Genomic DNA, 57,671 nt, shown 5'->3' with positions numbered 1-57,671 from the left:
TGTTATTTTCGTTGTTTCCTTAGGAGTGGGAACAGCGTTTTTTTATGTGCACTTATTAATTCACCTGATGAGATCCAAGGGTGTTTATAAAGTAAGAATTTTTCATGAAAGAAAGCGGGGACTTAGATTTGAAAAAAGATGCACGTTTTTCTTGTTATCCATTTATGCGTGAAAAGGCATTAACAGTAGATTTTGAAATTCGAACGGATAGCCTTACAACACATATTGGCGTCGCTTTGACAGCGGTGAAAAAAGAAACGTTAGAGGTAGTAGCGGATGATTTATTAGCCATTTTGCCAATGGCTTACCATGTAAATGGCTCAGTCCGAGGTAAATTAGCGGTAACCGAAGATGATTTAACTTGGCTAAGTAATCGCTATGATTTCTATGTTAGTCATGTTAAGGAAGAAATACAGAACTTTGTATTACCTCAAGGAACAGAGGCTGCCACTGCATTACATTTATGCCGTAGTGAGGCGAAAAAATCATATCGCATTTTGCACAAAGTATCTGAAGAACGAGAAGTACCAGCTATTCTTTTTGATTATTTAGGATTGCTAGCCAATGTTTTTTTTGTAATGGCTGTCTATATGAATCGGCATGCTGGTATTGCCGAAATACCGTTTATTAGTAAGTCATACCCGATGAAAAAGAAAAAGGAGAATCAATGAAATGAAAAAAATGTTTAAACTTCAATGGCTTTCTGTGTTGATGCTGGCACTTGTATTAGTTGGCTGTGGTGCGAAAGAGGATACTAATAAAGATGCTGTTTCTAAGGAAAATCAACAAGTAGAGAAAACTAGCTATAAAGTTAAGGATGACCGTGGCGTAGAAGTAGAGTTTGATGCCGTACCTAAAACTATTGTTTCATTACAGCCGAGTAATACAGAAATTTTATTTGCTTTAGGTGTGGGTGATAAAATCGTTGGTGCAACTGAGTATGATTCGTATCCAGAAGAAGCTCAAAAAATTGAGCGTGTTTCTGATACTGTAAAATTCAATAGTGAGCGTATTTTAGCGTTAAAGCCAGATGTCGTTATTGCTTATACGACTGGAGGCGATGATGAAAATTTAAATGCCTTAAAAGGTCTCGAAGCTGCCGGTATTAAAGTGTTTGCCATTCAATCAGCTAAATCATTTGATGATGTTTACGGGGATATCCAACAAATCGCAACGGTAATGGGAATCAAAGATAAAGGCGACAAGTTAGATAAAGATATTAAAGCTAAAATTGCGGAAGTCCAAGCGAAAGTCAAAGATGTGAAAGAACCGAAAAATATCTACTTAGAAATTAGTCCAAAGCCAGACTTATATACACCAGGTTCTGGTACGTTCCAACAAGAGATTTTAAATGCTGCAAATGTAAAGAACGTTTTTGCTGATCTCCAAAACTGGGCAAAGGTATCTGAGGAAGATGTCATTGCGAAAAACCCAGAAGTCATCTTAACAACAGTAAACTATGTGAAAGACCCAGCGGCAGAAATCCTTTCTCGTGATGGATGGAATTCAATCACTGCCATTCAAAATAAAGCAGTTTACTATATAGATACTGATATTTCGAACCGCCCAGGTCCACGTATTGGCGAAGCTGTTGAGTTAATAGCAAAAGCCGCATACCCTGAGTTATTTAAATAGTCTATATGGAAAAATAGAATTTTGGAGCTGTCCTTTAAAGGGCAGCTTTTTTAACTAGGTAATTACTCTGGTAGTGTGAACACTTCACTGTGAAGATTCCTTGACCCCGCTCCGCTTGGAAGGAAAAGTGATCGGGAAGAGTGGATAACTGCTCTACTTCGGTGAGAGTGAGAGGTGATCAGATAATATGGCCACCCGCTCCGCTCCGACAAAGAAGCGCTCAAATAAATACCTTTAAAGCTCTAAGTAGTGATGACATTTCCTAGTGTGAATATTGGTATTATATCGAATTGTTCTATAAAATAGAGATAAGAATGCTTGCTAACAGAGGGAGGTGCAGTGAGTGAAACAGTTTGATATGAAGATTATTCCGTTTGAGGCAGTCTATAATTTCCGTGATATGGGTGGTTATAAGTCGAGAGATGGGCGTGCTGTTAAGAATGGTTTGATTTATCGTTCAGCAGCGCTTGGTAAAATGACGAAAGCAGATAAGGAGCTTTTTGAAACACTAGGTGTGAAAACAATTTTTGATTATCGAGACAACCATGAGGCTCAAACTAATCCTAATCCGGTATTCCCGTATGCCAAGAATATTCAAATACCAGCAAAGGGAAATCATGCTTTTGAGATGCCTACAAATACTGGTGGGAAAGATTTTTATAAGGTTGTAAGCCCAGAGATATTCCGAGAATTTTACGCACAAATGCCTTTTAATAATGCCTCGTTCAAGGAGTTAATGGCAACGATTCAACACCCTGAAAATTTAGGGCTTGTTCATCATTGCGCTGTCGGGAAAGATCGAACAGGTATTGGCAGCGCACTTATTTTACTTGCTTTAGATGTACCTGAGGAGACGATAATGGAGGACTATTTAGATACGAATGTACATCTACGTCCTTTAGTAGAGAGAATGGCTCAGACAATTCAGCATGATTATAGCGATCAAGAATTACGGCAATTTTATGCCTTAATGTCTGCCAGTGAGGAGTATTTACAAGCTGCATTTGATGCAATGGAAAACCGATATGGCTCTAAGACCGCTTTTTTAGAGAGTGAGTTTGGCTTAACAACAGAAAAACGTAAGCAATTGCAGGATCATTGCTTAATATAACAAGAAACCCTTTCACATAAAATTGTGGAAGGGATTTTTACGTATTATACTAGCTTTGCATGTTTCATTAGAAAAAAACCTTTATAGCCTAAAAATCTATGATAAGATACTATATATTTTTATCCCGCGTTAACGGGCAGTAATTTATCTTTATTGAAAACGAAGCGTCAGGTACTGCCCGTAAAAATCTTTATAAAGCGTATAGGAGAAGTGAAAAGTATTGGCAGATGCATTGAGAGAAAGTGATATAAAAGAGACAAATAAGTTAAGTTTATTCCATTTAACGTGGCCGATATTCTTAGAAGTATTTTTATTTATGTTAATGGGATTAGCCGATACTTTTATGCTTAGTGCTTTATCAGATAATGCTGTATCCGGGGTTGGTGCAGCCAATCAATATATTTATATTGCAATTTTAATACTTGAAGTAGTTGGTAATGGTGCTTCCATTGTTGTATCTCAATATTTAGGCTCAAGGCGCGTTTTTGAAGCGGCGAAGATTTCCGCTTTAGCAGTAACGATGAATATGGTCGTTGGACTTTTGATGAGTGTTTTATTTTTCTTCTTTTCGAGTCATTTAATGACCATGATGAACTTGCAGGGGGAAGTGCTTAAATACGCCCAAAGCTATTTGGTGATTATAGGAAGCTTCATTTTTTTACAGGCAGTTATAAATGCGTTAGCAGCGATTATCCGTGTGCATGGATGGACAAAGCAAACGATGTATGTATCACTAGGTATGAATGTGCTACACGTTGTATTAAACTACGGTTTAATTTTTGGTAACCTTGGATTACCGGAGCTAGGTGTAAAAGGAGCGGCTATTTCTTCAGTTATAAGTCGTGGATTAGCAGTTCTTGTGTTTTTCTGGTTGTTGTATCAAGTCATGGAAGTAAGAGTGAAGCTAGAATACTATTTTGAGTATTCAAAGGAATATGTTCGAAAAATATTAAATATAGGCTTACCTTCAGCATTTGAGCAGGTGCTTTATCAGTTCTGTCAGATTGTCTTCCTTTATTATGCAACATATTTAGGTTCAGAGACACTTGCAGCAAGACAATATGCCATGAATATTTCGATGTTTACGTATTTGTTTGCGATTGCAATCGGTACAGGTACAGCTATAATTATTGGGCGAAATGTGGGTGCTGGTAAAAAAGATCAAGCTTATCATCAGCTTTGGTCAAGTGTACGAGCCGCTTTCGTTTTTACGATAACTATGGTTGCTGTTGTGACGATATTCCGTAAGCAACTTATGCACGTTTTTACTGATAACCCAGAGGTCATAGCAATAGGAGCATCTGTCCTAGCATTAAGTATTCTACTTGAGACAGGGCGTACGATGAATATTGTGGTTATTAACTCATTGCGTGCCTCAGGGGATGCAAGATTCCCGGTGAAAATCGGTTTCTTATCAATGGTATGTATGAGCCTTCCACTCGGTTACTTATTTGTATTCGTTTTAGACTGGGGTTTAGTAGGTATTTGGCTAGCGATTTCGGCAGATGAATGGATGCGAGCCATTATCGTATACTTTAGATGGAGAAGTCGTAAGTGGGAGCGTTTTGCACTTGTTTCACCTACAGAACAGAAGGAGGTAAATTAATGGGAGCACTTTCTAAAAGAGCTGCAGGGGCAGCCTTAATGGATAAAAATATTACGCTTTTTGCTTGTCCAATTTGTCAGGAGTCAATGAGTGTTTTTGAGCAGGGTAGTTTAGTATGTTCCTCAAATCATTCTTTTGATATTGCCAAGCAGGGCTATGTCAATATGCTGACACATGGTGCTGTTTCTAAGTACAGTAAAGATCTCTTTGAATCTCGAAAAGCAGTTATTGATAGTGGTATCTATGATTTAGTAGAAGATAAAATCGGAGAGTTAGTTGCTAATGCAGAAACAGTGCTTGATACAGGGTGTGGTGAGGGTTCACATTTATCCCGTATTATGGCGAAGAAACAAGGGTTAGGCATGGGTATTGATATAGCGAAAGAAGGCATACTTGCTGCTTCCCGACATTATCCAGAGCAAATTTGGTGTGTTGGTGATTTAGCGAAAAGTCCATTTGCAAAATCAAGCTTTGATGCCATATTAAATATTTTATCGCCCGCCAATTACGAAGAATTTAAACGTCTATTAACTCAGAATGGTTGTGTTGTGAAGGTTGTACCTCAAAGCGGGTACCTACATGAGCTTCGAGCACAATTATATGCGGATTCTACAAAAGAGTCGTATTCAAATGAACAAATAGTTGCTCGTTTTAAAGAAAGCTTTGCTGATGTTAGTGTAGAACGTATTACTTATACAGTACCGCTAGCTACAGAGCTTGTACCAGCACTGCTTGAAATGACACCGATGGGCTGGCATAAAAAAGAAGAAGTCAATATCCATTTAAATGAAATTACGATTGATGTTGATGTATTAGTGGGAAGAATCTAGTTATTTCATATGCAATTGCTATATACTGGTCTTTTCGATTACAATAGGTATAACTATTGAAAAGGTAGGATGAAACAGTGTATAAATTTATAGCAAATCTTGTAAAAGTGATATTAACATTAACGGGCTCAAAGGCGCGTGTATATGAGGAGCAAAACTTACCGAAGGAAGGTGGGTTTATTATTGCATGTACACATACGGGCTATGTTGATATTTTAAACCTTGGGGTTTCAATGACTCCTCGAGAAATTCACTTTATGGCTAAAAAGCAATTATTTGATATAAAAGGCCTTGGCTGGCTTATAGAGCGTTTAAATGCATTTCCGGTAGACCGTGACAATCCAGGACCAAGTGTTATTAAAATCCCTTCACAGTTATTGAAAGAGGGTAAAATCGTCGGGATTTTCCCATCAGGTACACGAAATGCTGATGGTACGGATTTAAAGCAAGGTGCGATTACTATAGCACAGCTCTCTAAAGCTCAAATTGTACCAGCCGCTTACGTTGGTGCGCGTAATGCCGGCGATGTTTTTAAGCGTGGAAAGGGTTATCTAATTTACGGAGAGCCATTTTATGTAACAGGTAAAGGTAAAGAAGGACGCGAGGAATTTACTCATCGTCTTGAGCATGAATTAGTAGCGTTAACTGAAGAATTAGAGAAACGAATTGCAGCAGAAAAGAAATAAAGTGAAACAAATTCAGATGAAGCCTCCTTGTGAAGAAATCAAACCTTCACAACCTTTTGAAGTGGAGTAGCTTCCTGCCAGTCATATGCTGGATAACTAAGAAGGCACTCAGAATCATTGATTTTGAGTGCTTTATCTTCATTCAGAATATGTTTTCTGTAGCAAAAGCAAAGCGACAGCTACATTTACGCCTGGCAAAATTAATTGTGGGAGGATATAGAAATGATTCAAGTACTTTTTGTATGTTTGGGGAATATATGTCGGTCACCAATGGCTGAAGCGGTCATGCGTGATTTAGTAGAGAAAGAGCATTTAAGTCATAAAGTTGAAGTAGATTCGGCTGCAACAAGCTCTTGGCATATTGATGAACCCCCTCATAGAGGAACACAAGAAAAGCTAAAGGAGTATGGCATCTCAACGAAAGGGATGAAGGGCCGACAATTACAAAAAGCTGACTTTGAAAATTTTGACTACATTATTGGCATGGATGATAGCAATATACGTAATATCCGAACGATGCTTGGCAATATTGATTCCCCAAAGATTTTCCGCTTTTTAGATTTAACCGACCATCGAAAAGACGTGCCTGATCCATACTATACAGGAGATTTTCAAGAAACCTATGATTTAGCTTTAGAAGGCTGTCATGCACTATTAGAAAAAATCAAAGTAGAAAACCAATTGTAAAGTGGCTCTAAGTGAAACAATTTTTTGATTATCACCATAACGTGTGGTTGATTTCGGTTCCGACTGGGAGCATTGTTGCTGTCGCTTCGCTTCGCACAGTCGCTGCCGTTTCGTTATCAATCCGCTTTCGCGCAGACGTTTTAACAAATGTCATCCATAACTTTTGGTAATGAAATGTTTTTTACAATTAATGCTTAATAAATTCACCTTAAACATTGGGATATCTAGCCTTGAAAGCATCATTTGTGTTATTATTTGCAGAGTAAAGATACGATAAGTATTTAACTTCTTTCAGCAGAAGTCTCCTTCCTATATAGGTGGTGAGATGAATGCTGGTTTAGGTAACTTTTCAGCCGGTGTCCAAACACCTGTACCTGTCGCTACGCTTTCGGTACAAAAGACATTTGCTGAAAAGAGTTAAAGCCTCCGGCGGATGTCACGGAATCGGAAAGGAGTTATTTAAGGATGTTAGCCTAAAATCATCGCATCCATGCGATAACGGCTAACTGACCTGCATCGTGCAGGCCTAAGCACAAAGCCGAATCCGGACGCAATTATGCCGAGGCATAATTGATTTACCTACCATTTACAGATGTGCAGCTGCGTATCTATGATTTTGATAAACTAAAATGTTGAAAGAGAGTGGAAACAATGGGTCGTAAGTGGAACAATATTAAAGAAAAGAAAGCGTCAAAAGACCAAAGCACAAGCCGTATTAATGCAAAATTCGGACGTGAAATTTATGTGGCAGCTAAATCAGGCGAACCAGATCCTGAGTCAAACCGTGCCCTTAAAGTTGTTCTCGAACGAGCAAAAACATACAGTGTTCCTAAACATATTATTGAAAAAGCAATTGATAAAGCGAAGGGTGGCGGCGATGAAAACTTCGATGAATTACGTTATGAAGGTTTCGGACCAGCCGGCACTATGATAATCGTTGATGCCTTAACTAATAATGTTAATCGTACAGCTTCGGATGTACGTGCAGCATTTGGTAAAAATAATGGGAATATGGGTGTCAGTGGATCTGTTGCTTACATGTTTGATTCAACAGCAGTTATCGGTTTAGAAGGTAAATCAGCAGATGAAGTTCTTGAAATTTTAATGGAAGCAGATATTGATGCTCGTGATATTCTGGAAGAAGAAGAGGCTGTCATTATTTATGCAGAGCCGGACCAATTCTTTGCTACACAAGAAGCACTAAAAGCAGCTGGTGTTGAAGAATTTACAGTAGCGGAACTTTCAATGCTTCCACAAACAGAAGTAGCATTAACTGGTGACGACATTGCGAAATTTGAAAAATTAATTGATGCATTAGAAGATTTAGAGGATGTCCAAAACGTTTACCATAATGCAGATTTAGGCGAATAATATAAACATATAAAACCAGTAGCAAATTTAAGCTACTGGTTTTATATGTAGACAAATGATATTCCTGGTGGCATAAGATTTCATGATAATAGGCTTGCTGTCGCTACGTTAGCACTGCGCTTTCGCACAAAAAACATCTGTTGCTGTCGCTACGTTAGCACTGCGCTTTCGCACAAAAAACATCTGTTGCTGTCGCTACGTTAGCACTGCGCTTTCGCACAAAAAACATCTGCAGGCCTAAGCACAAAGCCGATTCGGACGCAATTATACCGAGGCATAATTGATATAGGGAGGAAAACAGTGCAAGCTCTTTTAGCGATTGCTATATTTTTAGTAACTTTATTTTTTGTAATAGTGCAGCCACGTAAAATATCGATCGGCTGGTCTGCTTGTATTGGTGCTGCAATTGCGTTGACATTCGGGGTTGTTACTTGGCAAGATGTTGTTGAGGTAACAGAGATCGTTTGGAATGCAACGTTATCGTTTATAGGAATTATTTTCATTTCACTTATTTTAGATGAAATAGGATTCTTTGAATGGTCTGCCCTACATATGGCACGCATCGCAAAGGGAAGTGGTATCCGCTTATTCATTTATCTTTCCTGTTTAGGCGCTATTGTTTCAGCATTATTTGCTAATGATGGTGCAGCTTTAATACTAACCCCAATCGTTCTAGCGATAGTCCGTAAGTTGAATTTAAGCGATAAAATGGTCTTTCCATTTATTATTGCAAGTGGCTTTATAGCAGACACAACATCATTACCGTTAGTCATTAGTAATTTAACAAATATTGTGTCAGCAGACTATTTCGGTATTGGATTTATGGAATATTTCTTACATATGCTGATACCGAACTTAGTCTCTTTATTGGCAAGTATTACTGTACTTTATATTGTCTTTCGCCGTTCAATCCCAAAAGAATATTCACTTGAGGCAGTTGATAATCCGAAGCTAGCAATTCGAGATACGAGATTATTTTTATTATCATGGTATGTTATAGCGATATTATTAGTTGGTTTCTTTACGAGTGAGTTTTTCAAAATTCCTGTGTCATTTATTTTATGTGGTGTAGCGGCTATTTTTTTCCTGCTTGCACGACGTAGCCATATTGTAGATACAAAGAGAGTTGTGAAAGGGGCACCGTGGAATATTGTGTTCTTTTCTATCGGTATGTATGTGGTTGTATATGGCTTGAAAAATGTAGGAATGACAGGATTGCTAGCAGGTCTATTAGAGCACGCGATACAGCAAGGGTTGATGGTAGCAACGATAACAATGGGGTTTGTTGCAGCGATTTTGTCAGCTATTATGAATAACCTACCAACTGTAATGATTGATGCATTAGCTATTGCTGAAACTAGTGCAACTGGCATTATTAAAGATGGGCTTATTTATGCAAATGTCATCGGCACTAATTTAGGTCCTAAAATGACACCGATTGGCTCACTCGCAACATTGTTATGGCTCCATATACTGGCGCAAAAAGGAATAAAAATTGGCTGGGTACAGTATTTAAAAATAGGTATTATTTTAACAATACCAACTCTTTTCGCTACTTTAATAGCTTTAGTGGCTTGGATTATGATCATTTCTTAGGTAAATACGATAAAATCAAAAAACTATTTTTCTATAAGGCATATCGCTGTAGGAAGATAGTTTTTTCTTTGATTTCAGTTCATCGGTCGCCCTCAGGAAAGTGCCCTAGCTTATCCAATTATGGTGATCGAGCATATCTGGGTAAAAAAGCGAATAATTCATACTTAAATTACGTTTTACCCATTGTGAAAAATTACAAATCGTAACATAATATAGATTAATAGTCATGGTGAACGAAGAGAAAAGGGGGCTAAAGAATGAAGTTTTCACGTTCAATACAAGGGAAACTAATTATCATTTCATTAGTATTGTTAATTGTTCCTAGTTTAACAATAGGTTTGGTTAGTTATAATAAAGCAAATAAAGGTATGGAGAATATTGGCGAACAAGTTATTAAAAATAGTGTTGAATCTACTTTGCAATTAATCGAGCTCGCAAATGAGAGTGTTAAAAGGGGTGACGTTCCTTTGGAAGTTGCACAGGAACGGGTGCGGGAGGCACTTCTAGGGCCAAAGGATAGTGAAGGAAAGAGGCCAATAAATTATCCTGGAGACTTAGGGAAGTATGGTTATATATATGTTTTAGATGATAAAGGGACATTAACAACTCATCCGACTCGAGAAGGGGATAGCCTTTGGAACGATAAAGATAGTAGCGGCAATTACTTTATTCGGGAAGTAATCGAAAAAGCACTTGCTGGTGGAGGATTTACACAATATGAGTTTGCGCTACCGGGTCAAGATGTATTAGCTCCAAAAATAATTTATTCTGCAAAGGATCCTAATTGGGGATGGATCATTGCATCAGGTACATATATGCAAGACTTTAATAAAGAAGCTAATTCATTATTACTCGTTATTGGTATTACATTATTAGGTGCTATTATTGTAGGTACTGTAGTGGTCATAATGGTTTCGAGACATTTAGCTTTACCAGTGCAAAAAATATCGAAACGAGTACGTGAGGTAGCGAAAGGGAATTTAACTGTAGAAATCGAAAATCTACAACGCTCAGATGAGATTGGTCAGTTAAATGAAGGTTTTAATGACATGGTTGATCAACTGAAAACTTTAATTACAGATGTAGAGGAAGCTATTGTAGAAATTCAATCGACATCGTCAAATTTAACATCTGTGGCAGAGGAAACAAACGCTTATGGAGATGAAATAGTAAAAGCGATAAATGAGGTCGCGGACGGTGCAGCAAAGCAAGCTTCAGATGCTGAGGATACAAATAGAACTGCTATTGATTTTGCCCATCAGATTGAAGTATTGCATGACAAAAATGAAGTGATGCTTGATGCATCTCAACATATGAAGCGATCAAATCAAGAGGGGCTCTTAAATTTAAACAGCTTAAAAGAGAAATCACACGAGTCTTCAGAATTGATTAATAATGTTCATGCTGTATTTAATAGCTTAATTGTGAAAGTCAGGGAGATTGAAGGCATTGTCGGTACTATTACCGAGATTTCTGATCAGACGAACCTGCTTGCATTGAATGCATCAATAGAGGCGGCTAGAGCTGGTGAGCATGGTAAGGGATTTGCAGTTGTAGCTGAGGAGGTACGTAAGCTAGCGGATCAAACATCTGTAGCAACTGAGCTAGTGCGTACAACCTTAAAGGGAATTGAAAGTGAAACTAATTTAGTGAACGATGAGATGCAGAAAACAAACGTCATTGTTCGTCAGCAAAACGAGTCGGTTGCCATAACGGAGTCATCCTTCAAGGAAATTGAATTGGCTGTAGAGAAGATTATTTCCGTCGTTGGGGAAATGACTGCGGGAGTAGAATATTTAAATAGCTCAAAGGATATCATTATGCAATCTATCGAAAGTATTGCGATGATTAGTGAGAAAAATGCCGCTGCATCAGAGGAAGTAACGGCATCTGTTGATGAACAACAGCGTGCCATTCAGCTTGTTAGTGAGTCTTCCAATGATTTGACAGATGAAATAACAGCATTACAGGAATCTATTAAGCGTTTTATATTAAGATAATCAATCAGGATGTTTGTACAGTAATTCTAGTACAAGCATCCTTTTTCTTGCCTAAGCGTTAATAAAAGGTAAGGGAGGGATAAATAGTGAAAAAATGGGTAATAAAATTGGGGGTTTTACTACTTGCTATAAGTGTTGTTGTTTATATTTGGCTCGGCGAGGAGATGAAACAAGGTCTCCAGCCGGCTGCAAACGGAACAGCTACATACATGATTGTCCTGGGAGCGAAGGTAAAACCGGGTGGAATTCCATCGCTTTCTTTGAAAAATAGATTAGAAGAGGCTGTAAAGTATTTGAAAAAGTATCCAAATGTAAAAGTAATTGTGTCAGGTGGAAAAGGGGGGGATGAAGATCGGACAGAGGCTTCTGTCATGCTTAAATACTTAGAGGACAATGGCATTGATACTAATAGAATATTAGTGGAAGACCAATCTACTTCAACTTATGAAAACTTACTATTTTCTAAAGAACTTTTGCCTAAAGGAACTAAGGAAATCACGATTGTCTCTAATGATTTTCATTTAAAGCGTGCCAAATATTTAGCTGAGTCTTTAGGTTTTGAAGTAGATGTCGTTGCGGCAAAAACGCCAAAATCGGTGGAAATTAAGTTAACGCTACGTGAAAGGGCAGCACTATTAAAAACATATATATTTGGCTATTAATTTGTTTCTTAATAACATAGATTTGGCATATAATAGAAATATAACGGGGTATATGATAGAAAGAGGGGAATTATATGAAAACGTTTAAAGATTATGAATACAATCGTCCAAATATTGAGGTAATGAAAGAGCAACAATTATCTTTAATTGAGCAATTTAAAAATGCTCAAACGATGGACGAGCAAAGTGAAATAATTGAGGAATTAAACGGATTGAGTAATGATTATGCTACGATGGCGAACTTAGTGTATATTCGTGCTTCAATTGATACAAATGATGAATTTTATCATGCAGAACGTGATTATTTCGACGAAGTTGGCCCTGAGCTAGAAGAGGTAACAACAGAATATTATAAAGCACTCATCGCTTCACCATTCCGCGAACAGTTAGAAGATAAATGGGGACAACAGTTATTCGATCTAGCAACTTATCAAATTAAAGGCTTTTCGCCAACAGTCATTGATTTAATGCAGAAGGAGAATAAGCTTGTTTCAGAATACAATAAACTAGTTGCCTCTGCACAAATTGACTTTAATGGTGAAACATTAACACTTGCACAGCTTGGACCATATGCGGAGTCTACTGATCGTGCAATGCGTAAGGCAGCAACAGATGCACGCTTTGGATTTTTTGCTGGGCATGAAGAGGAATTTGATCGATTATATGATGAACTTGTCAAGGTGCGTCATGAAATAGCTGTTAAATTAGGATACAAAAACTATGTCGAACTAGGCTATATTCGAATGAATCGCATTGATTATAATGCAGAGATGGTAAAGAAATTCCGTGACCAAGTTCGTGATTTGATCGTGCCGCTTGCAACAAAATTATACGAGCGTCAGGCAAAACGCATTGGTATTTCTGACTTGAAGTTCTATGATGAAGCATTAAACTTTTTATCAGGAAATGCTACGCCAAAAGGCGATCCGGAGTGGATTGTTGCGAACGGTAAAAAAATGTATGAAGAGCTATCACCTGAAACTGGTGAATTCTTCAACTTCATGATTGACCATGATTTAATGGACTTAGTGGCGAAGAAAGGAAAAGAGAGTGGCGGTTATTGTACATTTATCGAAAACTATCACTCGCCATTTATCTTCTCGAACTTTAATGGTACTTCTGGCGATATCGATGTGTTAACACATGAAGCTGGACATGCTTTCCAAGTCTATTCAAGCCGTAACATTGGCATCCCGGAATATTTATGGCCGACATATGAATCTTGTGAAATTCATTCGATGAGTATGGAATTTTTCACATGGCCATGGATGGAGCTATTCTTTAAGGAAGACACAGAAAAATATAAGTTTACACACTTAAGTAGCGGTTTATTATTCCTTCCTTATGGTGTTGCAGTTGATGAGTTCCAGCATGTGATTTATGAAAATCCGAATATGACACCAGCTGAACGTAAAGCAGCGTGGAAAAAAATCGAAGAAACTTATTTACCACACCGTGACTATGATCATAACAGCTATCTAGAAGCAGGCGGTATATGGCAACGTCAGGCACATATTTATGCAAGTCCGTTTTATTACATTGATTATACGTTAGCACAAATTTGTGCATTCCAATTCTGGAAACGTTCACGTGAAGAATTTGAAGCTGCTTGGAAGGATTATATCCATTTATGCGGTTTAGGTGGCTCTATGTCCTTTACGAAGCTTGTAAAAGAAGCAGGCTTAATTTCGCCATTTGAGGACGGCTGTGTTGAATCCGTTATTGGTGATATTGAAAATTACTTAAATTCAGTAGAAGATACAAAATTATAAACTACTGCGTTATGCAACATTAGTGAAAATTCGCGACACTCCTGTGGGAAACAATCCGTCCGAGCTTCCTCAGATGCTTTAGCATTTGAGGGGCTAGCGGGATTGATGTTGGAGGGTTGTGAATTTTTTAAATTTCAAAAACTCTTTTGTTTTGACAATAAATAATTGAATACTTGCGAAATGGTTAATATATAAGTAGTATTTTCAGTAACTGTGATAAAAGGAAGTGAAGAAAGTGACGAGGAAAGTTTGGTTTCAAGTAGGAGTAGGGGTTTTACTTGCTCTACTAATCATTAAATATTTTATAGAGATTCATTGGATTTTTTCTCCGTTTGTTATTATCTTAAAGGCTATTTTTATACCTTTATTGCTTGGCGGTGTTTTGTATTATGTTACGGAGCCGATTCAGAGGTTTTTAGAGAAGCGTCAATGGCCGAGATGGGCGAGTATATTAACGATAATCATTGGACTAATAGCGCTTGTTGGTAGCTTTGGTTGGGTCGTTGGTAATCCGATTGCAGTGCAGGTTAATAATTTAGTGAAAAATATACCACAGATTAGTGCTAGTATTCAAGATGCAGCTGATTATGTGTTTAAAAACAAGGATAACTTCCCACCACAGTTAAATGATTTTATTGACAATATGGCAAATTCTGCACAGCATTTTGCCGTTGTGGCAAGTAAGGGGCTAGTTTCGTTTTTACAATCAGTTGTATCAGTTTCTTTATTAGCTATTTTAATTCCATTTTTCTTTATTTTTATGTTGAAGGATCATGAAAAATTTGCGCCGTCAGTTTATAAATATTTTAGTGGTGAACGTCGTGAATGGGTGAAAAAGACGTTAAGTGAAATTGACGTTGTTTTACGTAGCTATATTCAAGGGCAGCTACAAATTAGTTTTTTACTTGCACTCATTATGTATGTCGGGTATTTAATTATAGGTTTAGATTACTCGTTGCTGCTTGTTATATTTGCATTCTTTATGAATATGATTCCGTTTATTGGACCATGGATCGCCTTTACACCAGCACTGATTGTGGCTATTGTTCAGGATCCTGTGTTAGTCATATGGGTGTCTGTTGTCACACTCGTGGCGCAGCAAATTGATAGTAACTTTATAACTCCTAATGTAATGGGAAAAACACTCGATATACATCCGCTAACAGTCATTACAGTTATTTTAGCAGCAGGTAATATTGCAGGCTTCATCGGTATTATTATTGCTGTACCATTTTATGCAGTATTAAAAGTGATCGTATCCAATATTTATGATGAACGTAACGAGATTAAGAAAAAGGCTACGAAGTCAGTATAGGAGTCGAAAAAATGGAACAAGAAATTGTGAAAGTTTTTAATGAACAGCATGAACAGATTGGGACAGCAACTAGGGCAGAGGTACATGAAAAAGGGCTATGGCATGAAACATTCCACTGTTGGCTAGTCAATGAGGACTATATCTATTTCCAAATCCGTAGTACACAAAAAAAGGACTACCCTGGCTTACTTGATATTACAGCAGCAGGGCATCTATTAGCCATAGAGACAGTAGAATCAGGAATTCGTGAAGTGAAGGAAGAGCTAGGGCTCAATGTCAACGTACACGAAGTGGTAAAAATGGGCATGACATCTTGTAGTATCGTTTCGGAAAATATGATTGATAATGAATTTTGTCATGTTTTTATATATCCATTCAAACACGATTGGGAATCATTTGAACTGCAGTATGAGGAAGTGTCGGGGGTTGTTCGAGCAAAGCTTGACGAGGCAGAGGCATTCTTTTTAGGAGAAACAGCTACTCTGAATATTGAAGGCTATGAATATTTCCCTGATGGTCAACGAGCAAAAATTGCGCGCCCAGTAGGTGCTGCACAATTCGTCCCTTACCGTGAACTATACGTTGCTCATGTTATTCAGTTTGTAAAAGATAAAATGTTATGAATTGTGGGAGACTGAAAAAGTCTTCCATCAGAACTCTAGCAAAATTGTAAAAGGTAAAATCCGCTTTGCTTTCCTTGGACAGTGTATGAGCCGCATCGATGCGCTCTTGCTCTATCCGCAGGGAGTTTTAAGCGGATTTTTTTACCTTTATATTAGATAATTATTAGGCTCTAGCTTTCGTAAATATACTACTATTTTTGTCTTGTCATCAAAAGTTAGGGTTATTATTTTTTTAGGGTATGCCATGTGAATAAGTTGATTGGAGTGGAGATTGGGCGACTCCTTGGGGATTAGCAATAGAGGAACGAAGGCTAAGACCATCACATCCTGTGTTAACGCCTTCGTGACCAACATCGGAGCGACAGCGATAAAAGCGCCCAATCGGAACGGAAATCAACCTACACGTTATGGACATCAAACTTTACTTTTAGTACTGCCTATTTTACTTCAATATAACAGGAAGAATAAGTTATACTAAAAGAGATATTGAATAGAAAAGGAGCATTTTTATATGCTAACATTTGAACAAAAGCAAGCCATCATCGACTCATTTTCTGAACTTACGAAGAAGGAAATTTCATTAAAACGCCTAAATTATCACTTTATGGACAGCCTTTATGAAAAGACAATTATTGTAGAAAAGCTACACCCAAATGGCAACGGCTTCGTCTTCGTTGGTGATTTATTGCGCTATGAAGAAGAAGCAAACGATAAATGCCTAGTAAATATTCGTGACTACGATGAACAACAGCTTCGTGAAATTATTGAAGACGCCATTCAATATTTGTCGGAAGAACAAGAGGAGCAAGAGCCAATCGAAGAGATATGGCAAAATCGCGAAGGTGTTAAATTAATGCTAGCCTTTGAGCAACGTTCGTGGAATGTTTATCACGGTGAAAATTTAGAGGAAGCCTTTGGTACACATGATGCCGCGAAAGAATATTTACTAGAAGAAGGTTTTCGTAAAAAGAAATAAGTAATTCGGGGGATAAGAACGAATGAATGGGAAAAAAATAGTGGGAGTAGTTATTGTTGCTGTTATAGCTGTTTGTTTAATTTCGGTATTTACGATTACGAAATTTTATAAAGACCATCAGGAACAGCCAAATCGTGAAAATCGAGAAATTAATAAGTCAAAGAGCTTGAATTTAATTTTGCCACAGGCTACAATTATCTCGAATTCAAGATAATCGAGAGGTGGACTGTAAATGCAGCACGTTTTTCATAAAGGAACAGATGAAACAAAACCAACTTTTTTACTGTTACATGGTACAGGTGGAAATGAACAAAGCTTAATTGGTCTTGCAAAGGAAATTGCTGATACAGCAAGCATTTTAAGTGTTCGTGGAAATGTACTTGAAAATGGTATGCCACGCTTTTTCCGTCGATTAGCGGAAGGTGTTTTTGATATAGAGGATTTAATTTTCCATACGAAGGAATTAAATGACTTTTTATTAGAGGCAGCACAGCAGTATGGCTTTGACCGTAATCGAGTTGTTGCTATCGGCTACTCTAATGGCGCGAATATTGCTGCTAGCCTATTATTCCATTATGAGGGCGCTCTAGCAGGTGCAATATTGCATCATCCAATGGTACCTAGACGTGATATTGAATTACCTACTCTTTCTTCAATTCCTGTCTTTATCGGTGCTGGAACGAATGATCCAATGTGTTCTGCTCAAGAATCTGAAGATTTAGAGGCGCTTTTAACATCAGCAGGGGCAGATGTGACAACTGTATGGTTTAATTATGGTCATCAGCTAACAATGCCTGAGGTAGAAGCAGCAAAAGAATGGTACGATCGTATTTATTCAAAATAAGGAAAAATCCGCAACCTTTGTGAGAGAGTTGCGGATTCTTTTATTTTTGCTTCTTCGCGAAGGGTAACCACCAATTCCAGTCACCTAAGAGCTTCATAAGACTTGGAACGAGCATGAGACGAATAATAGTTGCATCGATAGCAACTGCAATAGCTATACCAACTCCAATTTGCTTCACAGGCAGCACATCTGTAAAAGCAAATGCCCCCGTTATCACAATCATAATAAGCGCTGCTGATGTAATGATACGACTGGTAGAGGTTAGACCGTCAATCGTGGCGCTCGTATTATCTGCCCCTTTTTGATATTCCTCTTGAATACGTGATATTAAAAAGACCTCATAGTCCATACTTAAGCCGAATACAAGACAGAATACAATAACTGGGATAATAAGTACAATTGTACCGGCATCAATACCCAAATGTCCGTATTGGAAAATATAGACGAGAATACCGAAAGCCGACGAAAGCCCAATAATATTCATAATAATCGCTTTCAGTGGGATTAAAATAGAGCGGAAAGCGATCATTAAAATAAAGAACGTTGAAACGATAATAATCGATACAGCCAAGAAAATTTTACTAGATATTTCATCAAAAATTTCTTGATTGAATTTCGCAGGACCTCCGAGAGTAAAGTCGACACCTAAATCTTTATCTTTCCATGTTCGAGCGAATTTTTGAGCAGTAGTAGATGAACCGGCTGCATCCAATGTAATTGGGATAAAGAGTTGTTTATCTTTAGAGAATGTATTTTGAATTGGTTTTAATTGTTCTGCCACTTGTGGAATTTTCAAAGATGCAGTGAGTTCCTCAGGTGACTTAATGTTAGCGGTCGTATAAATGGTTGATACATGATTTACTAGTGGGTCATCAAGTAATTTTTCTTGAATATTGTAAATAAGCTTTCTGCCCTCACTATCTTCCCAGCCTTCCTTACGTTCTGCTAGTAAATATAAGGTAGAGGTATTACCAAATCCGAACGTTTCGTCTAACTGATCATAAGCTATACGAGCATCATATTTTGTCGGTAATGAATCCACCTGAGGAATTGTAAGTTTAATATCCTTCAATGGAATCATACCAATACCTAGTAATAATAATGCCGTAATAACGATGGTAACTGGATGTTTCATGACAAAGCCAGCAAAGCCACGCCAACGATTTGCTCTATCAGGTTTTACACGTAATAATCTCCATTTATTTAGGCGATCTCCTAATAGCATCATCGTAGCAGGTAGCAAGGTTAAGCCAGAAAGTACTGCAAGGAATACAACAATTGCGCCTCCTAAAGCGATATTGTGAAAAATTTCGACATCAATGACAATCATCGCACCTAAGCCGATCATGACACAAGCAGCAGAAAAGATGATAGAACGACCAGCTGTCTGTATCGCCGTTTGAATGGCCTGTACAATGGATGTATGGGCACGTTCCTCGCGATACCGGTTAATAAACAACAAGGCAAAATCAATGCTTAATGCAAGTCCAAGCATTGGTACTATATTTAACACAAAAATTGATAAATTGACATTACCGCTAAACAAAGTCAAAATTCCAAACGCAGTTACAACAGTAACAATTCCGATAATGATAGGTAAGATTGAGGCTACGACAGTACCGAAAGCAAGTAATAGCACTATGATAGCGATTGGTAAGCCTATTGCTTCCGCTGATGCTAAATCCTTTTGACTTGCTGTATTGATGTCTTCAGAAATAACAGGCCCGCCTGTAATGCTCACACCGTCATTCTCTATTAATGAACGGATGTCTTTCACAACATCAGGCAGATTTTCAACATTATTTTTAATATGAACCATGGCATAAGCTATACCATTTTTTTGTAAAGAAGAATCATCAAGTGGTGACTGGATTGAATGAATCTCCTTAATTTTTTTCAACTTTTTTAAAGTATCTTGAATTTTTTTATCGTCAGCCGGATTGAAGACGACCAAAATTGTATCTGAAGGCAAATCAAATGTTTTTGCAAGCTCATTTGTTACGTAGGTATGATCTCCTTTAACAAAAAAGCCATCTCCATGAAGCTTGCTTGGAAGTTGTATTGCAAACATAGCCATGGCAATAAAAATTACGAACCATAAAGCTACGATAGCTTTAGCGTGGGCTGTAATAAAAGCTGAAAAATTTTTCATAGTAGGTTCGATCCCCCTTTTAAAATAGTGTAAAGGATGTGTTGCATTTTGTCGTGTGACAATGTAAAGACTCCTGTCCAATAAGGAACAGGAGTCTTAGTATGCAGTCATATTAAAAAAATAACGATAACAAAAAGTAAATAACAGCTGCCATAACTGCTGAAATTGGCATCGTAATAACCCAAGTAGTTACGATTTTACGCGCCATTCCCCAGTTCACACCACGTACACGTTGTGCAGAGCCGACACCCATGATAGAGGAAGAAATAACGTGTGTTGTAGATACTGGTAGGTGAATTAATGTTGCGCCGAAGATAACTGATGCAGAAGCTAAATCTGCTGCTACCCCGTTTACAGGACGGATTTTCATGATTTTACCGCCGACTGTTTTAATAATTTTGTAGCCACCGATAGAAGTACCAAGCCCCATTGCAGTTGCTGCTGCAGCTCGTATCCAGAAAGGGATTTCATCTCCTGTATGCAAACCACCAGCGATTAACGCCATCGTCATAATCCCCATCGCCTTTTGTGCATCGTTTGTGCCATGTGTAAACGATTGAATTGCGGCAGTGAAAATTTGCATTGTACGGAAACCTTTATTCGTACGATATAAATTTAAGTTTTTAAACCATAATTTAAACAGTGTCATCATAATAAATCCAGCGCAAATCGCAAGGATTGGTGATAGCACTAAGGCCATAATGATTTTAGTAAAACCGCTATAGTTTAGAACTCCGAAGCCCGCAGACGCAACTGCTGCACCAGCAATGGACCCAATCAGAGTATGTGAAGAACTCGATGGAATACCAAAATACCATGTTAGTAAATTCCAAATAATGGCGGAGATTAATGCTGCTAAAATAACAACTGAACCCGTTGTGTCTCCTTCAAAAGCATTTAAAGAGAATGGATCTACAATGTCTTTTGTTAGAGCCTTAGCAACTCCGACAAAGGTAATCGCTCCGATAAAGTTCATCGTTGCAGCCAGCATGATAGCTACACGAGGTTTCAATGCTCTAGTGGAAACTGAAGTTGCGATAGCATTTGCTGTATCGTGGAAGCCATTGATAAAGTCAAATGTTAGGGCAAAGATAACGACCAGTACGGTTAGAATAATGATTGTGTTCATTGTAAGTGCCCATCTCCTAATTACGCATTACGCATGATAATTGTTTCCATTGTATTTGCAACGTTTTGGCAATGATCAGCGATATCTTCAAGTTGCTCATATATATCTTTATATTTAATAAGTCGAATTGGATCTTTTTCATTTAAAAATAGTTGTTTAATTGACGAACGCTGTACTTCATCACATTCACGTTCATAGTCCTTAATAAGAATTGCGTGTGGGCGCATGCCAATAAGATTCTTTTTCTTTAACTCTTCTGTTGCTTTAACAATTTCATCAGCACTTTTTGAAATATAGCCTAAGAAAGTACGCATTGATTCATCAACCTCAGTTAGAGAGAACATCTCAAAATGAGCGATGCAATGCTCCGTACCATCTAATACATCATCCATACGAATAGCGAATTCTAGAATGTCTTCGCGTTCGATAGGTGTCATAAATGATTTATTTAGCATCACGATTAGTTCATGAATGAGCTTATCACCAGCTGTTTCGTAATTTTTCATAGTAATGCTAATCTCTTTTAGGTCAGCTACACTGTTAATACGAAAATCATTCGCATAATGTACGGCCTCTCTCATATTCTCAGCAATTTTATGCAAAGCTATAAAGAAAGGGTCTTGTTTTTTTGAGTTAAGCATGTAAATCGAATCCTCCTGGATATAAATAAATTAGCCTCTAAACTTTACTATCATAACAAAATCTTTAATTTATCTACATAAAATTCTTCTATTCTACATGAAAATTTACAATCCTGTAATATACAATTTGTTCACAAAATCATAGATGTATCTCTGTATTTGTTTTTACTAATACAGTGAAATGCCTTAAAAATAGGTTTTGCGAAGATTTCTACTTTCTGTTTAATACAAAAAAACACTATGGTGACATAAAATTTTGAATAAATTTTGTGAATGAATTGTAAAGAGAATGTAAAGGAAACGTTTTGTTAATTAGTGTTCCCTTTTCTTAAGAATATCTTCATTTTTATCCTTCAATTTTATTAAGAATTCTTGACTACAATGGAGAAAAGAAAGGCTCATAACCTAAAATTTAGGATGACTTTCGTAGGAAGCCAACCATAGTTATGGTGATGAGTCAAAAGAATGTAGAAGGAGCGTTTATTTGATAATGATTAAAGTCGAAAACTTACAACATACATTTTTAATTGGCAAGAAAGGCAAGGAGAAACAGGTTCCGGTATTAAAAGGTGTCAACTTTGAGGTGAAAAAAGGTGAGATTGTTGCAATTGTTGGTAAAAGTGGATCCGGTAAATCAACCTTGTTACAAACATTGGCTGGATTTATGAAATCTGAACAAGGATCTATTAAAGTAAATGGAATGGAAACAGCTAATCTCACCGAAACAGAAAGTGCAGCTTTCCGCTTGCAACAGTTCGGATTTATCTTTCAAAACTTTCAACTGATGCCAGGCTTAACAGCGTTGGAAAACATTGAACTACCATTGAAGTTACAGGGTATCAAGAAAGTTGTGCGTACTGAAAAGGTGAAAAAGTTAATGGACAAAGTTGGTTTAACGGAGGTAGCAGACCATTACCCAAATGAATTATCGGGTGGTCAGCAACAGCGAGTTAGTATTGCAAGAGCCCTAATTACAAATCCACCTATTTTGTTGGCAGATGAGCCGACAGGAAGTCTTGATTCGGAAACAGAGCAAGATATATTGCTGCTCATTCAAAGTTTAAACCGTGAGCTTGGTTTAACATTTGTCATCATTACTCACGATGAAGAAGTAGCAACAATAGCTCATCGACGTTTCCGCATGTACGATGGGGAACTTGTAAAGGAGGAAGTATAACATGTTATTTAAAGATCAATTAGATTTTGTTACACAACACATAAAGAAAAATAAACTACGTGTGTTTATGACAGTACTGGCGGCAACGATGGGCTGTGCATTTTTGATTGTCCTCGCCTCAGTTGGATTCGGGCTTCAGGATTCCTTGCGTAATGAAATATTATCGAATGAAAAAGTTACGAAGATTCAAGTGTCTGGAAATGGTCAATTTACAGAGGACCAAATTCATGAAATAAAAGGTATAGAACATGTGGAAACAGTACTCGAAACGATTACTGTGAATGCATCCGCACATTCATTTTTTGAGGGCCGTGATACAAACTCTGATTTATATATTGCTAATATGCATGATTTTGAGCAAGTGAATGGCATGCTTGCGGAAGGAAAGTATCCAACAAAGCCAAACGAAATCATTGTAGGTTATCATTTTGCTCAAACTTTAGTAAATGATGCTGAGCGCAAAATTATTGAAGAAAAGAGTAAAAAAGCTGAAGCAGAAGGCACGTATTATAATGGTAGTAAGGAAGGTTATAAGGATTCATTAATTGGTAAAGAGATTGAATTATCATTAGTACCTCATACTGATGCGGCAGAAGAGACCGGGAAAATGAAATATACGATTGTCGGTGTTATGAAGAAGCCATCTTATGATTGGATGATTAATAACTCCATTTATATGGACACAGAGCAAAAGCCGATGCTAGCTACAACTTTAGCAGCAACAGGTAAGGTTAAAGAGGATGACATGTTTTATTCGGAATTTAATATTTTTGCGGATAGCATGGAAAATGTAAAGCCGATATTAGACAAACTAAAAGACAAAGGCTATAGCGTATATTCAGTTACTGAACAATTGGATCAAATGAATGTATTTTTCCTAGTTTTAAAAATTGGTTTAATATTTGTAGGAACAATTGCTGTTTTGATCGCCTCAATTGGAATTTTCAATACAATGACAATGGCAGTTACAGAGCGTACTCGCGAAATCGGTGTACTAAAGGCAATCGGGGCAAGCCCAAAACTTATTCAACGATTGTTCTTAATGGAAAGTACGTTCATTGGTATTATTGGTACTTTAATAGCTGTAGCCATTTCATATGTTCTTAGCTTTGTAGCAAATGCTGCATTACCTTTAATTCTAGAAGCAGCAACAGGTGAAGACGCATTTAGTAAAAATGACATTACATTTTCACTTATTCCTTGGCAGCTCGTTATTATTGCATCAGCGATTAGTATTGGTGTAGCGATGATTTCAGGCTATCGTCCAGCACGTAAAGCAACAAAAATTGACGTTATTCAAGCATTACGACAAGAACTATAATAGAAAGGGAGGTCCAGAAGTTATTGGACCTCCCTTTTAATGTGCGCACCATCGGAAGTATCCGAATACCCGCTCTTCGCGCTTCGCAATGAAATACCCGCGAAGGAGGTAAAATACCCTCATTATTTTAAAGATAAGCTTGTAACTCATTTGCTAAAAACGGCTTGGCATTTAGCAACTTTAAAAACGCATCATAGTTAGCACGCTGTTCGGAATTTGGCTTTTTACCTGTATGATAAGCTCGTATTAAAATGTTTTTTGGTGTATTTTCCATATCTATAAACTCCAGCAATTGTGCCTCATAGCCAACAAGTGATAAAATTTCCGCTCGGATTGAATCCGTTGCGAGCGCTGCAAAACGTTCGCGTACGAGACCGTGTTGGAGCATGATATCCAGTGTTGGTGTGTTAAGCTGGCGATTTAGCTCATGTTGGCAACAAGGAACACTTAATATAACGCTCGCTCCCCATTTTACAGCGCGGGCTAATGCCATATCAGTAGCAACATCACAAGCGTGTAGAGTCACAACCATATCTACAGCAGACTCTTCATTATAATCATTGATATCTCCTACTAGAAATTCGAGTTGCTCATAACCTAAATCCTGTGCAATTCGTGAGCATTCTTCAATGACTTCCTTCTTTAAATCCAAACCAGTGACACGAATATCTAAGCCTTTTTCGATTTTTAAATAATGGTATAGGGCGAATGTTAAATAGGATTTGCCTGAACCAAAATCTAAAATACGAACCTGACGATCCTTTGGTAAATATGTTAATGCATCATCGATAAATTCGATGAAGCGGTTGATTTGTTTAAATTTATCGTATTTTTGTTTTTTTATTTTTCCTTCTTCTGTTTGCACGCCAAGACGAATTAAAAATGGATATGGCTTATCCTCTGCCAGTAAGTAATTTTTCTTGCGATTATGCGCTAAATTGACTTGCTTTGGCGTTGAGGATTTATCAGATTTCCATAGCACTTTGTTCTTTTTTGATAGCTGTACTTGTATTTTTTCATCGATAAAATCAACATGCGCTTGTCGGTAATCGTTAAAAAATGCTTCTAGCTTATCAGGGACATTTTCTAATAGAACATTTTCATGTTTTAAAATACGTTCAAATTGATATTCAACTTGTATATGGTAAGCATCCTTTAGTAATAAAGGTTTTAGCTTTATACGTTTAACTTCGTTTGATTTCATACGTGGTTGACTGATCGTAGCGGTAACGAGTTGCTGTTGTAAAATTCGCTCCATAAGCTGAGCTTTCATTTCTTCAAATGTCATATATATCGCCTACTTTATCGTGTTATAGATGGCACTAGTTTAACACACTTTATGAAGTGTAATGCTATTATAAATTTCACAATTCACTCATTGAATATTTATAGGGTATCTTGTATATTTGTGGTATTTTAATTATACTGACATTTTAATAAGACTAAAGGGGAATTAGGGGGGGGAAATATGTCTGCAAACATGTATCAATTACTTGCGATTATTATTTATATGATCGCCATGTTAGGAATCGGTTGGTATGCATTTGTTAAAACATCGAATTTAACGGATTACATGCTCGGTGGGCGTTCACTAGGCCCTGCTGTTACAGCGCTGAGTGCAGGTGCAGCAGATATGTCTGGCTGGCTGTTAATGGGTTTACCGGGTGCAATCTATTTAGCTGGACTTTCAAAGGCTTGGATTGCCATTGGTTTAACAATTGGCGCATATTTGAACTGGCTATTAGTAGCACCGAGATTACGTGTATATACACAAGTTACTAATGACTCAATTACTATTCCGAGTTATTTAGATAATCGTTTACGTGACAATACAAAGCTAATTAGAATTGCGTCAGGTATAATTATTTTAATCTTCTTTACATTTTATGTTTCTTCAGGAATGGTTGCAGGTGGCAAATTTTTTGATAGTTCGTTTGGCTATGAATACCATACTGGCTTATTAATTGTATCTGCTGTTGTTGTAGCATACACATTGTTTGGAGGATTTTTAGCAGTTAGTTATACAGACTTTTTACAGGGACTTATTATGTTTTTAGCACTTATTGCTGTACCGTTATTTGGATTGTCTTTAACAGGTGGAATTGGAGACACGATAGCATCCATTAAAGCTGTAAATCCTGATCATCTGAACTTATTGTCTTCAAATGCAACTGCAGCAGTCATTATTTCATCACTTGCATGGGGGCTAGGCTATTTTGGACAGCCACATATTATCGTACGCTTTATGGCTATTAGCTCAGTTAAAGAAACAAAGCAAGCTCGTCGTATCGGTATTGGTTGGATGATGTTAAGTTTATTCGGAGCGATTGCAACAGCTTTAGTAGGTGTGGCTTATTATGAGCAAAATGCAGGTGAACTAAAAGACGCTGAGACAGTATTTATTGTACTTGGGCAAATCTTATTCCATCCATTTATTGCAGGTATAATGCTAGCAGCCATTTTAGCTGCAGTAATGAGTACAATTTCATCGCAATTAATTGTTACTTCGTCAGCGCTTGTGGAAGATATTTATAAAGCTTTATTTAATAAAACAGCAGATGATAAACATTATGTCTTTATTGGCCGTGCCTCAGTTTTAGTTGTAGCTATTGTAGCGGGGATTTTGGCATGGAATCCAGATAGTTCAATTTTAGACTTAGTGGGGTTTGCTTGGGCTGGTTTCGGTGCAGCGTTCGGTCCTGTAATATTGCTGTCACTGTACTGGAGGAAATTAACGAATTACGGAGCGCTCAGTGGGATGGTAGCCGGTGCTGCAACTGCCTTTATTTGGGGAAGGATAAAGTTCTTATCTGATACATTATATGAGATTGTTCCAGGCTTCTTAGTATGCTTAATCGTTGCGGTTATTGTCAGCATTTTGACATATAAACCGAATAAAGACATTGAAGAAGAATTCAATCGCACTGAAGTATTACTAAAAGAAGAACGTAAGTAAATGAATGAAGTGCGCCTTTTGCATAGAAGGCGCATTTTTTATGATGTATATGTTAAACGACACGAATTTGGACATTATATGGTAAGATGAAGAAAATTTGTCGTAATAGCATCAGGGCATTGGTGGGAGGTTTGTGGATGGATAGAATTAAAGAAGTAGATATATTGTTGGAAAAAGCTGTTTTAGTTGGTGTGAATTTACGGAATGATGAGCATTTTGATTATTCAATGGAGGAGCTTAAAAATTTAGCTGAAGCTTTAAATGTTGAAGTTGTCGGTACTGTTACACAAAATTTAGAGCGCATTACACCATCTCATTATGTTGGTACTGGTAAAATTGAAGAAATAAAAAACTTTTATGATGAAGCACAAGCAAATTTAGTGATTTTTAATGATGAATTGTCACCTTCACAAATCCGTAACTTAGAGCGCGATTTAGAGACTAAGGTTATTGATAGAACGATGTTAATTTTAGATATTTTTGGACGTCGTGCTAAAACACGTGAAGCACAGATGCAAGTCGAACTAGCACAATTGCAATATATGCTACCCCGTTTAGTCGGCTTGCATGCATCACTCAGCCGTCAAGGTGGTGGCACAGGTGGTGGCTTTAAAAACCGAGGTGCTGGTGAGACAAAGCTCGAGCTAGATCGTCGAAAAATTGAGGATCAGATTGCGAAAATAAAGAAGGACCTAGAGCATGTAAAGGAGCAACGAGAGACGCAGCGTAAACAACGACGTAAAAATGCCGTCCCTGTCGTTTCCATTGTTGGCTATACGAATGCTGGTAAGTCAACCATTATGAATCAGCTACTTACGAAAATAGGGCAGGAAGATCATAAACAAGTGTTTGAGAAGGATATGCTTTTTGCCACACTTGAAACATCTGTCCGTCAAATAGAATTACCTGATAAAAAGACATTTTTATTAACAGATACAGTTGGTTTCGTTAGCAAATTACCACATCATCTAGTGAAGGCATTCCGTTCAACACTAGAAGAGGCTCGTGATGCGGACTTATTACTCCATGTTGTAGATGTATCCAATTCAGAGCATGGCTTTATGATGGAAGTAACAAATGAAACACTCAAAGCAGTTGGTGTTGAAGGGATACCGACAATTTATGTGTATAATAAAGCCGATATAGCAGACGTTCCATACCCTGTTATTAGCGGTGATAATATTTGGATTTCAGCGAAGCAAGGGATTGGATTAGAGGAATTACTGCAAATGATACGTCAGCATATTTTCTCTGATTATGTAACATGTAAAATGCTCATTCCGTATGAACAGGGAAATATCGTGTCTTATTTAAATGAATATGCCTCTGTCTATGAAACAGCATATGAAGAAAATGGTACTCTGCTAAAGATAGAGATAAAAGAAGCGGATTATGCAAAATATCAACAATATGTAATTAAATGATCAATCGCATCATTATTCTAAAAGAGCATGCTAGAAGCACTTCGTGTGTCTAGCATGCTTTTTTGTAATCGAAAAAGCGAATTTATATCGTTGTAGATGAAATTATAGATAATCCTAGCTTATTTGTTAAAAAAAAAATAATCTGATTATAAAATATTTTAGAATAATTTTAGGGTGGATTGTAATTTAGTAGATATCAAATAGTGAGAAAACTTAGGAATATCAACAGGTTTGGTATAATTCTATTAATTTTGTTCTGAATTTAAGGAAAATTGATAAAGTTCCAACATTTTTTAAAACTCTTGAAAAAGTTTTTAAAACGCTTTAGTATGATGAAATAAAGTTTTTATCCTTACTTTTGGGTAATAATATTTTTATTAAATAATGAAATTGGGAGAGGATATTGTTATGTCTACTAAAGATGAAATTGTTAAATCCGTCCCTCAAAATGGCTTTGTCGGACACCCTAAAGGGCTCTTTACATTATTTTTCACAGAATTTTGGGAACGATTTTCATACTACGGTATGCGAGCGATTCTTATATTCTTTATGTATTATGAATTACATGAAGGTGGTCTTGGTATAGATCGTGGGACAGCTAACTCGATTATGGCTATCTACGGATCACTGGTTTACATGTCAGGGATAATCGGTGGTTGGATTGCTGACCGAATACTAGGTACACGTAGAACCATTTTTTATGGTGGCGTGTTCATTATGTTTGGTCATTTACTGCTAGCTTTACCTGGTGGCGTGGGTATGTTATTTGCTTCAATGGCCTTTATTGTCATTGGGACAGGCTTATTAAAACCGAACGTTTCAAGTATTGTCGGAGATATTTATGCTGAAACAGATAGTCGCCGAGATGCAGGTTTTTCAATTTTCTATATGGGTATCAACATGGGATCATTCCTTGCACCATTAATTGTCGGAACAATTGGACAAAAGTATAATTTCCACCTTGGCTTTGGATTAGCAGGGTTAGGTATGTTTTTTGGTTTAGTTATTTTTAAATTAACAGAGAAGAAAAATTTAGGATTAGCAGGGTTACAGGTAAACAACCCGTTAAAGCCTGAAGAACGCAAAAAAGTCTTTACGCGATTTGGGATTCTAGCTCTACTTATTATTATTGTTGGAGCAATTGGTATCAAAACTGGCGTACTGACAATGAATGTTTTTAGTTTAATTATTACAACGCTAGGTGTTTTAATTCCAACAGTGTTCTTTATTTATATGTATCGCAGTGAGAAAACAACGAAGGATGAGAAGTCTCGCTTGCTCGCTTATATTCCTTTGTTTTTATCGGCTGTAATGTTTTGGGCAATCCAAGAACAAGGGGCAACTATTTTAGCAACGTATGCGGATAAACGTACGCAATTAGATATTGGTGGTTTCCATATCGAATCTTCTTGGTTCCAATCGTTAAACCCTTTATTCGTCGTTACGATGGCTCCGTTATTTGCCACGTTATGGTTGAAGTGGGGAGATAAGCAACCATCTACACCGCGTAAATTTGCTTATGCATTATTCTTTGCGGGATTGTCATTCATAGTGATGATGGTTCCAGCGTATTTATCTGGTGGGGAAAATTTAGTAAATCCATTGTGGTTAGTATTATCATTCTTTTTAGTTGTAGTTGGGGAGTTATTATTATCGCCAGTAGGGTTGTCAGCTACTACAAAATTGGCTCCGAAGGCTTTTGCTGCACAAACGATGTCACTTTGGTTCTTAACAAGCGCAGCAGCACAAGCGATCAACGCACAACTTGTAAAAGTCTATGAAGTTGTAAGCGAATTCACATACTTCGGCTTCTTAGGTGCATTATCCGTTGTTTTAGGGATTATAATATTAATACTTTCGCCAATTATTTCAAAGGCAATGCGAGGTATTAATTAATCAAAGAATGCAAGTACAGTTATTCAAATAACTGTACTTGCATCTTTTTTTGTACCAAGAAATATTTTGTTGATACTTTGCTCATCATTAATATGTGGTTGATTTCCGTTCCGGATAGGCTCTTTGACGCTGACGCTTTGCTTTCGCGCAGATAAACCATTGTTGCTGGCTTCGCTTTCCTGTAATCAGCATCTTTCTAATCAATAAAAATGAATAAGAGGTGGTTAATTAACCAACCTAGTTCTTATGTTTCGATATACAGATTATCTACAATCGGAAAGCGATATGCTGTAACATACCGGTTAATTTGCTGAATGCGGGATGTTTCTTTGTAGAAAAGTTTTTATTTTCATTTATAATAATCTCAATAGTATGATAATTTAAGGGGTTGGTTGCTATGAAGGAAGCTTTGAGCCATTTGAGACCAAGATTAATGGAGATTTTCACGTATTTGCACGCGAATCCAGAAATAAGCTGGCATGAGGTAGAAACAACAAATTATATTTTTGACTTACTAACACGTGAAGGTTTTTCGCCAATACGTTTTAAAAACAGTACAGGGCTTTATGTTGACGTAGGAAATGGTAATCCTAAAGTCGGTTTGCGTACAGACATTGATGCGTTATGGCAGGAGGTAGATGGTGAATTTCGTGCGAATCACTCCTGTGGCCATGACGGACACATGACGATGGGAATCGGTGCTCTATTACTTTTGAAAGAGCTTGCTCCATCGTTTAACGGTACAATTCGTGTGATTTTTCAACCAGCTGAAGAAAAAGGAACAGGCGCTTTATCCGTCTTAAAAGAAGGAATCATTGATGATTTAGACTTTTTATTTGGTGTCCATGTAAGACCAGTACATGAGCTTGAAGACGGTACATATTGTGCCGCGTTGCATCATGGAGCCTCTCGATTGCTTGAGGGGGAAATCATTGGAGAAGATGCCCATGCTGCAAGACCACATCTTGGCGTGAATGCCATTGAAGTAGGAGCAAATATTATCGAAGATTTAAGAACGATTCATACAGATCCAATGATTCCTGTATCAATTAAGATGACAAAATTCCAAGCAGGAGGGGAATCGGGCAATATTATTCCTGGGAGTGCATCGTTCACCATTGATATACGAGCTCAACAAAATGATGTAATGGATGCACTTGCACAGGGAGTAAAAAGGGTTATTGATTCTTCTAAGGTCTTGCATAAAGTACAGATTGAATTACGTACAGTAGCAAATATAGTAGCTGCTGAGGTAGACCCGACTGCTCAATATCTTATGGAGCAAGCGATTGTGCAAGCAACAGGGTTATCGAATTTAAGAAAGCCAGTTCATACACCTGGGGGAGAAGATTTTCATCATTATGCTGTTCAACGCCCGCATTTAAAATCTACGATGTTAGGCTTAGGCTGTGGGCTGACACCAGGACTACATCATCCGAAGATGAGATTTAAGCAGGCGAGGCTTGTAACGGGGGTAGAAATCCTTACAAGAGCAGTATTGTTAGCGTTGGAAACTGGGGATAAAAAGGAGGGGACAGCGTAATGTTAGAGCGAGTACGTATTCAAAAAATAATGACACCTACAGATATTGCAGAAGTACAAATTTTGAACGAAAGTATTTGGGGGAGTCAGGCTATTCCTTCGCATCAATTATTAGCAGCAGTACAAAATGGTGGATTAGTTCTTGGGGCATTTTTAGACGAAAAACTGATTGGCTTTAACTACTGCTTTGTTGGCTATCGACATGGAAAAATGTACTTACATTCACACATGATTGGTGTGGAGAAAACATATCGTGAACAAGGTGTAGGTGAATTATTAAAGCATGCTCAGCAGGAATATGCAAAAGAACATGGGTTTCAACTTGTGATTTGGCTATTTGATCCATTAGAAGCATGTATGGCTAATTTATCATTTTTGAAGCTCAATGCCTTTAGTTTTCAGTATGAAAATGATTATTATGGTCCGCTCAAGGATGATTTTAACGATGGGCTACCTTCAGATCGAATTGCTGTAGAATGGTGGATTGAACGCGATCGAGTGGAGGATTCCCTGGATGAACTGGAAGAAGGAGCTGAAGAAATTGTACCGTGGACTTTAACGGTTGATGGCTTACCAGTGCTTGATATTGATGGTGAGTTTCAGCGAGAGCAATTATATTATAAGGACGCCTATTTATTGCCCATTCCTCAATATTTACAAAAGATGAAGGTAGAAAGTCCTAAGCTTGCAGAGGACTGGCGTTATAAAGTCCGTACTATTTTAACGACATTATTTGAACAAAATTATGCAATTGTTCGAATGAAAAAGCACAATGAATATGTTCATAGCTATCTATTAGTCAGACGCTCCTTATTAGCTTTATAATAAGGATAAGGAGTGAAATCTTTTGAAACTAGAACAGATTACAGTTAGACATATAAAAATGCCTATGAAAGCACCTTTTACAACGAGTTTTGGCACAATTGATGAAAAAGAACTCTTACTTATAGAGGCGATAGATAAATCAGGAACTGTAGGATGGGGAGAAGCTGTAGCCTTTGTAGCCCCTTGGTATACCGAGGAAACTTTAAAAACAACATGGCATATGCTTGAAGACTTTTTGATCCCTATCTTGTTACATAAAGAGATTGGGCATCCAGACGAAGTAAGTGCTTTGTTTTCCTCTATTCGTCGTAATTGTATGGCGAAGTCCTCTATTGAAGGAGCTATTTGGGATATTTATGCTCAACAAACAAAACAATCACTTGCTCAAGCGTTAGGTGGAGATAAGAAGCAAATAGAGGTAGGCGTTAGCGTAGGTATTCAATCTTCCACAGAAGCATTAATTGATTTATTAAAAGGCCACATAAATAAAGGCTATAAACGAGTTAAAGTGAAAATTAAGCCTGGCCACGATGTAGAAGTTATTCGTGCTATTCGAACTGAAATGCCAGATTTGCCATTGATGGTAGATGCTAATTCTGCTTATACATTGAACGATATGGATGTATTGCAGCAACTTGACGCATTTAATCTATTAATGATTGAGCAGCCATTAGCTGTAGATGATATTGTCGATCATGCTAAGTTACAGCGAAAGTTAAAAACGCCTATTTGTTTAGATGAAAGCATCACCTCCTATGAAGATGCTCGAAAAGCGATAGAGCTTGGTAGTTGTGGTGTTATCAATATCAAAATAGGACGTGTTGGCGGTTTAACAGAAGCAAGAAGAATTCATGATCTATGTAAGGAAAATAATATTCCTGTTTGGTGTGGTGGTATGTTAGAGGCGGGAATCGGACGAGCGCATAATATTGCATTAACATCGCTCTCTAATTTTGTATTGCCTGGGGATACTGCGGGCTCTAGTCATTATTGGTATGAGGATATCATTACACCTGAAGTAGTTGTAGAGGATGGGTATATTCGTGTGCCACAATCGGCCGGAATTGGATATACACCTAATATGAAAGTAATTGATAAGTTAACAATCAGTAAGAAGGTCTATCAATAATAGGTTCATCACCAAATGTTGTGGCTGACTTTTGGTAAAACGTCTACTATGCAAATACACGTTTTGGTGATAGTCCTAATAATAGGATAAACAGGGAGAGAACTGATTGAAAAAAAGTTTGCAAATCGGTGGTGCCTATGTAGGAATTATCGTCGGTGCGGGATTTGCATCAGGACAGGAAATTGTACTATATTTTACGAGCTATGGCTTTCATGGGATTTATGGTGCTCTTATTGCTACATTTGGATTTGCTTTAGTAGGAATGTGCATTGCTCAAATTAGCTCAAGGTTGCGTACGACATCGCACAAGGATTTAATTTATCAAATTTCAGGTAATGCTGTAGGTTTGGTGATGGATTATTTATTGTCGCTCTTCTTATTCGGGGTAGCAGTAATCATGTTTGCAGGAGCGGGTGCTACGTTTCATCAAATGTTTGGACTACCGGTTTGGTTGGGGAGCATTTGTATGATTGTCCTTACTATCGCGACAGTTATGATGAATGTGAAGAGTATTATAAACATTATTGCTATTGCTACACCCTATTTGCTAGCAATTGTATCGATAATAGCTGTCTATTCATTAGCCACGATGGATTTAACCTTTGTTGAACAAGCTGTTATTGCACAACAAGCACAAGTAAGTTCTAAAAGCTGGTGGGTTACTGCTTTACTGTATTTGTCTTTTAATATAGGTGTATGTTTTTCACTTTTAACTGTTATGTGTGGATCTATTCGCAATGAAAAAGTGGCAGGGATGGGAGGCATTATTGGTGGGATGTTGCTCGGAGCATTAATTCTACTTATTAACCTGTCTCTTCTTGCAAAAATGAATGTAATCGTTGGTATGGATATACCGATGTTAGCTTTAGCAAATGAAATTCATCCTTTAATCGGTCTGTTGATGTCCATTTCCTTATTAGGAATGATTTATAATACAGCAGTGGGGATGTTCTATTCATTTATGGTAAGATTTCTAAAACCTAATAAGGCCAGTTTTAAGGTAACGGCCGTTTTTATCGGTGGTTTGGGCTTTTTAGCAAGTCTTGCTGGTTTTACGACGCTTGTAGCCAAGCTATATGCTGTGATGGGGTATGTTGGTTTTATATTAATAGTTTTAATTATTTTTGCATGGTTAAAAGGTGTTCGGCGAATAGCTTAACTTCTTTCAGCAAGTGTTTTGGTAGCGAAGGCGAAGTGACAACAACACACGACTGAGGATGCAATTATGCCGAGGCATAATAGATTTTAATAAGGTAATTGAGAAAAAATTAGTATTTTATTCTCAATTACCTTTTTATTTTTGTAAAAAATGTAGAGATATTTAACTTTGAGGAATAACAGAAAATGTGGATATCCTTTTGAGAATGCTTGTTTTTTAAGAATTCGTAAATAAAACGAGAATAATTCTCAATTACAGGTTGACTGATAATGAAAACGCGCTTATAATGAGAATCGTGAGCAATGATAATCATTTTCAGTGAGAATTACGATCAAAAATGAATCTACCGGGGATTACAATGAAAAAAAGATATCTTTTAACAGCAACTGTTGTGCTGTCTATAGTTTCACTATTTATCGGAGTAGTTGATATTAAACCGAGTGATCTATTAGACTTCGAATCAGAAGAAACTAGACTATTTTTTATTAGTCGTATACCGAGACTTGTAGCAATTTTGTTAGCAGGTGCAGGTATGAGTATTGCTGGTTTAATTATGCAAAGCTTAAGTAGGAATAAGTTCGTGTCACCAACGACAGCAGGTACATTAGATGCTACAAAGTTGGGGGTACTAATTTCGATGATGTTTTTCACAAATGTCACGTACTTTCAAAAAATTTCCTTCGCTTTCATATTTGCTTTAGCCGGCACGTTATTGTTTATGCAAATATTAAATCGAATAAAGTTTAAAGATGCGATCTTTATTCCGCTTATTGGCTTAATGTTTGGGAATATCCTTTCTTCAATTACAACGTTCTTTGCGTATAAGGCGGATATTATCCAAAACATTTCTGCATGGTTACAGGGAGATTTTTCATTAATGATGAAAGGTCGTTATGAGCTTTTATACATAAGTGTACCCGTGCTGATTTTAGCTTACATTTATGCGAGTCGCTTTACAGTGGCAGGAATGGGTGAGGATTTTGCAAAAAATCTAGGTCTTTCCTATAAATTCGTTGTGAATTTAGGTTTAGTGTTAGTAGCACTTATTTCGACGACGGTGGTGCTAACAGTTGGTGTGATACCGTTCCTTGGTTTAATCATTCCAAATATTGTTTCGCTGTTCAAAGGGGATAACCTTGCTAAAACATTACCTCATACAGCATTGCTGGGTATGTCGTTCTTATTACTCTGCGACATTATAGGGCGTGTACTGATTTTCCCTTATGAAATTCCGATTAGTATGACTGTCGGTGTCATCGGAAGTGCGATCTTCCTAACTATGTTGTTTAGGGGGAAAGCATATGCGTAATCGTACTAAAATGTTGATTTTACTAAGTCTTGCAGTAACTTCTATCTTACTGTATGTATTTTATGAACTTAATGGTAACTATCATTATGCGTTCCCTCGCCGCCTTATTAAAGTGGTAGCGATGTCGTTAACGGGGATTGCGATTGCTTATTCCACTGTAGTCTTTCAAACGATTACACATAACCGTATTTTAACGCCAAGTGTAATGGGACTTGATGCATTATATATGATGGTTCAAACGTTCATCTATTTCTTCTTTGGATCTATGTCGATATTCGTTATTAATGCCAAATACAATTTCTTACTAGCTGTTTTAGCTATGATTGTCTTTGCGGTGATTTTTTATCGCGTATTGTTCAAGGAAGGAAAACGTCCGATTTATTTCTTGCTGCTTGTCGGTATGATTGTCGGAACATTTTTAGGAAGCGTAACGACGTTCTTTCAAGTGTTGATAGACCCGAATGAATTTTTAAGCTTACAAAGTAAAATGTTTGCAAGCTTCAACAATGTCAATTCAGATTTAGTATGGCTTGCAGCTGTTGTCATTATTATTACCTTTATTTATGGCTGGCGTCACATGAACCAATTAGACGTAATGGCGCTTGGACGTGATACAGCGATTAACTTAGGGGTACCGTATGACAAGCTTGTACAGCGAATGCTCATATTATCTTCGGTGTTAATTGCTGTTTCTACAGCTCTTGTTGGACCAATTACGTTCTTTGGCTTAATCGTGGCAAATTTATCGTATCAATTTTTCAAGACGTACAAGCACTCTGTCATAATCGCAGGTTCTTGTGTCATGAGTATTGTAGCTTTAGTCGGTGGACAGTGGATGGTCGAACGTATTTTTAATTTCGATACAACACTAAGCGTTATTATAAACTTCGTAGGTGGCGTGTACTTCATCTACTTATTATTGAAGGAAAGTAGGTCAGCAGGATGATCCAAGTAAAAGAAATCTCTAAGTTTTTTGGGAAAAAACCGGTCATTCAAGATGTCAGTGTCGACGTTGCACCAGGGAAAATTACGTCTTTTATTGGACCAAATGGCGCAGGTAAATCAACATTGCTTTCAATGGTAAGCCGTTTACTTAATGCAGACACTGGAGAAGTATTACTCGATAAATCAGATGTACGTCGTTGGAAATCGGACGATTTTGCGAAGCGAGTATCAATTTTAAAACAGTCAAATTATATGAATGTACGCCTAACAATTCGTGAGCTTGTTTCATTTGGGCGTTTCCCGTATTCGAAAGGAAATTTGAAGCCTGAGGATGAGCTAAAGATAGATGAAGCAATTCAATATATGAATTTGGAGGATATTCAGCACAATTATTTGGATGAATTATCAGGTGGTCAGCGTCAACGTGCATTTATCGCAATGGTTATTGCACAGGATACAGATTATATTTTACTTGATGAGCCACTTAATAATTTAGACATGAAGCACTCTGTGCAAATCATGAAAATTTTGCGTAAGCTCGTTGATGAGCTTGGGAAAACGGTTGTCATCGTGTTACACGATATTAACTTTGCATCCGTATACTCTGATCATATTGTCGCATTAAAAAATGGTCGTGTTGTCAAAGACGGCCCTACAAATGACATCATCAACTCTGATGCGCTTAAGGAAATCTATGATATGGATATCCCCGTGCAAGAACAGAATGGTTGTCGCATTTGTGTGTATTTTAACTCTTAGAAAAGCAATAGATGGAATTGTCTAAATAAATAAATTTAAAGGAGCAATTTTACAATGAAGAATTGGAAATTACTTACTGTATTAATGGCGATGATGCTATTAGTATTAGCTGCTTGCGGTTCTAAGGACGAAGCAAAAGAAGAAGATAAAGGATCTTCAACTGACAAAAAGCCTGCTGAAGAGCAAAAGGAAGAAGCAACATCTTACCCACTTACAATCCCTGCTATCAAAAATGGTGAAGAAACTTTTAAAGAAGTAACTCTTGATAAAATGCCTGAAAATATTGTTGTATTTGACTATGGTTTCCTTGATACTTTAGATGCATTAGGTGTTAAAGTTGCAGGTGTCCCACAAAAATCAGTTCCAAAATACTTAAGCAAATATACTGATAAAAATTACGTAAATGTTGGTTCTTTAAAAGAGCCTGCTTTTGAAGCAATCTCTTCTATGAATCCAGACATTATTTTCATCTCTGGTCGTCAAGCATCTGCTTACGATGAATTATCTAAAATTGCGCCAACTGTATTTGTAGGTGTAGATGATACAAACTTTATGGAATCATTCAAAGAGAAAACTGAATTAGCTGGTAAGATTTTTGGTAAAGAAAAAGAAGCTGCTGATGCATTCGCTGCGTACGAAGCAAAAGTAGAAGAAGTTAAAGCTAAAACAGCTTCGGCTAAAGAAAAAGCTTTAATCGTTTTAGGTTCTGAAGGTTCATTATCTGCATATGGTCCTGGTTCACGCTTCGGTGTTATCCATGATGTATATGGTGTAAAAGCTGCTGATGAAAAAATTAAAGTTGATACACATGGCGACAATGTAAGCTTCGAATATATCCGTGACACAAACCCAGACGTTTTATTCGTAGTTGACCGTGATGCTGCTGTAAATCCAGAAGGTGAGTCAGGTACAAAAGGTGCGATTGAAAACGAAATCGTTGGTGCTACTAACGCTGCGAAAAATGGTAAAATCGTTTATTTAGATCCACAAGTTTGGTACTTATCTGGTGGCGGTTTAACTTCTGAAACTCAAAAAGTTGAAGATGTTCTTAAGGTGTTTAACTAATATGTTTGTACAAATTAAACGTATTGTCGTTACGGAAGGGAAATCGGATAAAGTTGTTGAGCGTTTTGGTGCCAAAAAAGATGGTCCATCATTGCTCGAACAACAGCCAGGCTTTATTGATAAGCAAGTACTTGTAAAAAAAGTACGACGTGGTGATGAAGAAGTGCTAATTGTGGTTCGATGGGAATCAGAAGAGGCATGGAAAAATTGGGAGAAGAGTCCTGAGCATATTGCTGGTCATAAAGCAAGTGCTGGTAAACCTAAGCCTGATCATATCATCGAAAGCGGCCAAGAAGTTTATTATGTAAAAGGTTAATAAATTAGAGGTGTCTCAAAGTTCATTTGAGGCATCTTTTTTCTTATGAATAGAACATTGAAAGCTTCGCATTATCCAGTAGAAATGAATGATAGATAGTCAAAGCTGCAGATAGAAGAGCCAAAGAGAATAATAGAACTATTGAAATGGCATATAGAATGGTCTTAAGGAAGAAGGGGGGGCACAGATCTATAAGTGTGCCATACCCAATGCAGCGTAATTCTTAATGTTTAATAATCGCTTTATTCCATGCATTAAATGCTGAAGTAATATTAAAAGAAATACCATTTTCACTAATGGAAACCCCGGTAAAAGTGGCAGTTGATCGTTTGTGTGCCCAATTTGCTTCAGTTACAGCAGTATACTTTCCTAAAGGGGACATATCCATTTCTACTTCTGAATTATGAAGATAAATAGGCAAGTTGACTGTTTCGCCAATTTTAGCAGCATTTCCAATAGATGAAGTGCTGGAGCAATTGCCTCTTGCATTTATAATACTAAAGCTTGGCGACGTATAGATTATAGGTGGAAGTATATTCAAACCTGAGGTAAATGGACTTACTAAAGGTAACATAGATAGACTATCTTCAGATACTCTTATAATTCCATATTGTTCAATAAAAGTGTCCAGCTTTTGCTGAAAAGTATCCTCAAATCCAGGAATATTGCAAATGAAATTTGAAAAAGTAGATTTGCTTTTATACTCTGCTAATGTTTCTTGATAAGCCTGTTGCTCGGCATTAATAATTATTTGCTCAAAATATTGTTGTTCCTTCGAAGGTTTTTTAATGGTGATTTCTTCTTTAGACACAGAAATTGTACAGGAGAAATTACCCGTAAGTATTAAAATGTTTTCATTTACTTCATTTTTCATTTCAATCACTCCCAGTGTTTTGAGAATTTCTTTGTTAAAGATTTAATGATTCCTATAAAAAGGCTCATCACAATACGTAGGGGAATTCCGTTTCGAATGGGCATTCCAAGAAGTCGACCAGCCTTCTCTCCAATCAATTTATTTACATTGCATACGGTCATTTCTAAGGTAATGAACCTTTTAATGTTGAATTAATCAAAGATTAGTGTACGAACAAAAATATAAATTTCCCTTAATTTAAGCGTATCATCAGTAAGGACGCCATTTCAATGGTGAGTTTACGCCGAAAAGTGGCGGTCAATTATAAAAAACCGCCACTTATTTTACTATTTCTTAACAAAAAAATGGCGTCCTTATCACAAATACCGCCACAATTTGGCGGTATTCTCGTTCAAATGGTTTTGTGTAAGATATTTCCTTTAATTTTTGATATCTAGTATTATTTCCCATTAATCTATATAATATTTAATAACATACGTAAGGGGGTAGAGGACTATTGAAGGAGCTTGACGTTCAAATTAATGAATCATTGGACATTCTAATTGAGAACGAGGCATTGATAGGTCATGAACTAAGGTCGATGCTAAAAAGTTTTAAGGAAGAAAAAAAGGCAATTGGCTATTCGTTTGGTAAGTTATGTTATTGGCATTATGAAGCATTTACAGATTGTTTGAATGAGGATATTTATAAAGTTGCCGCTGCTATTGAACTTCTCATTTTGTCCTTTGATATAATCGATGACTTGCAGGATAATGATTCAGACTACAGTTGGACTAGAACACCTGAACTATCATTAAATGTTGCTTTAGCTATGCTAGTTATGGCTTCTAGAACTATACGTGAGACTTCTTTTGAACACAAAAGTACCGCTATTCAAATACTAGAGGATTATGCTTTGCAGAGTATAAACGGTCAGCAACTAGATTTACTCAATACTTGTAGGGATGAGCAATCCTATTTACAAATGATTGAAAAAAAGTCGGGTTCATTAACAACAATGGGTTGCTTAATTGGTGAAGTGCTTGCAAAAGGTGAGATATCTTCTGAGGTTGAGGAGTATGGGAGATACATAGGTATTATCCAACAAATTAAAAACGATATTCAAAGTTTAAAAACTTGGGGACCCAAAAACGATTTGCTAAATAAAAGATACTCATTGCCTATTATTTATCTTTTAGCACAGAAAAATGATGTTTCAAAGTTTGTAATAAACTATTATAATGACAATATAGATGTATTTTTGGATAATAATGCTACGGAAAACGAGTTGACAAATGGTGGTGCAATACGTTATGCAATTACTATTAAAAATGTTTACAAGTTTAAAGCATTAAATACTCTTGAAAATGTATCTATAAATGAGGTAGGTAAAGACTACCTAAAAGAATTAATGAAATGAGGAGAGATTTGTATGATTAATGTAATTCAATATCTAGAAAAGAACCCAGACCTAGTTGCTCTATTAAAAGCACAAAAAGCATCATTGATTGGAATTTCGTCTGTAGAACAAAAAGCAATTTTAGATGCGTATAGTAGTGAAATAGAGTTGAAAAGTGAAGCTTGGGATTAAAATCGTTGAGTAGTAAGTTGTTTTGGCCCGCTATAATGCTCTATTTAGCGATTGGTATTTATCTGAATTATGTGAATTATAGTGGGCCGTTATTAAGAATTGAGATAGAAAAAGAGGATGGCAAGTGGGGGGTAACGCAACCTTATTATAAAGACTGGACAGGGTGGGAAAATATTTCATCATCTGATGTTATTTTAAGAGTAGATGATGTGCCAATGGATCATCTAAATCAGCTGAAATATAAAACTGAAATAGTAGCTGCTAATGAAATTACAATCATGAAGCCAAATGGAGAAATAAAAGACATACATATCAAGCATTTAGATATCCCGCACCAATTTTACTATATATTAGTATTTCCAGCTTGTTATTATCTATTAACGCTATTTATTACTATCTATCTACATTTTAACCAAAAAAATATAAAGCTTACTAACTTACTTATTCTTTTTATGCTAACTGTTTCATTAGCTTATGTAAGCAGTGGAGTATCGAGTAGATTAAATGGAATTGGGATTATAGTAAATCGTAGTAGTATGGTGTTATGTTTAGTCGTATTATTGCATTTTTTAAGAGATTATTATTCATTTGTAAAAACTAAGTGGGTATTTACAAAAAATATCAAATTCTTTTATATATTCCCCGTAGTCGCTTTTTTACTGGGCTGTATTAGCACTTTCTATCCTGCTTCTTATGTTGCTCTTTCTAATGTAGTATTAGTCCTTTTCTTCATTCTCCTTATTATTATCCTTATTATGTTATTGCTAAGCTATTTCAAATATAAATCACCTCAGTTGAAAATATTGTTAAGTAGTATATTGATACCGTTTCTGCCATTTCTTTTTTTATATTCACTTCCTAAAATTTTTTTTGATAAGTATATTCTTTCAGGTGAAACCAGCTCTTTATTTTTATTGCTTATTCCTTTTAGCTTTATCTTTACACAATTAGCAGATCGGCTATTTGATATCGAATATCATATTACTAGATTACGTTATTATGTAATCTTTTCATTGATTTTTACTTTGTGGTTTATAGTTGGATTGCATTGGATTGCAGGAAAATATTTAACGATGACCGTAATATCAGGTGTTTCATTTTTTACTTTTACATCGTTAGTTGTTCTTTTTTACATAAAAGAGAAAGTCGATTATCGAAAACGAAAAATTTTATTTTCGACAAAAGGGGATTATATACATCAGTTATATACTGCGGTAGATAGAATCGGTAAAACAATAAAAATAAATGAGCTTCTAGAGAAATTTGCTCAGGAGGTTTCTCTACATCTTGAGCTCGAACTCGTATTTGTTTTAACTTATGACTATGACACAAAGCAATTTACAGCAACGGTTGAGGGAAGTCTTCCGATTAATCCAATGCTAATGGAAGATTTAAAAATAGGGGAAATTAAAAAACTTGATCAAGTCTATCTAGCCTTCCTCCATCAAGATGCTCATTATAAAAGAGTATTAGTATTGCGACATAATAATTCGATTCATTTAAAAGATGAAGAGCTTCTATGGCTTGAGTTGTTCTTATTATATGTAAACAATTTTATTGAAAATACAAAGATGGTAGAAGAACTGTTAGAGGAACTAAAGCATATGAGGCAAGCAGATGATAGTCAATTACCTTGGTTAAGCAAATTATTATGGTTAAGGTTTGAAGAGGAAAAATATCAATTAGCTCAAGAATTACATGATACAAATTTGCAAGAGCAGCTCCATATTGCACGGGAGGTTGATGTCCTAGTCAATGCGAAGGATACAACAGATGTCCAGCAAAAACTTGCAAAAATTCATAAGCAGATGGTTGCGTCATTACATGATTTAAGAGCTTATTGCGAAAATTTGAAGCCTCCATTATTAGATACATTAGGGCTGAACGCTGCATTAGAAAAGCTAATTCGTAAAGTAATAGAAAGAGCTAGTTTTGTGTTAATTTATACGATAGATCGCCTTTATTTAGAGGATGAGCGTATGAATTTAATGATTTATCGACTATTTCAAGAATTACTCAACAACTCTTTAAAACATTCCTATGCAACGACGGTTGAGATTCATCTGCTGGAAATGGACAATGGTTTTGAAATCATCTATAAGGATGATGGTGTAGGATGTAATATTGATGATATTATTGTCGCAGAATCGATGGGAATTCAAGGTATGCAAGAGCGTGTAAAGGCCTTTAACGGACAGTTTTACATAGATTCACAGGTTAATGAAGGAATGTCTATTAGAATTACAGTAAAAGAAGGAAGTGATACACTTGATAACGATGCTTATAGTGGATGATCACCCAATTGTGTTAGAGGGAACGAAAAATTTATTTCAAGAAAATGAAGATATTATAGTTGATACAGAAAGTGATGCAACTCATGTCATACAAATAATTAAAAACAAACCATATGATATCTACTTAATTGATATAAATATGCCGTTAGAAAATGGCATTAATTTAGGACGAAACATTAAAGCTATCCAGTCAAATGCTTCAATTATCCTTTATACTGGTGATGATATTACTGATTATTATCCACTTATTTTAGAACGAAAAATAGAAGGTATTTTAGCTAAAACAGCATCTAAGGAACAAATTTTGCGAACTGTTCGAGCCATTGCAAATGGTGAAATTGTTTTGCCTCAAAACTTCTTGGATTTTCTCGATAATAAATTTAAACTGCAAGATGCAAAACTCGATATTCACTTAAATGAAAAAGAAAAGAAAATTTTAAGATTAATAGCTGAAGGACATACGAATAAAGCGATTGCTATAGAATTAAATATTCCTCAGCGAACAACTGAAAGATATTTAACTCAGCTGTTTTCTTTATTGAATGTAGATTCGCGGACAGAAGCTGTAAATCTTGCAGAAAGAATGAATTTACTATAGATTGTCTGTATGTTATACTTATTTTAGTTGGTATATTTTTCAATAAAAAGGGAGAGTTTAGGTGGTTTTGCAATACCGTATTTTAACTTGGTTGATTTTACCTAAACCTCAATTCGAAATGCCTATAATTTTCATGTAACACCGCCAAAATTTGGCGGTGTTCTTTGTGTGTCCGCCAAATCACGCCAAAAATCGAGACGAAGACCGCCAAAAAATTGGCGTAAACCCATCGTTGAAATATCGGTGTAAGTACTGGTACGCTTAAGATAATCGTGGTTAAGTAGATTTGCTATAGTAAGTATTACTATATAAGATTTCGTTTAAAATAAGAGCCTGACTATCTATGAATAAAGTAGAGATTGTAGATTTTTTTTAAAGTTACTAGCTAGTCAACATACTTCACCATAAAACTTTATATAAAGGTAGGCGTGTATTTTGAAAGTAGAACTTGAAAACTTATTTTCTATAGATGAATCTAGTCAAGATCAAGTCATTAAAGTTTATAATCGCTATGGTATTTTTATCGGTGCACCTGAAATAAGAAAAAGAAAATTAAAGGCATCATTCAATCCTATTTTTACATTAAATGAAGAAATCACATATGAACATGTAGCAGCACTATATAAATCATTGGAACACGAGTTGGGGATCGTTTCAATCGGAGAGCGTTTTTACTTTGACTTTTCAGATTACGAATATGAGCAAGCATCATTGTTTACGTTAAACTCAACGGGTAACTCAACTGATATGTTTATAGATGATAAAGGTACTTTATTTTCTATAAGCACCCATTGCCAGCATTGCGGACTAATGGAAAAAGAGCAACTTTCACCATTAGTAATAGATACAACAGAAATGAAAGATCGTCATCTAGTTCATGTGAGCGGATATTGGGTAGCTTCACAGGAATTAGTGACATTAATGAAGCAAGAGGATATTAATGGCTATGAACTTTTAGAGGTTATTCATCAAGGACCGGAAGAAGGGAAGCAAAAAGCTTTTCAAATTATACCGACACAAGTATTGCCAGAAAGCAGCATTGAAAGAGTTAAATTATATTTTGCGACAGAACAGCCTCCATGTGGTTGTGGTTTAAGTGGGGTAATCAATGGTCCTGATATATATCATCACAAAGATTTAACCAATATAAAAAATGATGTATTCTTTTCAGCGGAATGGAGCCATGACGGGAGATATTTATATCGAAAGACTTTGTTCAGTAGAAAGTTTAGAGAATTAATTATTAAAAACAATATATCTCGCGAGGTAAGAGGAGAGAAGGATAAAAACTTTGGGCCAAAGGATTGGTTATTCGATCCAGTGTTAATAAAATAATTCAAACTGAAGGTGAGGAAGTGTATATTTTGTTTAGAAAAATAATACCTATCGTTGCAATCTTATTTATCGTTGCATTAGCTCTTTCGAATTATTTTAATAAAGCAGAAGTCAAAACATTTGTTATACCTAAAGAAAGAGGGGGCGCATTGGGTTAGGTAAAGTTTCACCAATCGGGGATATACAGGCAGTTAACCTCGTACCTAACTTCTTTGCGTTGGGAGTTGTTCACGGGGTAAAAAGCAAATTCACCTCAAGCTGGCTTAAATATGATATGATGTGAAAAATATAACAGCATATGGTTTTGAGGTGAAGTATTATATGAAAAAATGGGCATATCCTTTAGCGGTATTAACGCTCATTATCTTTTTTGTGTTACGAGTTACTTTTCAAAGTGAATTTATTCATACTTTTGATACAAAAATGGCTGATTTATTTTTCGGTAATCGTTTTATAGAATTTTTTCACTATATAGGAGAACCGGCATTTGTAGTGTCCGTAGCTATAGTCTTAATAGTATATTTAGCATGGAAGGTAAAAAATAACCGAGGGATATTATTTGTTTTGTTAACGGTTGCAGGTGGGAATGTACTTAACCAGTTATTGAAAAAATGGGTGCAGCGGCCAAGACCTGAGATTGAAGAACAATTAACATCCTATAGCTTTCCTTCTGGACATGCTATGACCGGAATCTTGTATTTATTTACAATAGCTTATATTTTTTCGGAGAACAATAGCAAGGGACGTAAGACATTGCTATGGCTTGGGGCAATTGTTCTAACTGTACTTGTTGGTCTGTCTCGAATTGCTGGCGCCCGTCATTTTGCTTCAGATGTATTGGCTGGATGGAGTATGGGATATACGTGGTTTATCATTTGTGTTATTTGGTATGAACGTCGAAAGAGATTTTTTAAGACGAAAAATAAACGATGAATTTGAAAAGGGAGCCATCTAATTGAAGGTGGCTCCCTTTGTTATGTAGAAATAAGGGCGGCACTTCTAAACATACCGCCCTTATTTCACTAAGCTGTTCAATTACATTGAAACAGCCTTTTCTGCTTCCATTAGCTTTTGTACAACTTCTAAGCAATCATAGAATGTTTCAAAGGGCTCATAAGGAAGATGGAGATCTTTACAGCGTTTAATAAGATGATCCCTAGCAAGTACTAAATCTGCCTGTTTTGCTGCCTCAAAATCAGAAAGTGAATCGCCAATCACGATTTTAAAATGATTGCTCTGTGCAACTTTTCGCATGACACTTGGCTTGCAGCAACCACAACCCTGTATCTCAAATTTGGCACATTCTTCATCACAGCTATTTGGAAAGATGAGCTTAATTTGCTGTCCTGAAAAATCAGCACTGTTACAATATATACCAGAAAATGGGCCGTATTTTTTTAATAGTGGCTCAATGAAAAAATCAACACCACCACTAACTATATAAAGCGGAATATGTTTCTCCTGTGCAAAACGAACGAAATCGCCAAAGCCATCACGTATAATGGCCGTATCCAATAAATATTGGATAACAGCATCTTTTTGTTTAGTTGATAATAGCTCGAACATTGCTGAAACGCCATCTTTAAAAGTTATAGTTTGCTTCATCATTGCCTTAGCAATTTTCTCAGACTCCTCTGGAACGAATTGAGTCATTAGTGAGACGATGTTATCTGTTTCTGTTATAGTGCCATCAAAATCACAGAAAATAATTGGCTTCAAGCTACTTCCCCCTTAAGAAAAAACGTCTACTTTTGTAGTAGACGTTCAAATTTTACCTGTACACCATGTTCATCGGCTTTTGTTAAGATAATTTGGTGTTCTGGAAATTGATTTTTCATGGCATTTACGAAATCTTGTGCAATAGCAGTAGGGATGATGGAAATCAGTGTTGGTCCAGCCCCGCTTAATGCAGTTCCAAATGCCCCATTAGCCTTTGCTGCTACATGAATTTCTGTATACTGTGGAATTAATTTGTTGCGGAAAGGTTCATGGAATAAATCAACTTCCATATAACGACCTGCACGCTCAAAGTCACGAACCATTAGTGATGCTGCTAGCATATTAGCATTTGCTGATGCCCTAATTGCATACGCACGGTCAAATTGTTCTGGTAAAACAGAACGAGATTCACTTGTTTTTAGCTCGAAATCGGGCACATATACAACAAAGGAAGCATCTATATCATTGACATGAAATGTATCAACAACGCCATTTTCATCCATTGAGGAAATTGTTAATCCTCCTAATACTGAGGCTGTTGCATTGTCTGGATGTCCTTCGATTTGTGAGGATAAATTTAGTTTATCCTGTACAGTTAAGCCTATATCACAGACTTGGTTAGCTAGTTCAATTCCTGCAACGATGACTGCTGCACTGCTCCCCAAACCACGGGCTAATGGAAGCTCACTTGCCATTTCAACACGGCAGGCAGGTAGCTGCTTACCGTATTGATCTGCAATTTTCTTGGCAATCACGTATAGTAAGTGCTCTTCCAGCTCAAACTCTTTAGGACCATTATCATCGAGGTGGATAATTTCCCAACTATCCTGTAAAGATACGGTTAACTTTAAGTAAAGAGATAAACCAAGTCCTATTGAATCAAAGCCCGGTCCTAGATTGGCTGTACTCCCAGGAACTGAGATTTCCCACATGTTACTCATAGAACGTCCTCAATGTATTTTCGAATTTCTTCCTCATCGTTTTTAAGTGAGACAACATCTACAGTCGATACATTCATTGCAGTATCAGGATCTTTCAATCCATTACCCGTGAAAATTGTCACAACTTTAGAGCCCTTCGCAATCTTGCCATTTTCAACTGATTTAATAACGCCTGCTAATGATGCAGCTGAGCCTGGTTCAACGAAAATTCCTTCAGTGCCAGCAATTAATTTGTAGGCAGCTAAAATTTCTTCGTCTGTCACCGAATCAATAATTCCACCAGACTCGTCGCGAGCTGCTTCTGCAAATTTCCAACTTGCAGGATTACCGATACGAATAGCTGTTGCCACTGTCTCAGGATTAGCAATAGGTTCACCTTTTACAATTGCTGCTGCACCTTCAGCCTCAAAGCCGAACATCTTTGGTAGACCAGAGCCTTTTGCAGCATCATATTCTTTAAAGCCTTTCCAGTATGCAGTAATGTTACCTGCGTTACCAACAGGGATGCAAAGATAATCTGGAGCTGTTCCTAGAGCATCTACAATTTCAAATGATGCCGTTTTTTGCCCCTCAATACGGAATGGATTCACAGAGTTTACAAGTGCCACTGGAGTTGTTTCACTTACTTGACGAACAATGTTTAATGCATCATCAAAATTACCGTCTATTTCGATAATCTTTGCACCATACATTGTCGCTTGGGCTAGCTTACCTAGAGCCACTTTTCCTTTAGGGATAACGACTATGGACTGGATTCCAGCACGTGTTGCATAAGCTGCTGCTGCAGCTGATGTGTTACCAGTTGAAGCACAAATAACGCATTTGCTGCCATCTTCAATTGCTTTTGCAACGGCAAACACCATACCACGGTCTTTAAATGAACCGGTTGGGTTTGCACCTTCGATTTTTCCATAAAGCTCAATGCCAAGTTTTTTAGATAGATTTACTAAATGTATAAGAGGCGTATTGCCTTCGTTTAAAGTTAGAGCAGGTGTATTTTCTGTTACGGGTAAAAATTGTTTATATTCTTCAATTAGGCCTTTCCACATAACGTTTACGATCTCCTTTTGTTCTTATAGAAAGAACAGTTGTTTTTGTATAAAAGACATTTTAACGCAAATTGCCCCATGTTTTCAATAGAATTTGAGAAATTGTCGAAACAATTCGGTAATTTGAATTTTTGCTTGTCACTTTCTTGAAACAACTGTATAGTAAACTTAAGATGTAAAGTCAAGTGTAAAGACAGGTGGTTGGAATGACGACAAATACAGTAACAACAAATAAGGTTCAACAATCTATTTCTCGTAATAAGCTTTTGCGGGTAGCAGGTGTTGGCTGGCTTTTCGATGCAATGGATGTAGGAATATTATCATTCGTTATTGCAGCACTAGCAGTTGATTGGGGATTAACACCAAGTCAATCTGGTTGGATAGGTAGTATAAACTCAATTGGGATGGCTATAGGAGCTCTTGTATTCGGCGTGCTTGCCGATAAAGTAGGACGTAAGCAAATTTTTATGTGGACGCTTGTATTATTTTCGATTGCAAGTGGCTTGTCTGCATTTACAACTACATTAGCTGCTTTTATGGCACTACGCTTTTTAGTAGGCATGGGACTAGGGGGAGAATTGCCAGTCGCATCAACGCTAGTTTCTGAGAGTGTAGAAGCCAAAGAGCGTGGGCGAGTGGTCGTTTTACTGGAAAGCTTCTGGGCAGTTGGTTGGTTAATAGCAGCATTGATTTCGTATTTTGTTATTCCATCATGGGGATGGCGTATTGCTTTATTGTTAACGGCAATTCCAGCTATATATGCAATTTATCTTCGCTGGCACTTACCAGATTCACCTCAATTTGCAGTAAAGGCAGAGTCTAAGAAACGTAGTGTTGTACAAAATATTCGAGAAGTATGGTCAAAAAAATATGTACGTTCGACACTTATGCTATGGGTGTTATGGTTTACGGTTGTTTTTTCATATTACGGTATGTTTTTATGGCTTCCAAGTGTCATGGTTAGTAAAGGCTTTGATATGATTACAAGTTTTAAATATGTTCTCATTATGACGCTTGCACAGCTACCAGGTTATTTTACAGCTGCATGGTTTATAGAAAAATTTGGACGAAAATTTGTGCTTGTTTCCTATTTAATTGGTACAGCTGTAAGTGCTTTCATTTTTGGTAATGCCGAAACAATGGTAGTACTATTAACATCAGGAATGTTTTTATCGTTCTTTAACTTAGGGGCATGGGGTGCACTTTACGCTTATACACCTGAGCAGTATCCTGCAATTATTCGTGGAACAGGTGCAGGAATGGCAGCAGCTGTTGGGCGCATCGGTGGTATTTTTGGACCTCTATTAGTAGGATTTTTATTAACAGCAGGTTATGATATCGGCTTCATCTTTGCGATATTCTGCGGAGCGATTATTATCGGTGTTATTGGGGTAATCTTCTTAGGTCAAGAAACCAAACAAATTGAATTAGATTAATAAAAAAACATGTCTTGGATGAACTATAGTCCAAGACATTTTCTTTAATTTTGTTACATAAAAATTAGTTTTATTTAATTTTTATACAAATGTTTTTAAAAATCTGTTAAAATCACAATCAATAAGGTTCATCACTAAAAATAGAAATGATATTTTTTAGAATGTATATCATGTGGATAAGTTGATTGAAGTAGGGGCAGGGCGACTCCTTGAGGTCAAATTACAGTGTCAGTTGGGAGCATGGAACGAACTTCGTAGGAAAGCGCCGCGCCGCAACGGAAAACAACCCTTGGGTTATAGTGATGAGCCAACAATAAACTTTAATAATGAAAATAGAACTATTTTATATCTATTTATTACGAACTGTCATATTAGCAAGTTAAAGCGTTAAAGATTTTTCAGAAAAGTCATTGTATTCAAATTGTAATCGTGATACTGTATTTTTAATCGAATTTAGAGTCATTAGGAAACAATCTCCATCCGTGATAATTTCATTGAAAGAAAGGTTGTTAGAAATGAGTATTAATGAAGAAATAGAAAGAAGATTTGTTAGGTTGTCGAAGGGACAGCGTAAAGTTGCACAATTTGTTAGGAATAACCCTACAGTTGTAATTGGTAACGGAGCAGCAGAAGTGGGTAGACAGGCTAATGTTAGTGAATCAACGGTTATTCGTTTTTGTTATGCGATGGATTTATCGGGCTATGTAGAGCTTCAAGATAAAATTAGAAGCTATTTAATGACTCAAAATGGTGGTGCGAGTCTTCAACCTACATATTCTTCAAATAAACTCGATGTTCCAAGTTTTAGTAAGGTGATGCAACGTGATATCCAAAATATTCAAGATACGATTCATTTAATTAACGATAATATGCTTCAAAAAAGCTCAAAATGGATGCATGAAGCAGAGTACGTTTATATTTTAGGTACTCGTCAAGCTGCGCCTATTGCAAATTGGTTATCGTCTACAATGAAAACTTTACGTCCAAATGTGAAACAGCTTCGCTCAGAATCTGATGATATTGTACAGCAAATTAACAGTATGGGTGAGCGCACGACATTGATAGTTTTTTCATGGGACAAGTATTCAAACGACATTCAAACGATTGTAGAAATTGCCAAGAAGAAAAAGGCTAAAATTATTGCCATTACTTGTTCCGCATTGGCGTCTATTCGGGAATATGCAAGTGCTTTATTTACACTTGGTCTGAAAAAGCAATCTACTTTGGACATTATTCCAGTTTTGTTTTCGTTTTTACATGCGCTAATTGAGGAAATGGTCAGTCAGAATAAGGCGCAATATGAGAAATATCAGCAATCATATGAACAAGTAGAAAATAATTTGTTATTCTTAGATGCAGCAAGAGAAAAGCAAGTTTTTTAAAAATTTCACAACGAGTAGTAATGTAGTACGGACCTATGAGTACTTATTCTTTTAACAATATTACACATAAAAAAGATGTCTAAATAAGTTTTAGACATCCTTGAAAAAGAAGCTTATAAAATTTTACTTAAGCTATATTCGTTAATAAAGTTATCATTTAATTTAACGGCGTTTTGGCGGATGCCTTCTTGCTGAAAGCCTAGCTTTTTAAACAAACTTAAAGCACTATCATTATGCTCCATAACAGATACTTCTAAGCGCGAAATATCTCGCTGTTTAGACCAGCGTTCAGCTGCCTTCATCAGCGCTGAACCGATGCCTTGTCGTTGATGCTCTTCCTTAACAGCTAGATGGACTGCTGCAACATGCTTAGTTTTAGAGTGCTTATAACCATGGATAACGGCATAGCCAGCAAAAATACCATTCAGTATACAAAGTAAAATCGTGCGGTTTTTCATTTGTTTCCAATAGCTTAAATCTTTACGAAGCTGTTGAACTGTAAGGTCTAATTCGTGTTTCATGTTATACATGAAATCAGTTTGTTGGAAAATTTCTTCTTGCAAATGAATAAATAATCTAGCATCTGATGCTTCAATTGCTCGAATTATGTATGCAGGTGGGTTATCGTCATTTTTAGAGATATTATTTGTAGTCTTCATTTGTGTACGCGAGAAAGTTACACTAGTACCGAGCTTTACATCAATGACGTAGTAGCCTGCATCTGTCCATGACAAATAGTGAGAGAGAGGGGGCTTTGTTTTCTTCCACCAGCTCCTATTTAAGTAAGCTGCATTCGGTAAGGCTTGTCCCATAATATTTTCGAGTTCGCTAAATGATAAAGTAATTTCTTGTTGTAAAGCTACTTCAAAATAATTTGCTAAAGGAATATACTTTTTTTCCATCTTCTTTGTCATCGTGATCCCCATTTCCTATATATCCTAAAATATAGACTCCCTGATGATAGCATAAAATTATGGTTTCATAAATATAAAAACACAACTATATATCTATTAATAGTAAATATTTTTTATAAACTATGAATTATTATTATTAAATGTTAAAAATAGGATGATTAAAATGTATAAATATATTAAAATTAATAATAACCTAGATATGGTGTGGATGGGTAATTTCGGATAATCGCCATAACGAAGACGTGATCACAGGATGTCATGCCTTTAGCCTTCTTTCTTCTACTAGCTCGCGCTTCAGGGTATCATTTGTGGTGCTGTGATCCTAAGGAGTCGCTTAGTCTCCACTCTCCAATCAACTCATAATTATCGTATACGTTATAAAAATATCATCCTTGTGTTTCCAATTTTTGTGTTTTGCTAAAATAGTAGATTTTAGTTGTGGAATATAGTGATCCTTTATAGATAAACTTTCACTTTATATCATGTTTGTTCATAAGATATGATAAAATAAAATATAAATGTTATTGCCATTTAGGAGGAATAAATTTAATGAGTAAAGTTTTAGTTTTTGGTCATAAAAATCCAGATACAGATACAATTACATCTGCAATTGTATATGCATATTTAAAACAGCAAATTGGTGTTGATGCTGAAGCGGTACGCCTTGGAGAAGTAAATAACGAAACACAATTTGCTTTAAATAAATTTGGCTTTGAGGCACCTCGATTAATCTCTTCAGTAGTTGGAGAAGCAGAGAAAGTAATTCTTGTAGACCACAATGAATTCCAGCAATCTGCAGACGGAATCGAAGAAGTACAAATTGCGGAAGTGATTGATCATCACCGTATTGCTAACTTCCAAACGGCTGATCCACTATACTACCGTGCGGAGCCTGTAGGCTGTACTGCAACAATTTTAAACAAAATCTTCAAAGAGCATGGCGTAGCAATTCCTGCAAACATTGCTGGATTAATGCTTTCTGCTATCGTTTCTGATACATTATTATTCAAATCTCCAACTTGCACAGAGCAAGATGTAAAAGCTGCTGAGGAGCTAGCAAAAATTGCAGGTGTTGATGCTGCTGAATACGGATTAGCCATGCTTAAAGCAGGTGCAGATCTTTCGGATAAATCATTAGAAGATCTTTTATCATTAGATGCAAAAGAATTCCAATTTGGTGAATATAAATCGGTAGTAGCTCAGGTAAATGCTGTTGATATTAACGATGTACTTGGTCGCCAAGAGGAATTAGAAATTTTATTAAATAAAAATGTAGCGGATAATGGTTTAGATTTATTCTTCTTTGTTGTAACAGATATTTTAAACAATGATTCAACTGCCGTTGCAATTGGACAAGTAGCAGAGGCTGCAGCAAAAGGGTTTGGAGCAGAGCTTGTAAATAATCGCGTTCTTCTACCGGGTGTTGTATCTCGTAAAAAACAAATCGTGCCAGTTTTAACTGATGCATTGAAATAATGAAAAAGAGGTTGTCCTGAAAAAGGCAACCTCTTTTTTATTCTAACTTTAATGGGTGAACAGCAGGACCTTCAAGAACTTCCCCTTTGGCATTAAAGCGAGAACCGTGACAAGGGCAATCCCAAGTTTCGTCTGCTTCATTCCATTTTGTTTTACAGCCTAAATGCGTGCAAGTTGGTGTATTGGCGTGTTTAACATAGCCTGTCACGAACTCCTTGGCTACGAAGCCTCCTACCTTTAGCATTTGCATAAACTGAGCCCCAAATTTTGTACGTGCTGGCGAATAAAGAGGTATTGCACCATCCTCATTCCCTGCTCCTGTTATCAAAGAGGCTAGTATATCTCCAGCTACAAAAGAATTCGAAATTCCCCATTTTCGATAGCCAGTTGCAATGAAAACATTAGGCAAGGACTGTGTAATCCTTCCAACATAAGGGACCATATCAGGTGTTTCAATGTCCTGAGCTGACCAGCGATAGATTGGATCCTGATCGAAATGCGCCTTCATTTCATTTTGAATGGCCTCATAATAGGGCTCCGTATTGGTTGTTTCACCTGCAATATGATTAGCTCCACCTAATACTAAATAATGCTCGTTGTTTATGGTAGCCGTCCGAATAGAGCGAGTAGGATTATCTACGCATAAATATTGACCTTGTAGTGTATCAGTAATTTTGCTAGCAACCATATAGGAGCGACTGTTAGAAAGTTTAAAAAGCTGAAGCCCTCTAAAGGCTTCGATTGGATAGTGTGAGCACAAAATAAGCTTATTGTATTGAACCGACATATCATTTGCGGTATGTAAGCTATTTTGTGGTATGTTTAATTGCTGAACACGGGTATTTGTATAGAGTTTTGCGCCCATTGATAATGCTCCTTTTACAAGGAAATTACAAACTTCTACAGGATGTATTTGAGCCTGCTGGGACATGCTAAGTGCTTTTGTAATTGGGAAGGGAAGCTCTGTATCAGAAGTGATTTTCGCCTTAATATTTAATACTTTATAGGCATTCCATTCTTTTAATAATTGAGCATAGCCTTCTTTTGTTTGGCAATAAAGCAATGAATCTACTTGTTGAATACTTTCCTTAGGGAGTAACTGTAATGCTTTTTCTACAGCTATTTGGTTGAGCTGATAATAGAGCTTTGCCTCATCTACAGAAAGTTTTTCAATAAGGTTGGCATAAACTAAGCTATGCTGTGCAGTTAATTTTCCTGTTGAATGACCAGTCGTACCATGACCGATATGAGAATTTGCCTCAAGCAAGACCACATCTACACCTGATTTTGCTAAGACATAAGCTGTATATAGTCCCGTCAATCCTCCACCGATTATACATACATCACAAGTTGTTGACGCAGGAAGAGATGGTAGGGAAACGGGGTCAATTGTTCCGAGCCAAAGAGATTGTGTCATACATAACCCTCACATTGTTTTTATGTTCAGTATGTAGATTGTTTTGAAAATTTATGCAATGGAGCATAAAAATTGCCTTATTGTAATTACTATCGCTACAATGTAGCAAAAGGAGCGTGACTAGCTATGAAAATTGAAATTTGGTCAGATTATGTGTGTCCATTTTGCTATATTGGTAAAAAGCAACTAGAGCAGGCGATTCAGGATACTGGTTTTGCAGGACAGATAGAGCTCGTATATAAAAGCTATCAACTTGACCCAACAACACCTGTGGATACAAATGTGTCTACGTATGAAGCATTGGCGAAAAAGTATGGAATGTCACTAGAAAAAGCAAAGGAAATGACGCAAGGTGTTGCCGCCCGCGCTAAAGAAGTTGGTTTAGATTACAACTTTGAAAATTTAATGGAGGAAAATACATTAAAAGCGCATCGTCTAGTAAAATGGGTAGAACAACAAGGGGATGCTACCGCGCTTGTTGAAGCACTATTATATAATTACTTTATTGAAGCAAAGCGTATTGGCCAGGATGATGTATTAATCGATATTGCTGAGCAAATAGGTTTGAATCGTGAAGAAGTTGCAAAGGTTCTTTCTAACGATGATTTTAAAACAGAAGTAGAGACAGATATACAAGAAGGACTACAGCTTGGCGTACGAGGGGTACCGTTCTTTGTGTTAAACCGTAAGTACGGTATTTCTGGAGCACAATCTCAAGAAGTATTTGAAGAAACATTACGTAAAGTAGCAGAGGAAGAAGGCTTACAACCAGGATTAAAAATGGCAGGCGAAGGCGGCGGAGTTTGTACAGATGATAGTTGTAAATTTTAATCCTGTTGGAGCAGATTAAGAGCTAATCAGATTAGTAAGGTACCTATCCATATCTAAAATATATGCTTTAATAGCTTATTACAAAAAGGGATGACCTTTGTAAAAACGCATAACATGTGGAAAAGTTGATTGGAGTGAAGACTGGGTGACTCCTTGGGGATTAGCAATAGAGGAACGAAGGCTAAAACCATCACGTCCTGTGTTAACGCCTTCGATACCAACATCGGTTCCGCTGCCGCTGCCGCTACGTTAACACTGCGCTTTCGCGCAAAAAACATCTGCCGCTGCCGCTACGTTAACACTGCGCTTTCGCGCAAAAAACATCTGCCGCTGCCGCTACGTTAACACTGCGCTTTCGCGCAAAAAACATCTGCCG

The 57,671-nt window shown here is 36.8% G+C and carries 52 protein-coding genes; 42 read left to right on the top strand and 10 right to left on the bottom strand.

Features of this window, described 5'->3' with window-relative positions:
* The first annotated feature begins 128 nt into the window (after nucleotides 1-128).
* The 17 genes from ACQKNC_RS12040 (at nucleotide 129) to ACQKNC_RS11960 (ending at nucleotide 17,714) form a co-directional block, all read left to right on the top strand.
* The gene (locus tag ACQKNC_RS12040; protein ID WP_427425085.1) at nucleotides 129-671 is read left to right on the top strand and encodes an ATP:cob(I)alamin adenosyltransferase; all 543 of its coding nucleotides are present in this window, start codon (nucleotides 129-131) and stop codon (nucleotides 669-671) included.
* A 1-nt stretch (nucleotide 672) separates the two neighbouring features.
* On the top strand, nucleotides 673-1,635 hold the full coding sequence (locus ACQKNC_RS12035) for a helical backbone metal receptor (RefSeq protein WP_427425084.1): 963 nt from the start codon (nucleotides 673-675) through the stop codon (nucleotides 1,633-1,635).
* Nucleotides 1,636-1,978: 343 nt separating this feature from the next.
* Nucleotides 1,979-2,746 carry a tyrosine-protein phosphatase gene (locus ACQKNC_RS12030; protein WP_427425083.1) on the top strand — a complete coding sequence of 256 codons (768 nt, stop codon included), beginning with the start codon at nucleotides 1,979-1,981 and terminating at the stop codon, nucleotides 2,744-2,746.
* Nucleotides 2,747-2,966: 220 nt separating this feature from the next.
* Nucleotides 2,967-4,352, top strand: a complete 1,386-nt coding sequence (locus ACQKNC_RS12025; RefSeq protein WP_427425082.1) for an MATE family efflux transporter — start codon at nucleotides 2,967-2,969, stop codon at nucleotides 4,350-4,352.
* Nucleotides 4,352-5,182 (top strand): putative RNA methyltransferase, encoded by an 831-nt coding sequence (locus ACQKNC_RS12020; RefSeq protein WP_427425081.1) that lies wholly within the window; start codon nucleotides 4,352-4,354, stop codon nucleotides 5,180-5,182. Before ACQKNC_RS12025 ends, ACQKNC_RS12020 begins: the two co-directional genes overlap by 1 nt.
* Before the next feature lie 77 nt (nucleotides 5,183-5,259).
* Entirely contained in the window at nucleotides 5,260-5,868 is a 609-nt protein-coding gene (locus tag ACQKNC_RS12015) for a lysophospholipid acyltransferase family protein (RefSeq protein WP_427425080.1), read from the top strand.
* Nucleotides 5,869-6,090: 222 nt separating this feature from the next.
* Nucleotides 6,091-6,555 (top strand): low molecular weight protein-tyrosine-phosphatase, encoded by a 465-nt coding sequence (locus ACQKNC_RS12010; protein WP_427425079.1) that lies wholly within the window; start codon nucleotides 6,091-6,093, stop codon nucleotides 6,553-6,555.
* Between the two features lie 651 nt (nucleotides 6,556-7,206).
* Complete coding sequence (locus tag ACQKNC_RS12005; protein WP_427425078.1) at nucleotides 7,207-7,926, top strand: YebC/PmpR family DNA-binding transcriptional regulator; 720 nt, start codon at nucleotides 7,207-7,209, stop codon at nucleotides 7,924-7,926.
* Between the two features lie 300 nt (nucleotides 7,927-8,226).
* Nucleotides 8,227-9,522 carry an arsenic transporter gene (locus ACQKNC_RS12000; protein WP_427425077.1) on the top strand — a complete coding sequence of 432 codons (1,296 nt, stop codon included), beginning with the start codon at nucleotides 8,227-8,229 and terminating at the stop codon, nucleotides 9,520-9,522.
* 257 nt (nucleotides 9,523-9,779) lie between these two features.
* Nucleotides 9,780-11,522 carry a methyl-accepting chemotaxis protein gene (locus tag ACQKNC_RS11995; RefSeq protein ID WP_427425076.1) on the top strand — a complete coding sequence of 581 codons (1,743 nt, stop codon included), beginning with the start codon at nucleotides 9,780-9,782 and terminating at the stop codon, nucleotides 11,520-11,522.
* A gap of 86 nt (nucleotides 11,523-11,608) precedes the next feature.
* Nucleotides 11,609-12,184 (top strand): YdcF family protein, encoded by a 576-nt coding sequence (locus tag ACQKNC_RS11990; RefSeq protein WP_427425075.1) that lies wholly within the window; start codon nucleotides 11,609-11,611, stop codon nucleotides 12,182-12,184.
* A gap of 74 nt (nucleotides 12,185-12,258) precedes the next feature.
* Nucleotides 12,259-13,956, top strand: a complete 1,698-nt coding sequence (locus tag ACQKNC_RS11985) for a M3 family oligoendopeptidase (RefSeq protein WP_427425074.1) — start codon at nucleotides 12,259-12,261, stop codon at nucleotides 13,954-13,956.
* 235 nt (nucleotides 13,957-14,191) lie between these two features.
* Nucleotides 14,192-15,271 carry an AI-2E family transporter gene (locus tag ACQKNC_RS11980; protein WP_427425073.1) on the top strand — a complete coding sequence of 360 codons (1,080 nt, stop codon included), beginning with the start codon at nucleotides 14,192-14,194 and terminating at the stop codon, nucleotides 15,269-15,271.
* 11 nt (nucleotides 15,272-15,282) lie between these two features.
* Nucleotides 15,283-15,894: an NUDIX hydrolase gene (locus ACQKNC_RS11975; RefSeq protein WP_427425072.1), complete on the top strand. Its 612-nt coding sequence runs from the start codon at nucleotides 15,283-15,285 to the stop codon at nucleotides 15,892-15,894.
* A gap of 511 nt (nucleotides 15,895-16,405) precedes the next feature.
* Nucleotides 16,406-16,870 (top strand): hypothetical protein, encoded by a 465-nt coding sequence (locus ACQKNC_RS11970; RefSeq protein ID WP_427425071.1) that lies wholly within the window; start codon nucleotides 16,406-16,408, stop codon nucleotides 16,868-16,870.
* 22 nt (nucleotides 16,871-16,892) lie between these two features.
* Nucleotides 16,893-17,084, top strand: coding sequence for a hypothetical protein (locus tag ACQKNC_RS11965; protein ID WP_427425070.1), 192 nt, complete (start codon nucleotides 16,893-16,895; stop codon nucleotides 17,082-17,084).
* Nucleotides 17,085-17,102: 18 nt separating this feature from the next.
* A complete protein-coding gene (locus ACQKNC_RS11960; protein ID WP_427425069.1) occupies nucleotides 17,103-17,714 on the top strand; it encodes an alpha/beta hydrolase in 612 nt (203 codons plus the stop codon).
* Between the two features lie 40 nt (nucleotides 17,715-17,754).
* Here ACQKNC_RS11960 and ACQKNC_RS11955 read toward each other — a convergent pair whose 3' ends face one another.
* From ACQKNC_RS11955 to ACQKNC_RS11945, 3 genes are all read right to left on the bottom strand, one after another.
* The gene (locus ACQKNC_RS11955) at nucleotides 17,755-19,866 is read right to left on the bottom strand and encodes an MMPL family transporter (protein WP_427425068.1); all 2,112 of its coding nucleotides are present in this window, start codon (nucleotides 19,864-19,866) and stop codon (nucleotides 17,755-17,757) included.
* Nucleotides 19,867-19,978: 112 nt separating this feature from the next.
* A complete protein-coding gene (locus tag ACQKNC_RS11950) occupies nucleotides 19,979-20,995 on the bottom strand; it encodes an inorganic phosphate transporter (protein WP_427425067.1) in 1,017 nt (338 codons plus the stop codon).
* Nucleotides 20,996-21,015: 20 nt separating this feature from the next.
* Nucleotides 21,016-21,636 (bottom strand): DUF47 domain-containing protein, encoded by a 621-nt coding sequence (locus ACQKNC_RS11945; protein ID WP_079562474.1) that lies wholly within the window; start codon nucleotides 21,634-21,636, stop codon nucleotides 21,016-21,018.
* Nucleotides 21,637-22,126: 490 nt separating this feature from the next.
* Between ACQKNC_RS11945 and ACQKNC_RS11940 the strand changes: the two genes are divergently transcribed.
* Both ACQKNC_RS11940 and ACQKNC_RS11935 read left to right on the top strand, forming a co-directional pair.
* Complete coding sequence (locus tag ACQKNC_RS11940; RefSeq protein ID WP_427425066.1) at nucleotides 22,127-22,813, top strand: ABC transporter ATP-binding protein; 687 nt, start codon at nucleotides 22,127-22,129, stop codon at nucleotides 22,811-22,813.
* Between the two features lies 1 nt (nucleotide 22,814).
* Nucleotides 22,815-24,134 carry an ABC transporter permease gene (locus ACQKNC_RS11935; RefSeq protein WP_427425065.1) on the top strand — a complete coding sequence of 440 codons (1,320 nt, stop codon included), beginning with the start codon at nucleotides 22,815-22,817 and terminating at the stop codon, nucleotides 24,132-24,134.
* Between the two features lie 127 nt (nucleotides 24,135-24,261).
* On the opposite strand, the gene ACQKNC_RS11930 is transcribed toward ACQKNC_RS11935, so the two are convergent.
* A complete protein-coding gene (locus tag ACQKNC_RS11930) occupies nucleotides 24,262-25,422 on the bottom strand; it encodes a class I SAM-dependent methyltransferase (RefSeq protein WP_427425064.1) in 1,161 nt (386 codons plus the stop codon).
* Nucleotides 25,423-25,602: 180 nt separating this feature from the next.
* Here ACQKNC_RS11930 and putP point away from each other — a divergent pair, with 180 nt between their 5' ends.
* The 12 genes from putP to ACQKNC_RS11870 all read left to right on the top strand — a co-directional run bounded on the left by putP (nucleotide 25,603) and on the right by ACQKNC_RS11870 (nucleotide 39,459).
* The gene (gene putP / locus ACQKNC_RS11925) at nucleotides 25,603-27,090 is read left to right on the top strand and encodes a sodium/proline symporter PutP (protein WP_427425063.1); all 1,488 of its coding nucleotides are present in this window, start codon (nucleotides 25,603-25,605) and stop codon (nucleotides 27,088-27,090) included.
* Between the two features lie 137 nt (nucleotides 27,091-27,227).
* Complete coding sequence (hflX, locus tag ACQKNC_RS11920) at nucleotides 27,228-28,514, top strand: GTPase HflX (RefSeq protein WP_427425062.1); 1,287 nt, start codon at nucleotides 27,228-27,230, stop codon at nucleotides 28,512-28,514.
* A 408-nt stretch (nucleotides 28,515-28,922) separates the two neighbouring features.
* A complete protein-coding gene (locus tag ACQKNC_RS11915) occupies nucleotides 28,923-30,410 on the top strand; it encodes a peptide MFS transporter (protein WP_427425061.1) in 1,488 nt (495 codons plus the stop codon).
* Between the two features lie 397 nt (nucleotides 30,411-30,807).
* Nucleotides 30,808-31,953: a M20 peptidase aminoacylase family protein gene (locus tag ACQKNC_RS11910; RefSeq protein WP_427425060.1), complete on the top strand. Its 1,146-nt coding sequence runs from the start codon at nucleotides 30,808-30,810 to the stop codon at nucleotides 31,951-31,953.
* On the top strand, nucleotides 31,953-32,777 hold the full coding sequence (locus tag ACQKNC_RS11905; RefSeq protein ID WP_427425059.1) for a GNAT family N-acetyltransferase: 825 nt from the start codon (nucleotides 31,953-31,955) through the stop codon (nucleotides 32,775-32,777). Before ACQKNC_RS11910 ends, ACQKNC_RS11905 begins: the two co-directional genes overlap by 1 nt.
* 22 nt (nucleotides 32,778-32,799) lie before the next feature.
* A complete protein-coding gene (gene menC, locus ACQKNC_RS11900) occupies nucleotides 32,800-33,906 on the top strand; it encodes an o-succinylbenzoate synthase (protein ID WP_427425058.1) in 1,107 nt (368 codons plus the stop codon).
* A 106-nt stretch (nucleotides 33,907-34,012) separates the two neighbouring features.
* A complete protein-coding gene (locus tag ACQKNC_RS11895) occupies nucleotides 34,013-35,065 on the top strand; it encodes a YkvI family membrane protein (RefSeq protein WP_427425057.1) in 1,053 nt (350 codons plus the stop codon).
* 358 nt (nucleotides 35,066-35,423) lie between these two features.
* Nucleotides 35,424-36,374, top strand: a complete 951-nt coding sequence (locus tag ACQKNC_RS11890) for an ABC transporter permease (RefSeq protein WP_427425056.1) — start codon at nucleotides 35,424-35,426, stop codon at nucleotides 36,372-36,374.
* Nucleotides 36,367-37,320 (top strand): iron chelate uptake ABC transporter family permease subunit, encoded by a 954-nt coding sequence (locus ACQKNC_RS11885; protein WP_427425055.1) that lies wholly within the window; start codon nucleotides 36,367-36,369, stop codon nucleotides 37,318-37,320. Before ACQKNC_RS11890 ends, ACQKNC_RS11885 begins: the two co-directional genes overlap by 8 nt.
* On the top strand, nucleotides 37,317-38,078 hold the full coding sequence (locus tag ACQKNC_RS11880; protein WP_427425054.1) for an ABC transporter ATP-binding protein: 762 nt from the start codon (nucleotides 37,317-37,319) through the stop codon (nucleotides 38,076-38,078). The genes ACQKNC_RS11885 and ACQKNC_RS11880 overlap by 4 nt, the downstream gene beginning before the upstream one ends.
* 54 nt (nucleotides 38,079-38,132) lie before the next feature.
* Nucleotides 38,133-39,143, top strand: a complete 1,011-nt coding sequence (locus tag ACQKNC_RS11875; protein WP_427425053.1) for a siderophore ABC transporter substrate-binding protein — start codon at nucleotides 38,133-38,135, stop codon at nucleotides 39,141-39,143.
* Between the two features lies 1 nt (nucleotide 39,144).
* Complete coding sequence (locus ACQKNC_RS11870; RefSeq protein ID WP_427425052.1) at nucleotides 39,145-39,459, top strand: antibiotic biosynthesis monooxygenase family protein; 315 nt, start codon at nucleotides 39,145-39,147, stop codon at nucleotides 39,457-39,459.
* A 223-nt stretch (nucleotides 39,460-39,682) separates the two neighbouring features.
* Here ACQKNC_RS11870 and ACQKNC_RS11865 read toward each other — a convergent pair whose 3' ends face one another.
* Nucleotides 39,683-40,333: a hypothetical protein gene (locus ACQKNC_RS11865; RefSeq protein ID WP_427425051.1), complete on the bottom strand. Its 651-nt coding sequence runs from the start codon at nucleotides 40,331-40,333 to the stop codon at nucleotides 39,683-39,685.
* Between the two features lie 496 nt (nucleotides 40,334-40,829).
* Between ACQKNC_RS11865 and ACQKNC_RS11860 the strand changes: the two genes are divergently transcribed.
* The 7 genes from ACQKNC_RS11860 (at nucleotide 40,830) to ACQKNC_RS11830 (ending at nucleotide 47,063) form a co-directional block, all read left to right on the top strand.
* Nucleotides 40,830-41,732 carry a polyprenyl synthetase family protein gene (locus tag ACQKNC_RS11860; protein ID WP_427425050.1) on the top strand — a complete coding sequence of 301 codons (903 nt, stop codon included), beginning with the start codon at nucleotides 40,830-40,832 and terminating at the stop codon, nucleotides 41,730-41,732.
* A gap of 12 nt (nucleotides 41,733-41,744) precedes the next feature.
* The gene (gene comX / locus ACQKNC_RS11855; RefSeq protein ID WP_427425049.1) at nucleotides 41,745-41,903 is read left to right on the top strand and encodes a competence pheromone ComX; all 159 of its coding nucleotides are present in this window, start codon (nucleotides 41,745-41,747) and stop codon (nucleotides 41,901-41,903) included.
* A 35-nt stretch (nucleotides 41,904-41,938) separates the two neighbouring features.
* The gene (locus ACQKNC_RS11850; RefSeq protein WP_427425221.1) at nucleotides 41,939-44,197 is read left to right on the top strand and encodes a sensor histidine kinase; all 2,259 of its coding nucleotides are present in this window, start codon (nucleotides 41,939-41,941) and stop codon (nucleotides 44,195-44,197) included.
* Nucleotides 44,181-44,795 carry a response regulator gene (locus tag ACQKNC_RS11845; RefSeq protein WP_427425220.1) on the top strand — a complete coding sequence of 205 codons (615 nt, stop codon included), beginning with the start codon at nucleotides 44,181-44,183 and terminating at the stop codon, nucleotides 44,793-44,795. The genes ACQKNC_RS11850 and ACQKNC_RS11845 overlap by 17 nt, the downstream gene beginning before the upstream one ends.
* A gap of 435 nt (nucleotides 44,796-45,230) precedes the next feature.
* Nucleotides 45,231-46,130: a hypothetical protein gene (locus ACQKNC_RS11840; RefSeq protein ID WP_427425048.1), complete on the top strand. Its 900-nt coding sequence runs from the start codon at nucleotides 45,231-45,233 to the stop codon at nucleotides 46,128-46,130.
* Nucleotides 46,131-46,159: 29 nt separating this feature from the next.
* A complete protein-coding gene (locus ACQKNC_RS11835; protein WP_427425228.1) occupies nucleotides 46,160-46,288 on the top strand; it encodes a hypothetical protein in 129 nt (42 codons plus the stop codon).
* A 163-nt stretch (nucleotides 46,289-46,451) separates the two neighbouring features.
* Complete coding sequence (locus ACQKNC_RS11830; protein WP_427425047.1) at nucleotides 46,452-47,063, top strand: phosphatase PAP2 family protein; 612 nt, start codon at nucleotides 46,452-46,454, stop codon at nucleotides 47,061-47,063.
* A 102-nt stretch (nucleotides 47,064-47,165) separates the two neighbouring features.
* Here the strand turns inward: ACQKNC_RS11830 and ACQKNC_RS11825 are convergent, their stop codons facing one another.
* From ACQKNC_RS11825 to thrC, 3 genes are read right to left on the bottom strand one after another with little or no spacing between them, the layout of a single operon-like run.
* On the bottom strand, nucleotides 47,166-47,849 hold the full coding sequence (locus ACQKNC_RS11825; protein WP_427425046.1) for a 2-hydroxy-3-keto-5-methylthiopentenyl-1-phosphate phosphatase: 684 nt from the start codon (nucleotides 47,847-47,849) through the stop codon (nucleotides 47,166-47,168).
* 26 nt (nucleotides 47,850-47,875) lie between these two features.
* Nucleotides 47,876-48,790: a homoserine kinase gene (gene thrB, locus ACQKNC_RS11820; RefSeq protein ID WP_427425045.1), complete on the bottom strand. Its 915-nt coding sequence runs from the start codon at nucleotides 48,788-48,790 to the stop codon at nucleotides 47,876-47,878.
* Complete coding sequence (gene thrC, locus ACQKNC_RS11815; RefSeq protein ID WP_427425044.1) at nucleotides 48,787-49,839, bottom strand: threonine synthase; 1,053 nt, start codon at nucleotides 49,837-49,839, stop codon at nucleotides 48,787-48,789. The genes thrB and thrC overlap by 4 nt, the downstream gene beginning before the upstream one ends.
* A gap of 206 nt (nucleotides 49,840-50,045) precedes the next feature.
* Here thrC and ACQKNC_RS11810 point away from each other — a divergent pair, with 206 nt between their 5' ends.
* Complete coding sequence (locus tag ACQKNC_RS11810; RefSeq protein WP_427425043.1) at nucleotides 50,046-51,275, top strand: MFS transporter; 1,230 nt, start codon at nucleotides 50,046-50,048, stop codon at nucleotides 51,273-51,275.
* A 515-nt stretch (nucleotides 51,276-51,790) separates the two neighbouring features.
* Complete coding sequence (locus ACQKNC_RS11805) at nucleotides 51,791-52,657, top strand: MurR/RpiR family transcriptional regulator (protein ID WP_427425042.1); 867 nt, start codon at nucleotides 51,791-51,793, stop codon at nucleotides 52,655-52,657.
* Between the two features lie 113 nt (nucleotides 52,658-52,770).
* Here ACQKNC_RS11805 and ACQKNC_RS11800 read toward each other — a convergent pair whose 3' ends face one another.
* Nucleotides 52,771-53,571 (bottom strand): N-acetyltransferase family protein, encoded by an 801-nt coding sequence (locus ACQKNC_RS11800; RefSeq protein WP_427425041.1) that lies wholly within the window; start codon nucleotides 53,569-53,571, stop codon nucleotides 52,771-52,773.
* A gap of 549 nt (nucleotides 53,572-54,120) precedes the next feature.
* Between ACQKNC_RS11800 and ACQKNC_RS11795 the strand changes: the two genes are divergently transcribed.
* A complete protein-coding gene (locus tag ACQKNC_RS11795) occupies nucleotides 54,121-55,047 on the top strand; it encodes a manganese-dependent inorganic pyrophosphatase (RefSeq protein WP_427425040.1) in 927 nt (308 codons plus the stop codon).
* 37 nt (nucleotides 55,048-55,084) lie between these two features.
* On the opposite strand, the gene ACQKNC_RS11790 is transcribed toward ACQKNC_RS11795, so the two are convergent.
* Complete coding sequence (locus ACQKNC_RS11790; RefSeq protein WP_427425039.1) at nucleotides 55,085-56,464, bottom strand: FAD-dependent oxidoreductase; 1,380 nt, start codon at nucleotides 56,462-56,464, stop codon at nucleotides 55,085-55,087.
* 126 nt (nucleotides 56,465-56,590) lie between these two features.
* On the opposite strand from ACQKNC_RS11790, the gene ACQKNC_RS11785 reads away from it, so the two are divergent.
* Nucleotides 56,591-57,295, top strand: a complete 705-nt coding sequence (locus ACQKNC_RS11785) for a DsbA family oxidoreductase (RefSeq protein WP_427425038.1) — start codon at nucleotides 56,591-56,593, stop codon at nucleotides 57,293-57,295.
* Nucleotides 57,296-57,671: the final 376 nt, after the last annotated feature.

Source organism: Lysinibacillus sp. NPDC094177 (genome assembly GCF_050279145.1).
Lineage (GTDB): Bacteria > Bacillota > Bacilli > Bacillales_A > Planococcaceae > Lysinibacillus.
This window is presented reverse-complemented; position numbering and strand designations above follow the sequence as displayed.

Bases quoted from the DNA above. Each gene is read 5' to 3' on its own strand.
- ACQKNC_RS12020 (WP_427425081.1), top strand. From the start codon at position 4,352: ATGGGAGCACTTTCTAAAAGAGCTGCAGGGGCAGCCTTAATGGATAAA.
- ACQKNC_RS11790 (WP_427425039.1), bottom strand. From the start codon at position 56,464: ATGACACAATCTCTTTGGCTCGGAACAATTGACCCCGTTTCCCTACCA.
- ACQKNC_RS11910 (WP_427425060.1), top strand. From the start codon at position 30,808: ATGAAGGAAGCTTTGAGCCATTTGAGACCAAGATTAATGGAGATTTTC.
- ACQKNC_RS11800 (WP_427425041.1), bottom strand. From the start codon at position 53,571: ATGACAAAGAAGATGGAAAAAAAGTATATTCCTTTAGCAAATTATTTT.
- ACQKNC_RS11905 (WP_427425059.1), top strand. From the start codon at position 31,953: ATGTTAGAGCGAGTACGTATTCAAAAAATAATGACACCTACAGATATT.
- ACQKNC_RS11945 (WP_079562474.1), bottom strand. From the start codon at position 21,636: ATGCTTAACTCAAAAAAACAAGACCCTTTCTTTATAGCTTTGCATAAA.
- ACQKNC_RS11940 (WP_427425066.1), top strand. From the start codon at position 22,127: ATGATTAAAGTCGAAAACTTACAACATACATTTTTAATTGGCAAGAAA.
- ACQKNC_RS11975 (WP_427425072.1), top strand. From the start codon at position 15,283: ATGGAACAAGAAATTGTGAAAGTTTTTAATGAACAGCATGAACAGATT.
- ACQKNC_RS11845 (WP_427425220.1), top strand. From the start codon at position 44,181: ATGCTTATAGTGGATGATCACCCAATTGTGTTAGAGGGAACGAAAAAT.
- ACQKNC_RS11935 (WP_427425065.1), top strand. From the start codon at position 22,815: ATGTTATTTAAAGATCAATTAGATTTTGTTACACAACACATAAAGAAA.
- ACQKNC_RS11795 (WP_427425040.1), top strand. From the start codon at position 54,121: ATGAGTAAAGTTTTAGTTTTTGGTCATAAAAATCCAGATACAGATACA.
- ACQKNC_RS11995 (WP_427425076.1), top strand. From the start codon at position 9,780: ATGAAGTTTTCACGTTCAATACAAGGGAAACTAATTATCATTTCATTA.
- ACQKNC_RS11960 (WP_427425069.1), top strand. From the start codon at position 17,103: ATGCAGCACGTTTTTCATAAAGGAACAGATGAAACAAAACCAACTTTT.
- hflX (WP_427425062.1), top strand. From the start codon at position 27,228: ATGGATAGAATTAAAGAAGTAGATATATTGTTGGAAAAAGCTGTTTTA.
- ACQKNC_RS11885 (WP_427425055.1), top strand. From the start codon at position 36,367: ATGCGTAATCGTACTAAAATGTTGATTTTACTAAGTCTTGCAGTAACT.
- ACQKNC_RS11985 (WP_427425074.1), top strand. From the start codon at position 12,259: ATGAAAACGTTTAAAGATTATGAATACAATCGTCCAAATATTGAGGTA.
- ACQKNC_RS11805 (WP_427425042.1), top strand. From the start codon at position 51,791: ATGAGTATTAATGAAGAAATAGAAAGAAGATTTGTTAGGTTGTCGAAG.
- ACQKNC_RS11850 (WP_427425221.1), top strand. From the start codon at position 41,939: ATGCTCTATTTAGCGATTGGTATTTATCTGAATTATGTGAATTATAGT.
- ACQKNC_RS11880 (WP_427425054.1), top strand. From the start codon at position 37,317: ATGATCCAAGTAAAAGAAATCTCTAAGTTTTTTGGGAAAAAACCGGTC.
- ACQKNC_RS11965 (WP_427425070.1), top strand. From the start codon at position 16,893: ATGAATGGGAAAAAAATAGTGGGAGTAGTTATTGTTGCTGTTATAGCT.
- ACQKNC_RS11810 (WP_427425043.1), top strand. From the start codon at position 50,046: ATGACGACAAATACAGTAACAACAAATAAGGTTCAACAATCTATTTCT.
- ACQKNC_RS11865 (WP_427425051.1), bottom strand. From the start codon at position 40,333: ATGAAAAATGAAGTAAATGAAAACATTTTAATACTTACGGGTAATTTC.
- ACQKNC_RS11970 (WP_427425071.1), top strand. From the start codon at position 16,406: ATGCTAACATTTGAACAAAAGCAAGCCATCATCGACTCATTTTCTGAA.
- thrC (WP_427425044.1), bottom strand. From the start codon at position 49,839: ATGTGGAAAGGCCTAATTGAAGAATATAAACAATTTTTACCCGTAACA.
- thrB (WP_427425045.1), bottom strand. From the start codon at position 48,790: ATGAGTAACATGTGGGAAATCTCAGTTCCTGGGAGTACAGCCAATCTA.
- ACQKNC_RS12035 (WP_427425084.1), top strand. From the start codon at position 673: ATGAAAAAAATGTTTAAACTTCAATGGCTTTCTGTGTTGATGCTGGCA.
- ACQKNC_RS12005 (WP_427425078.1), top strand. From the start codon at position 7,207: ATGGGTCGTAAGTGGAACAATATTAAAGAAAAGAAAGCGTCAAAAGAC.
- ACQKNC_RS11950 (WP_427425067.1), bottom strand. From the start codon at position 20,995: ATGAACACAATCATTATTCTAACCGTACTGGTCGTTATCTTTGCCCTA.
- ACQKNC_RS11930 (WP_427425064.1), bottom strand. From the start codon at position 25,422: ATGACATTTGAAGAAATGAAAGCTCAGCTTATGGAGCGAATTTTACAA.
- ACQKNC_RS11870 (WP_427425052.1), top strand. From the start codon at position 39,145: ATGTTTGTACAAATTAAACGTATTGTCGTTACGGAAGGGAAATCGGAT.
- ACQKNC_RS11955 (WP_427425068.1), bottom strand. From the start codon at position 19,866: ATGAAAAATTTTTCAGCTTTTATTACAGCCCACGCTAAAGCTATCGTA.
- putP (WP_427425063.1), top strand. From the start codon at position 25,603: ATGTCTGCAAACATGTATCAATTACTTGCGATTATTATTTATATGATC.
- ACQKNC_RS11890 (WP_427425056.1), top strand. From the start codon at position 35,424: ATGAAAAAAAGATATCTTTTAACAGCAACTGTTGTGCTGTCTATAGTT.
- ACQKNC_RS11875 (WP_427425053.1), top strand. From the start codon at position 38,133: ATGAAGAATTGGAAATTACTTACTGTATTAATGGCGATGATGCTATTA.
- comX (WP_427425049.1), top strand. From the start codon at position 41,745: ATGATTAATGTAATTCAATATCTAGAAAAGAACCCAGACCTAGTTGCT.
- ACQKNC_RS11915 (WP_427425061.1), top strand. From the start codon at position 28,923: ATGTCTACTAAAGATGAAATTGTTAAATCCGTCCCTCAAAATGGCTTT.
- ACQKNC_RS11785 (WP_427425038.1), top strand. From the start codon at position 56,591: ATGAAAATTGAAATTTGGTCAGATTATGTGTGTCCATTTTGCTATATT.
- ACQKNC_RS11830 (WP_427425047.1), top strand. From the start codon at position 46,452: ATGAAAAAATGGGCATATCCTTTAGCGGTATTAACGCTCATTATCTTT.
- ACQKNC_RS12010 (WP_427425079.1), top strand. From the start codon at position 6,091: ATGATTCAAGTACTTTTTGTATGTTTGGGGAATATATGTCGGTCACCA.